Source organism: Pararhodospirillum oryzae, from assembly GCF_007992075.1.
Classification (GTDB): domain Bacteria; phylum Pseudomonadota; class Alphaproteobacteria; order Rhodospirillales; family Rhodospirillaceae; genus Pararhodospirillum; species Pararhodospirillum oryzae.
Window position 1 is genome coordinate 1 of record NZ_BJZO01000024.1, and the last position, 41,532, is coordinate 41,532.

At 67.4% G+C, this 41,532-nt stretch carries 33 protein-coding genes and 1 pseudogene; 20 read left to right on the top strand and 14 right to left on the bottom strand.

Annotated elements, in window-relative coordinates; genetic code table 11:
* The 6 genes from ROR02_RS05780 to ROR02_RS05805 all read right to left on the bottom strand — a co-directional run.
* A partial coding sequence (locus ROR02_RS05780; RefSeq protein ID WP_147163066.1) for a hypothetical protein occupies window positions 1-825 on the bottom strand: 825 nt, incomplete at its 3' end.
* A gap of 163 nt (window positions 826-988) precedes the next feature.
* On the bottom strand, window positions 989-2,017 hold the full coding sequence (locus ROR02_RS05785; RefSeq protein ID WP_246135424.1) for an ATP-binding cassette domain-containing protein: 1,029 nt from the start codon (window positions 2,015-2,017) through the stop codon (window positions 989-991).
* On the bottom strand, window positions 2,007-2,711 hold the full coding sequence (locus ROR02_RS05790; protein ID WP_147163067.1) for a GTP-binding protein: 705 nt from the start codon (window positions 2,709-2,711) through the stop codon (window positions 2,007-2,009). The genes ROR02_RS05785 and ROR02_RS05790 overlap by 11 nt, the downstream gene beginning before the upstream one ends.
* Entirely contained in the window at window positions 2,708-3,739 is a 1,032-nt protein-coding gene (locus ROR02_RS05795; protein WP_147163068.1) for an ABC transporter substrate-binding protein, read from the bottom strand. The genes ROR02_RS05790 and ROR02_RS05795 overlap by 4 nt, the downstream gene beginning before the upstream one ends.
* Window positions 3,736-4,761 (bottom strand): ABC transporter substrate-binding protein, encoded by a 1,026-nt coding sequence (locus ROR02_RS05800; RefSeq protein ID WP_147163069.1) that lies wholly within the window; start codon window positions 4,759-4,761, stop codon window positions 3,736-3,738. The genes ROR02_RS05795 and ROR02_RS05800 overlap by 4 nt, the downstream gene beginning before the upstream one ends.
* A gap of 71 nt (window positions 4,762-4,832) precedes the next feature.
* Window positions 4,833-7,076, bottom strand: a complete 2,244-nt coding sequence (locus ROR02_RS05805; RefSeq protein WP_170244987.1) for a TonB-dependent receptor — start codon at window positions 7,074-7,076, stop codon at window positions 4,833-4,835.
* 348 nt (window positions 7,077-7,424) lie between these two features.
* Between ROR02_RS05805 and nifE the strand changes: the two genes are divergently transcribed.
* The 5 genes from nifE to ROR02_RS05830 are packed head-to-tail and all read left to right on the top strand — an operon-like array spanning window position 7,425 to window position 12,195.
* Entirely contained in the window at window positions 7,425-8,840 is a 1,416-nt protein-coding gene (nifE, locus tag ROR02_RS05810) for a nitrogenase iron-molybdenum cofactor biosynthesis protein NifE (protein ID WP_147163071.1), read from the top strand.
* The gene (nifN, locus tag ROR02_RS05815; protein ID WP_147163072.1) at window positions 8,837-10,219 is read left to right on the top strand and encodes a nitrogenase iron-molybdenum cofactor biosynthesis protein NifN; all 1,383 of its coding nucleotides are present in this window, start codon (window positions 8,837-8,839) and stop codon (window positions 10,217-10,219) included. The genes nifE and nifN overlap by 4 nt, the downstream gene beginning before the upstream one ends.
* The gene (locus tag ROR02_RS05820) at window positions 10,213-10,695 is read left to right on the top strand and encodes a NifB/NifX family molybdenum-iron cluster-binding protein (protein WP_147163073.1); all 483 of its coding nucleotides are present in this window, start codon (window positions 10,213-10,215) and stop codon (window positions 10,693-10,695) included. The genes nifN and ROR02_RS05820 overlap by 7 nt, the downstream gene beginning before the upstream one ends.
* Window positions 10,692-11,000 carry a NifU family protein gene (locus ROR02_RS05825; protein WP_147163074.1) on the top strand — a complete coding sequence of 103 codons (309 nt, stop codon included), beginning with the start codon at window positions 10,692-10,694 and terminating at the stop codon, window positions 10,998-11,000. Before ROR02_RS05820 ends, ROR02_RS05825 begins: the two co-directional genes overlap by 4 nt.
* A complete protein-coding gene (locus ROR02_RS05830; RefSeq protein WP_147163075.1) occupies window positions 10,993-12,195 on the top strand; it encodes a Rossmann-like domain-containing protein in 1,203 nt (400 codons plus the stop codon). The genes ROR02_RS05825 and ROR02_RS05830 overlap by 8 nt, the downstream gene beginning before the upstream one ends.
* Window positions 12,196-12,226: 31 nt before the next feature.
* Here the strand turns inward: ROR02_RS05830 and ROR02_RS05835 are convergent, their stop codons facing one another.
* Complete coding sequence (locus ROR02_RS05835) at window positions 12,227-17,011, bottom strand: PAS domain-containing hybrid sensor histidine kinase/response regulator (RefSeq protein WP_170244988.1); 4,785 nt, start codon at window positions 17,009-17,011, stop codon at window positions 12,227-12,229.
* Between the two features lie 18 nt (window positions 17,012-17,029).
* Window positions 17,030-18,202 carry a response regulator gene (locus ROR02_RS05840; protein ID WP_147163077.1) on the bottom strand — a complete coding sequence of 391 codons (1,173 nt, stop codon included), beginning with the start codon at window positions 18,200-18,202 and terminating at the stop codon, window positions 17,030-17,032.
* Between the two features lie 385 nt (window positions 18,203-18,587).
* Here ROR02_RS05840 and ROR02_RS05845 point away from each other — a divergent pair, with 385 nt between their 5' ends.
* The 10 genes and pseudogenes from ROR02_RS05845 to ccmI all read left to right on the top strand — a co-directional run bounded on the left by ROR02_RS05845 (window position 18,588) and on the right by ccmI (window position 28,077).
* Window positions 18,588-20,015 (top strand): sensor domain-containing diguanylate cyclase, encoded by a 1,428-nt coding sequence (locus ROR02_RS05845; protein WP_170244989.1) that lies wholly within the window; start codon window positions 18,588-18,590, stop codon window positions 20,013-20,015.
* Between the two features lie 102 nt (window positions 20,016-20,117).
* Window positions 20,118-20,837: a heme ABC exporter ATP-binding protein CcmA gene (gene ccmA / locus ROR02_RS05850; RefSeq protein ID WP_147163079.1), complete on the top strand. Its 720-nt coding sequence runs from the start codon at window positions 20,118-20,120 to the stop codon at window positions 20,835-20,837.
* Window positions 20,834-21,502 carry a heme exporter protein CcmB gene (gene ccmB, locus ROR02_RS05855; RefSeq protein WP_147163080.1) on the top strand — a complete coding sequence of 223 codons (669 nt, stop codon included), beginning with the start codon at window positions 20,834-20,836 and terminating at the stop codon, window positions 21,500-21,502. The genes ccmA and ccmB overlap by 4 nt, the downstream gene beginning before the upstream one ends.
* A 119-nt stretch (window positions 21,503-21,621) precedes the next feature.
* Window positions 21,622-22,332, top strand: a complete 711-nt coding sequence (locus ROR02_RS05860) for a heme ABC transporter permease (protein WP_147163081.1) — start codon at window positions 21,622-21,624, stop codon at window positions 22,330-22,332.
* A 157-nt stretch (window positions 22,333-22,489) separates the two neighbouring features.
* Window positions 22,490-22,672, top strand: a complete 183-nt coding sequence (gene ccmD / locus ROR02_RS05865) for a heme exporter protein CcmD (protein WP_147163082.1) — start codon at window positions 22,490-22,492, stop codon at window positions 22,670-22,672.
* Between the two features lie 53 nt (window positions 22,673-22,725).
* Window positions 22,726-23,202 (top strand): annotated as a pseudogene (gene ccmE, locus ROR02_RS05870) (cytochrome c maturation protein CcmE); the annotation flags it as partial.
* A gap of 208 nt (window positions 23,203-23,410) precedes the next feature.
* Complete coding sequence (locus tag ROR02_RS05875; RefSeq protein WP_147163084.1) at window positions 23,411-25,420, top strand: heme lyase CcmF/NrfE family subunit; 2,010 nt, start codon at window positions 23,411-23,413, stop codon at window positions 25,418-25,420.
* A 19-nt stretch (window positions 25,421-25,439) separates the two neighbouring features.
* Window positions 25,440-26,018: a DsbE family thiol:disulfide interchange protein gene (locus tag ROR02_RS05880; RefSeq protein ID WP_147163085.1), complete on the top strand. Its 579-nt coding sequence runs from the start codon at window positions 25,440-25,442 to the stop codon at window positions 26,016-26,018.
* Window positions 26,015-26,548, top strand: a complete 534-nt coding sequence (locus ROR02_RS05885; RefSeq protein WP_147163086.1) for a cytochrome c-type biogenesis protein — start codon at window positions 26,015-26,017, stop codon at window positions 26,546-26,548. Before ROR02_RS05880 ends, ROR02_RS05885 begins: the two co-directional genes overlap by 4 nt.
* Window positions 26,545-28,077, top strand: a complete 1,533-nt coding sequence (gene ccmI, locus ROR02_RS05890; protein WP_147163087.1) for a c-type cytochrome biogenesis protein CcmI — start codon at window positions 26,545-26,547, stop codon at window positions 28,075-28,077. The genes ROR02_RS05885 and ccmI overlap by 4 nt, the downstream gene beginning before the upstream one ends.
* Window positions 28,078-28,339: 262 nt before the next feature.
* On the opposite strand, the gene ROR02_RS05895 is transcribed toward ccmI, so the two are convergent.
* The gene (locus tag ROR02_RS05895; RefSeq protein WP_147163088.1) at window positions 28,340-29,236 is read right to left on the bottom strand and encodes a LysR substrate-binding domain-containing protein; all 897 of its coding nucleotides are present in this window, start codon (window positions 29,234-29,236) and stop codon (window positions 28,340-28,342) included.
* A gap of 183 nt (window positions 29,237-29,419) precedes the next feature.
* Between ROR02_RS05895 and ROR02_RS05900 the strand changes: the two genes are divergently transcribed.
* The gene (locus tag ROR02_RS05900; protein ID WP_147163089.1) at window positions 29,420-30,577 is read left to right on the top strand and encodes a TDT family transporter; all 1,158 of its coding nucleotides are present in this window, start codon (window positions 29,420-29,422) and stop codon (window positions 30,575-30,577) included.
* 267 nt (window positions 30,578-30,844) lie between these two features.
* On the opposite strand, the gene ROR02_RS05905 is transcribed toward ROR02_RS05900, so the two are convergent.
* From ROR02_RS05905 to ROR02_RS05915, 3 genes are all read right to left on the bottom strand, one after another.
* The gene (locus ROR02_RS05905) at window positions 30,845-31,492 is read right to left on the bottom strand and encodes a TetR/AcrR family transcriptional regulator (protein ID WP_147163090.1); all 648 of its coding nucleotides are present in this window, start codon (window positions 31,490-31,492) and stop codon (window positions 30,845-30,847) included.
* A gap of 35 nt (window positions 31,493-31,527) precedes the next feature.
* A complete protein-coding gene (locus ROR02_RS05910) occupies window positions 31,528-32,481 on the bottom strand; it encodes a cation diffusion facilitator family transporter (RefSeq protein WP_147163091.1) in 954 nt (317 codons plus the stop codon).
* A gap of 252 nt (window positions 32,482-32,733) precedes the next feature.
* Window positions 32,734-33,276, bottom strand: coding sequence for a DUF4405 domain-containing protein (locus tag ROR02_RS05915; RefSeq protein ID WP_147163092.1), 543 nt, complete (start codon window positions 33,274-33,276; stop codon window positions 32,734-32,736).
* A gap of 267 nt (window positions 33,277-33,543) precedes the next feature.
* Between ROR02_RS05915 and thrS the strand changes: the two genes are divergently transcribed.
* The 4 genes from thrS to ROR02_RS05935 all read left to right on the top strand — a co-directional run bounded on the left by thrS (window position 33,544) and on the right by ROR02_RS05935 (window position 38,769).
* Window positions 33,544-35,463 carry a threonine--tRNA ligase gene (gene thrS / locus ROR02_RS05920; protein ID WP_147163093.1) on the top strand — a complete coding sequence of 640 codons (1,920 nt, stop codon included), beginning with the start codon at window positions 33,544-33,546 and terminating at the stop codon, window positions 35,461-35,463.
* Between the two features lie 168 nt (window positions 35,464-35,631).
* Window positions 35,632-36,153, top strand: coding sequence for a translation initiation factor IF-3 (infC, locus tag ROR02_RS05925; protein ID WP_147163094.1), 522 nt, complete (start codon window positions 35,632-35,634; stop codon window positions 36,151-36,153).
* Window positions 36,154-36,233: 80 nt separating this feature from the next.
* On the top strand, window positions 36,234-37,646 hold the full coding sequence (locus tag ROR02_RS05930) for an FAD-binding oxidoreductase (protein WP_147163095.1): 1,413 nt from the start codon (window positions 36,234-36,236) through the stop codon (window positions 37,644-37,646).
* A gap of 187 nt (window positions 37,647-37,833) precedes the next feature.
* The gene (locus tag ROR02_RS05935; RefSeq protein WP_147163096.1) at window positions 37,834-38,769 is read left to right on the top strand and encodes a sugar phosphate isomerase/epimerase family protein; all 936 of its coding nucleotides are present in this window, start codon (window positions 37,834-37,836) and stop codon (window positions 38,767-38,769) included.
* Window positions 38,770-38,858: 89 nt separating this feature from the next.
* Here ROR02_RS05935 and ROR02_RS05940 read toward each other — a convergent pair whose 3' ends face one another.
* The gene (locus ROR02_RS05940) at window positions 38,859-39,464 is read right to left on the bottom strand and encodes a DUF1178 family protein (protein ID WP_147163097.1); all 606 of its coding nucleotides are present in this window, start codon (window positions 39,462-39,464) and stop codon (window positions 38,859-38,861) included.
* A 103-nt stretch (window positions 39,465-39,567) separates the two neighbouring features.
* Window positions 39,568-41,361 (bottom strand): glycosyltransferase family 2 protein, encoded by a 1,794-nt coding sequence (locus ROR02_RS05945; protein ID WP_147163098.1) that lies wholly within the window; start codon window positions 41,359-41,361, stop codon window positions 39,568-39,570.
* Window positions 41,362-41,532: the final 171 nt, after the last annotated feature.

The following is a 41,532-nucleotide window of genomic DNA, read 5'->3' on the forward strand; positions in this document are numbered from 1 at the left end:
AAGCGGGACGTCCGCGCGGGTGTATTTGGTGAGGGCATCGCGAAAGGCGGCGACGGCGTTGGTCAACGCGACGGTGTCGCCCGCCTGTTCGCCGATGACCTGGTTTGCGAGTCCCACGGCAACCGCGATGTCGGCCTGTTGCCGTGGGGTGGCGCCGTGGGGAGGGTGCTGGCGCAGCCGGTCGAGTTTTTGCTGGAGAGGGCGCAGCCGATCAACCAGATAGCGGCCGGTTTCCTCGGTTGCCGGGGTGATCGCGGCCAGGGCGACGGTCACCAGTTGGGTGGCAATCTGTTCGTCGAACGATGAAGGAAGCTCCAGGGTTTGCGGATGCAACGGATAGGCCCTGCCGGCTTCGCCCGCCTGCGTGGTGAGAAAAGATAAACGCAGGCTTTTGTCGGAACCGGACACCGCGCCCCAGATCAGGACATCGGCATGGAACTGTTCCAGCCAAGCGCGGCCGGTCCTTTCCGCCTCTTCCGTGGCCATGCTGCCAGGGAGTTCGTTGTCATCGATCGCCAAGCTGCGGCAGGTCGCCACCCGCTCGAACCCTTTTTCGCCTTCCAGGGCGTGGGTGATGAATTTTGTTTGACGGCCGTCTGTATCGCCCGCGAGGGTGCTGACCAGAACCGTGAAGCGGCTGCCATCGGCCGGGGTGCGCCTGAGTTCATGGACCTCGCACGCCAGACTGGGGAACACATCTTCTTTGATGTACTCCGTGATATGGTCCACAATGGCATTGCCGACACCGACGCCCAACAGGCCCACGATCCAGAAGGCCGGCTTTTTCAGCCAGGCGAGGACCCATTCCCCCACGACGCGCAGCATGGAAACGTCGGGTTCTGGTGGCTGATCCGGTTCCCCCGTCATTCACGCCCCTCCACATGACAAGATTCTATGGTTGAATGATAGCGCATTTACGGTGACGTTCAACCGCAACGAGGGGCCTGGGGAGGCCGCGCCTCCCCAGCCTTCCCTTTCTTCCCCCTTCTCAGGCAACCTCCGCTTTCGCCAGATCCCGCCACACCCCGGCCAGGGGGCGGCCCTGGCGCAGGGCGTCGCGCAGGGCGCTGACGCGGCCTTCGTACAGGCCCAGCCAGCGGGCGCAGTCTTGTTCCTCGGGCGTGGTTTCCACTACCGCCGCGATGGCGCCCTGGCGGATGACCAGCCGGCGCCCGCCCGACAGCGCCAGGAGCGGGTCGTGGGTGGAAAGCAGCACGATCTTGCCCTTGTCGATGAACAGGCGCAGCGCCTGGGCCCGGTCCACGCCCGCGTTTTCGATTTCGTCGATCAGAACCACCGGCTTGGGGCTGAGCAGGGCCGCGTCGGCGATCATCAGGGCGCGCGACTGGCCGCCGCTGAGCTGGGTCAGCGGGGTGGCGCCGGTGAAGGGTTCGCCCGCCATGCCCACGGCGGCGTCCAGAACCCGGGTGGCGGCCGCCTCGGGGTCGGGCAGGCGGCGGCTTTCGGCGTGCAGGCTGAGGAAATCCAGCACCTTCAGATCCATGACGAAATTCATGTTCTGGGTGATCTGGGCCACCAGCCGTCCCTCGGCGGTAAAGCGCATGCGCCGGTCGGGGGCCTGGCCATTGACCAGGATCCGCCGGCCCGAGGGCGTATCCCCCTGGGCCAGGCATTCGATATCGGCCAGCAGGCGGCTTTTGCCCGATCCGGTGGGGCCCACCACCGCGACCACGTCGCCGGGGCGCAGCACCAGGGATTGGGTTTCCGGCTGGCCGGTTTTGTCGCGGCCGCCCTGGATCTCCAGGCTTTCCAGGCGCGTTTCCTCGATCGGGCGCTGGTGGGCGGCGCGAAAGGCGCGCAGGCCCGCCGCCAGGGTGTCGGGGGTCCAGGCGCAGGCTTCGCGAATGTCCCAGGGCAGGGCGTCCCAGTAAGCCCGCAGGCTCAGCGACGCGCCCCGGGGGGGCAGGGCGTTGGCGCGCAGGAATGCGTCGTCGGGGAGCTCGCCCAGGGCCATGTCGGGAAAGGGGGCGTTGGCGGGCAGGGTGTCAGCCGACATGGGAAACCTCCTCGATCGGCATCTTGCGCACCACGCCGTGCTGGAACTCCTTGCCGATGCGCGTTTGTCCAAAGCAGTACGAACACACCGACGACGGCACCGAAAAGCGCAGCCGGCCGCCGGTTAGCGGCGCGTCCTCGGGGGCTTCCTGCCACATCTGGCCGATTTCTCCCGCGCCCTGGCCGGTGATGCCGTTCACGAACAGGATATCGGCCTCGGCGTTGACCTGCCGGACCCGGTAGGCAAACACCTCGCGCTCGGCTTGGCTCACGATGTCGCTTTTGGTGATCACCACGAGGTCGGCGGTTTTCAGCATGGGCCCGATCTTGCGCGGCGTCTCGACCCCGGCCAGGGTATCGAGCACGCACACGGCCAGGAAGCCGCGAAGGTGCGGGGCGCAGCGGTTGCACAGGCCGGCGGATTCGCTGATCAGAATGTCCAGGCCCCGGGCAACGCCCCAGGCGGCGCATTCCTCGATGTTGGTCACGAAGAAGTGGTCGGGGCAGTAGTTCCCGGCCAACCCCGTGAGCACGGGCAGGCCCTCGGTTTCGTAGACGGCGGCGTCGGCGCTGGCGAGGCAATCGAACTTGACCACGCCCATCTTCAGCCCGGCGGCGCGCAAGGGGCGCAGGGCGTGCACGATCAACGAGGTTTTGCCCGACGACGGCGGGCCGGCCACGGTAATCAGCTTCATGATGCGTTCAATCCTTGTTGAAAGGCGGCTTCCAGGGTGGCGCGCTCGCCCCCCATGCGCCCGCTTTGCACCAGATCCCAGCCCACCCAACGCACCCGCCCGGGCAGGGGGGGCACGCCCAGGTCGTCGCGCACGCTGGCGCAACCCAGCGCGTCCAGCCCGCGCGCCCAGTCGGGACCGGTCAGGAAGGCGTGGGTCAAGGCGGCGCCCGGCGTGGTCTCGCGCTGACGGAGCACAAGCTGGGGGGTGGCGTAGGCCCCTTCGGCCGGCCACACCACGCGGGTGGTTTCGGGGTGAATGACGGTGAAGGCCCAGAAGCGGGGCAGGATGGAAAGCGCCGCGCCCAGGGGCCCGGGGCGCCCGGCGTAGCGGGCCATCTGGGCGCCGCCCCGGATATCGGCGGTGTTGCGCCCCAGCGCGGTCAGTCCGTCCAGGCCGAAGTCCTGGTAAAAGTTCCACATCAACACCGGCGAGATCATGCCCCGGGTGCCGTTGACCAGGATGTCGCGCTGGTAGCGGGGATGCAGAAGGTCTTCCCAGGTGCGCGGCACCGGGCGCCCGTTCAGCCGGGGCAGGTCGGCGAGGATGACCCACGATCCGGCCCCCGTGACCTCGAACAGCCCGTGCGGATCCTCCAGCCCCGCGCCTTGCAGGCAGGGCCGGGCAATGGTTTGGGCCTTGCGCTCGAACACGGGGGTATCGATCCAGCGGCGCACGAAATCGGCGCGCGCGAAATGGCCCAGCCCCCCATCCAGGGCGAGCGCGGGCAAGTCTAGCGGGTCGGGCGTGGTCAGCAGGAAGGCATAGAAGCTGTCCTGGACCGTGCGCGGCACGTACCAGGCGATATCCTGGCCCTGGTCGGCGCCGGTGACGCGGGCGCGGGTATAAAGGGCGTGCAGGCGCCGGCGCATTTCGCGCTGCATGGGGGGAAAGGTGATGCCCAGGAAATCAAGGCGTCGGGGGGGCGCGCCCTCCTCCTCGGGGAACTCGGGCTCGTCGTAAAAGTGCATGTCCTCGGCGGGAATCATGGCGCGGCCTCGGGATCCAGAAGGGCCGCGATTGCCTCGTCCGAAGGCGAGATCTGAAAGAAGGTTTCCAGGAAAAGCCGGGTGTGGGCGGGCAGATCAAGGGGGAAACGGTCGGGATACAAGGTGTGCGCCAGCCAGAACGCTCCCATCAGGCGCATGTAGGAGGGCGGGCGGTCGACCCAGTTGAAGGGCAGTTGCGGCGCCACGAAAACCTGGTTGTCGCGCACGGCGCGCAGGTCGGCCCAGCGGGGATCAGTGCGAAAACGCCGCGCCGCCTCGGGGAAGCGGGCCACGATCACGTCGGGATCCAGGGCCAGCAGGGTTTCCGGGGTGACCTGGGGCTGGCTGGCCATGGTTTGCACGCCTTCGCACACCAGCACGTTGCGCGCGCCCGCCAGGATCAGGACTTCCGCCCGGTCGGCGTTGGCGCACTGGCTTTGCAGGCCATCGGGGGATTCGGTGTAGTACACCCGGCGCCGCTCGGCCTCGGGCAGGGTGCCCACGGTTTTGTCCAGGCGCTCCAGGCCGTCCTCGATGAACCGGGCCAGGGTTTCGCCCCGCTCCTCGCGCCCGAACACGCGGCCCAGGAAGCGGAAGCTCTCGGGGTAGTCGCGCACCCGGGTGCCCCGGATCGCCACGGCGGCAATGCCCAGGCTGGCCAGCCGGTCGCGCACCATGTTCGACAAGCCGGTGTCGGTCATCACCACCGCCAGATCCACGCCCAGCGCCAGGACCCGTTCCGGATCCCAGGTTTGCGGACCGCTGACCGTGAGCAGGGGAAGCGACGTCATCACGGGCGGCAGGAAGCGGTCCTGGACCGGGGTATGGGTGTAATACACCCCGGCCAGACGATCGGGCGCGATGGCCGACAGGGCGGCAACGGTCGAGGAAAAGGCGCCGTACACCTTGTGCACGGTGTCGGGCACCAGAACCGGGCGGCCGGACAGATCGACCAGCTCGCGGGCGAACGCCGGTGGGGCCAGCAGGGCCCCCATGACCAGCACGGCCAGCAGGCGTTTCATGGGCAGGATTCCTTTCGGACGAAGGGCGTTCCCCGAAGCCGGGGAGGCGCCATGGCCTCCCCGGAAGGATGTCAGAACGCGATGGACATCGAGGCCCAGAACGTGCGCGGCGTGCCCAGGAAGGCGCTGGGCGAGCCGGCGTTGGTGCCGTTGATCGAGCTGGGGAACACCGACACCCAGTAGTCTTCGTCGAACAGGTTGTTGACCCCCGCCCGCCAGGTGACGTTCTTGCCCATGATGTCGCTGTTGTAGCGCGCCCCCAGGTCGACGGTGGTGTAGCCGGCGGCCCAGGTGGAATTGGTGTCGTTGGCGGCGCGTTCGCCGGTGTAGTGAACGTTCATGTCAAGGGCGAGGCCCGGCACCGGCGGCACCTGGTATTCGGCGTACAGGTTGGCCTGGACCGTGGGCACGCCCACCACCTGCTTGTCCTCGGTCGCGGCCTTGCCGGTATCGGTCAGCTTGGCATCAAGCAAGGTCAGGCCACCAATCAAGGTCAGGTCGTCCCACACCTTGCCGCGCGCGCCCAGTTCCCAGCCGTAATTGACCTGCTGGCCCTGTTCACGAAACACGTTGTCGGCGCCGGTGTAGGCAAAGGGGCGTTCGATGCGAAACAAGGCGGTGGACAGATCAACCTCGCCCACGGTCATCTTCAAGCCGGCCTCGACCTGGCGGCTGCGGTAGGGCGACAGGATCTCGCCCGCGTTGGCGACGCCCGAGGTCGGCGCCTGATCCCCCTTTTGCAGGCTGTCGGCGTAGGTGAAGTAAATCGTGGCGTTGGATTCGGGCTTGAACATCAGGCTGACGGTGGGGCTGAAGCCCGAGGCATCGTAGCTTGAGGTTTCCACGCCGCTGGAATTGTAGCTTTCGCCGTCCAGCCAGCTGTGGGAGACGGCCCCCATCAGCGACCAGTATTTGTTGAAGGTGATGGTATCGCCCACCGTGACCGACAGCACCCGGTTATCGCCCGACTTATAGGTGGGGCCCAGGTCGATCCAGGTGGGTTCGTTGAATTCGCGCGGCGAGGACAAGGAGGCGGTGCCCAAGGTCCACGACCCGGTTTTGAGGGGGTTGTAGCCGCGTTGCCAGTAACCGTTGGTGCCCACCATCAGGTCATGGGTCACGTCCCAGGTATGAACCCGTCCGTTCAAGGCCGCCTGGGTGCTGTAGAGCAGCACGGTCCCGGTCATGTTGGTGGAAACCGACGAGCGGTAGGTGTTGCCGTCGGCCTGAAGGGCGTTGCTCAGTCCCTTGAGGTTGCGCGTGGCCGACTGGCGCAACAGGCCCACGGTGGCCGACCAGTCGTCGCTGAAGTGATGCTTGAGGGTGCCGCTCGCGGTATCGGTCTGGGTCTGCTGGCCCGCGAACTCCTGGCCCAGGCCGACCTTGGTGGCGTCGACCGGATCGGGCAGCTCGGTGGTCTGGCTATACGAGAACGAGCCGGGAAAACCCTTGGAATCATGGCGGTATCGGCTGGCGTTGAGTTCCAGCTTCGTATCGTCGCCCAGCGGCACGTCGAAGGCGCCACTGACCAGCCAGCGGGTGAGATGGCTGGTCTCGGTGTAGCTCTCGCCCGATCCCCACAGGCCGTTCAGGCGGTAGCCGAGCCCGGCCACCTGGCCGCCCGCGTCGGCATGGCTGGTGAAAATGCCATTGGAATCATAGCCCAGGGTGGCTTTGTTCAAGCGCTCCTCGGTCGGGCGCTTGAGAATGTAGTTGAAGGTTCCCGCCGGGGCCGCCGGCCCGTACAGGGCGCCGGAAAGGCCGTACAGCACTTCCACCGTTTCCAGCTGTTCCATGGGATAAGGGGTCACGGCGAAAACGTTCATGCCGTTCATGCGGGTGTTTTGCACGATATCGGCCTGAAACCCGCGTGTTTGGGGTCGTCCGACGTCCACGCCGCCGCGCGCCTCGATCTGGGCCGAGGGAAAGTGCCGGATGACATCGGCCAGGGTGTGGGCGCGGGTGTTTTCGATCAGATCGCTGGAAACACTGTTCACGCTGTAGGGCAGATCCAGGAGCTTGCGCGGGCCCAGGGGCCCCACGGTCGCGGTCTCCTTGCGATAGCCATCCTCGGCGCGGCCGGTGAGGGCCGGCGTGGTGTCGGCGGGCGCGGTCACCACCACCTCGGGCACGGCGTCGGCGGCGGGGGCGCTGTCGGACTGGGCCAGCGCGGGAGGGGCCAGCAAGGCGCAGGCGATCAAGGTGCCGCCGCCCAGGCGGGAGGAGCCGCCAACAGCCAGGGAGCGGGCGGAAGGGACCGGCGCGACGCCGGTCTCGGGCGGGCAGGGGGGCGTGGAACGCGGGGCAAGGGCCATTCGGGCCTCCATCGCTCGGGGGCGTTTCTCCCCCGGGAATCGATCAAGACACCGGCTCAGGCCGACCTCCGGCGTGGTCCGTCGGGCGGGACAACCACGTCGGCGCGGAGGATAGGAAGGAAAGACCCCGCTGACAAGACGGCTTTTTGACGCGAAGGGTTGACCGCCCCGGCTTCGGCGGGCCGGAACGCTTTCCGTACAAAATCGTGCCATTGAGAGGGCGATCGGCCCTTCGTGTACGAAAAAAGGCACCGCGTCCCGGGGAAAGGGGGCCTTTGTGGCCCAACGCGTGTTCTGGCCTGCTCTTTGCTTCTCTTCCGCGCAGAAGCGGATCAGGGAGGGAGGAGCATGAGACCCGACGAGATTCTCGCGCTGCGTGACGCGCCGGCTTGCCCCCACAATGGCAAGAGCAAAAGCGGCTGCGCCCGGCCCCAGCCCGGCGCCACCCAGGGCGGATGCAGTTTCGACGGCGCGCGCAACGCCTTGCTGCCCATCGCCGACGCCGCCCACATCGTGCACGGCCGCATTGGCTGCACCGGATCGTCGTGGGACAACCGCGGCTCGCGGTCCAGCGGGGCCGACCTGTTCCGCCGGGGCATGACCACCGACCTCAGCGACATGGATATCGTGCTGGGCCGGGGCGAAAAGCGCCTGTTCCAGGCCATCCGCCAGGCGGTGGAAACCTACCGGCCGCCGGCGGTGTTCGTGTACGCCACCTGCGTCACCGCCATGACCGGCGACGATATCGAGGCCGTGGCCCAGGCGGCCAGCGCCCGCTTCGGGGTGCCGGTGATCCCGGTCGATTGCGCCGGTTTCTATGGCAACAAGAACCTGGGCAACCGCATCGCGGGCGAGGTGATCTCGCGCGCCGTCATCGGCACCCGCGAGCCCGACCCGGTGCCCGAGGCCGCGCGCCGCCCGGGCGAACGGGTGCACGACGTGGCCCTGATCGGCGAATGGAACGTGGGGGGCGAGTTCTGGGCGGTGGCGCCTTTGTTCGACGAACTGGGCCTGCGCTTGCTGTGCACCTTTTCGGGGGATGCGCGCTTTCGCGAGGTGCAGACCCTGCACCGGGCCCGGGCCGCCATGGTGGTGTGCTCCAAGGCCATGCTGCCGGTGGCCGATCGCCTGCGCCAGGAGTGGGGGGTGCCGTTCTTCGAGGGCAGTTTCTACGGCGTGCGCGATACCTCGCAGGCCTTGCGCGATTTCGCCCGCCTGCTGGACGACCCCGATCTGACCGATCGCGTCGAAGCCCTGATCGCGCGCGAGGAAGCCCGCGTGGCCCGGACGCTGGAGCCCCTGCGGGCCCGGCTGGCCGGGCGGCGGGTGATGATTTTCAGCGGCGGCTATAAATCCTGGTCCCTGGTCTCGGCCATGCAGGACCTGGGGATGATCGTGGTCGCGACCGGCACCGAAAAATCAACCGAGGGCGACAAGGAGCGGATCCGGACCTTGCTTGGCGACGGCGCCCGCCTGATCGACAACAACGACCAGCAGGTCCTGATCGCCGCGTACCACGAACTGAAGGCGGACATCATGATCGCGGGGGACCGCTACATTCATTCCACCTTGAAGTCGGGCCTGCCGTTCCTGGATGTCGATCACGTGCGGCGCATCGGCTACGCCGGCTACGACGGCATGATCGAACTCGCCCGCACCCTTGAACGCACCGTGTCCTCGCCGATCTGGGCGCAGGTGCGCCGGCCGCTTCCGGCCCCGGGGCGTCGGGCCGGGCCGGCTCGGGAAGGGGAGGGCGTGCAATGACCGAAATCGTGATGGGCACCAAGCCGCTGAGCGTCAGCCCCTTGAAGGTGGGCCAGCCCATTGGCGCCGTGCTTGCCTTGCTGGGGCTGGCCCGGACCATGCCGCTGGAACACGGGGCGCGCGGCTGTGCCTCGTTCGACAAGCTGTTTTTCATGCGCCACTTCCGCGAACCCATCGCCATGCAGACCACGGCCATGGATCAGCTCTCCACGGTGATGGGGGCAGACGACGCGGTGGTGCAGGCCCTGGCCACCATTGCCCGCCGTCACGCGCCCGACGTGGTGGGGCTGGTGTCCACCAGCCTGTCGGAAACCCAGGGCGCCGATATCCCGCGCACCCTGGCCCTGTTTCGCCGCACGCACCCCGAGTTCGACGCCATGGCCGTGGTCCCGGTTTCGGCCAGCGATCCCTCGGGGTGCCTGGAAAGCGGGTATGCGCTGGCCGTGGATTCCCTTCTGACCCTGCTGGGGCCGCGACAGCCGTCGGTCGTGCGTCGTCCGCGCCAGGTCACGGTGCTGGCATCCGCCATGCTGGCGCCGGGCGACGTGGAAATCCTCAAGGAATGGATCGAGGCCTTTGGCCTGAGCGCCCTGGTCGTGCCCGATCTCGCCGACTCCCTGGACGGCCATCTGATCGAGGAAGGCTATTCCCCGCTGACCTACGGCGGCACGACCCGGGCCAGCGTGGCCGCGCTGGGCGAGTCCATGGCCACGCTGGTGATCGGGCCCTCCTTGTACAAGGCGGCCGACGGGCTGCGCGAGCGAACCGGCGTGCCCGATTTCCGCTTTCCGGGTCTGGTGGGGATGGAGGCCTGCGACGCCTTCTCTCAAACCCTGTGCGACCTTTCCGGGCGCCCGATGCCGGCCCGCCTCGCGCGCCAGCGGGCGCAACTGGCCGATGCGCTGGTCGATTGCCAGTTCCAGGTGGGCGGCGCGCGCGCGGCGGTGGCCGCCGATCCCGACCTTCTGGTGGCCCTGAGCGCGTTTCTGGACTCGATTGGCGTGGACGTGGGCGTGGCCGTGACCTCGGCGCGGGGGCCCGCCCTGGCCGAGACCCGCCTGGAGCGGGTGGTCGTGGGCGATCTGGAGGACCTGGAACGACTGGCGCGCGAGGATGGGGCCGAGTTGATCGCGACCAACTCCCACGGGGCCGAACTCGCGAGACGTCTGGGTTGCCCGCTGCTCCGCGCGGGCTTTCCCCTGTACGACGTGTATGGCGCCGCCAGCCTGCCCTCGATCGGCTACCCGGGCACGCGCCGGGTGCTGTTCGAGATCGCCAATCTCCTTCACGCCCATTACCGCGAACGTCCCCCCTACCGGTCGCGCTTCTGGGCGGGAACGGCGCGCGAGAACGAAACCCGGAGGAACGGAGCATGTTAAGAGTGGCGTTCGCGTCCAGTGACCGGGTCACGGTCGATCAGCATTTCGGCGGCTCGGAAGGGTTGGTCGTCTACGACGTGGCCCCGGGACAGGCCGATCTGGTGGGGCTGGGCACCTTCATCAAGGCCGAATGGCTGGGCGAAAGCGCCCGTGTCGGCCTGACGGGGACCGAGCACGACAAGGTGCTGGTGAAGCTGGATTTCCTGGAAGGCTGTCACGCGGTGTACGCGGCCTCCATCGGCACCTCGTCCATCCGGCGCCTGATGATGGCGGGAATCCAGCCGATCATCGTCGACAGCGGCCATGCGATCATCGACCTGTTGAACGAGGTGAGCCTGGCCCTGGTGTATGGTGGCCTGTCGTGGGTGGACAAGGCCCGGGCCCGGGTCATGGCCTCGGCGCCCCCGCTGCCGCCCCCCGCGACCACGAGCCACCGCCTGATGGCAAGCCTGGACGACCTGGAGGATGCCCCATGAGCCCGGATGAAACCGACGCCCTCCTTTTGGAAAACCCGCGTGCCTTTTCCCAGGCCCTGGAGGACAGCCCGGCGGCGCTCGCCCTGATCGAAGCCTGCCTGGAGGAATGCCGGCCGGTTCTCCATCAAGATGGGGGTGACCTGACCTTGACGCGTGTGCAAGGCGAGCGGATTTACGTGCGCCTGTCGGGGGCGTGCGTGGCCTGCGCCCAGGCCGGGCACACCCTGGGCTTCGTGCGCCGCCGGCTGATGGGAGCGTTGGGCCGCCCGGTGTGGGTGCTTCCCGACGAGGCCCCCCGTGTTTGAGCCGGCCAAGGCGCCTTGGATCCGCCCCGGCGTGGTCTTGCACGAACCCGGGGCGCCGGTCGAGGACCTGCTGGGCCTGTTCTCGATCAAGCTGCGAACGCGCGGCTTTCGCGTGGCCGGCCTGCTGGCCCGGTCGGTTGACGGCGACACGTTTCAAACCCGCGACCTCGCCTCGGGCCGGGAAAGCCTGGACGTGAGCCGGGAGGGCGTGGAGGCCCAGGCGTGCCAGGCCCTGCGGGGCGCCATGCGCGATGACGTGGACCTCGCGCTGTTGTGCCCGTTCGGGGCCTTCGACGCCGCGACCCGGGCCTTGCACGCCGCCATCGAAGGCAACAGCGCCCAGGGGCTTCCCCTGCTCACCGCCTTGCCCGCCGCCGACCTGCCGCGCTGGCTGGATCAATCCCGCGAGCCGGGCGCCATCTTGACCCCCACCATGCGCGCGTTGTGGCAGTGGTGGGGGCCCGAGCGGCTGTACGCCGATCTCGCTCAGGGCGTGGCGCAAGACGAGGTGCGCCAGATTGTCGTGGGCTCGCGCTGGCTCATGGTGCAAGGCCCGGCCGGAACGGGGCTGGCCCACGTTTCGGGATCGAGCAAGGAGCTGATTGCCCGCCTGCCCAGCTTGCGCCATCGTTCCTTGCGCCAGCTGGCCGAGCTGCATCGCTCGTGGGATCCGCTGGAAATGGCCCTGGCCGTCGCCGCCATCAATGCCCACTACAACCGCACGGATTCGGACGCCCTGATGGGCAACGGGGCCGAGGCCTTTGGTCATGAGGCGGGGCGGGTCGTGGTGGTGGGGGCCTTCCCCGGTCTGGCCGATGCCGTCGCCCATCCCCAGGTGATTGAATCCAACCCAAGGCCGGGCGAGTATCCCACCACGGCGATGGACACCTTGCTGCCCGGATGCGCGGCGGCGGTGGTGGCGTCGTCCACCTTGCTGAACCGGACCTTGCCGCGCATCTTGCGTCTGGCGCGGGGTTCGCGCGTGGCCCTGATCGGCCCCGGCGCGCCCCTGACGCCGCGCTTGTATCCCTATGGCATCGAAGGCGTGGGCAGCTTGATCATCCGTGATCCGCAGGGCCTCGCCACCGCGATCCGGGCCGGGGCCCTGCCGCGTGAATTCACTCGCTTTGGTGAATACCGTCACCTGCTGGCCGAACGCCCCGCCCAACGCCCTTCCTGTCGTTTTCGCGCCTGAGGGCGCGCGGGTTTTCCGTGGGGGCGGGTGCCTACCCGGAGGGGGGAGGGGGGGGCGATCCGGTTCCGAGGGGTTCGAGGGACCCAAGGGCCTCGCAGGCCTCGCAGGCCTCGCAGGCCTCGCGGGCCTCGCGGGCCTCGCGGGCTCCGAGGGCCTCGCGGGCTCCGAGGGCCTCGCGGGCTCCGAGGGCCTCGCGGGCCTCGCGCACGAGCGCCAGGGCTTCTTCCAGGGCGAAGGCGTCGAGGTCGGCGGCAATCCGGTCGGCGGCCGCGCCGAGAAGGGTCCGGATCAGGGGTTCGTTGTCGCGAAACAAGGTGGTGGCGCCGACGTCGTCGGTGGCGAGCAGCGCTTCCAGGTCGTCCAGCAGAGCCGCCCCTTTCGCCGGATCAAGCATCTCGTCGGGAACCGTTGGCATAACGGGGGGAGCGCAGGCGGGACGGGTATCGGGCATGATCGGGCGCACAAGGGCCCCCAGCGCCAGGAAGGCCTCGTGCAGCCGGCTGGCCTGATCGATCAGGGCGGAAAGGGGCGGCGGCGATCGCCTCAGGTCCGCCTCGATCGCGGCCGCCGGCGCGCTGAGGCCTTCCAGCCCCAAGGTCGCGGCCAGTCCCTTGACGGTGTGGGCCAGCCCCCGCGCGCCCGGCAGGTCGCCGTTCGCCAGACGCGCGCGCAGCCGGTCGGTTTCGTCGCCATCCAGGAAGCGGCCGAGCAGGCGGACATACAGGTCCGCCTTGCCGTTGGCCGCGCGCAGGCCCAAGGAGACATCGACGCCCGGCACCATGCGCAACCCCCCGAGCACGGCCGGAGTGGACAGGGAAGGGGGCGTCGTCCCCGTTCCCGGATGCCAGATCCGGGGAGGCGTTTCGCCCTCGGGCACGGGGACCAGCCATTGAAGAAGGGCACGAAAGAGCATTTCGGGATCAACGGGCTTGGCGATGTGATCGTTCATGCCGGCGGCCAGGCAGGCCTCGCGGTCCTCGTTGAAGACATTCGCCGTCATGGCCAGAATCGGCGTGGTGGCGTGACGGGGCATGGCCCGGATGAGGCGGGTCGCGGCCAGGCCATCCATCACCGGCATTTGAACATCCATCAAGATCAGGTCGTAGTCCGCCTCCTGGGCCAGTTCGACCGCCTGCTGCCCATCGCTGGCCAGATCCACCGACAGACCCACGCCTTGCAGCAGGTCCATGGCCACTTCCTGGTTGATGGGATTGTCCTCGACCAGCAGAATTCGGCCACCGCCGCGTTGGCGCAGGCGGGTTTCGGCCTCGCCCGGCGCGGCGTGGGGCGCCAGGGCATGCCGGCCGGCCAGGGTGTTCTGGATCGCGTCGAACAAACCGGAGGGCGTGAGCGGCTTGTGCGCGATTTCAAAAAATCCGGCCTCGGCGAGACGCTCCGGGGAAAGATCGTCGCCCTGGGCGGTGACCAGAAGGCGGGCGGGCTGCCGTCCCAGGGGCGCCGTCTTCAGCCGGCGCCCAAGCTCGACCCCGTCGAGATCGGGCATGTGCCAGTCAATCAGCAGGAAGTCGAAGGGCACGCCCTCGGCCTCGGCCCGGGTGATCGTCGTCAGGGCCGTTGCGCCGTCGGCCACGGCCAGGGCCTGGAACCCCATGGCTTCCAGCATGCCCAGGTGGGCCTCGCGGGCCTCGGGCAGGTCATCCACCACCAGGGCGCGCAAACCGGTGGGGTCAACCCGGTTCTGGGGCGTGGGCGCCTTGTGCCCCCGCCCCAGGGGGATCTCGATCCAGAAAGTGCTGCCCTCGCCCGGCGTGCTTTCCACGCCGATGCGCCCGTCCATCATTTCAACCAGCCGGCGCGAGATGGCAAGCCCCAGGCCGGTGCCCCCAAACCGGCGGGTGGTCGAGGAGTCGGCTTGCTCGAAGGCTTCGAACAGGCGGGTTTGCTGGTCGGGGGTCATGCCAATCCCGGTATCGGCCACCTCGAAGCGCACGACCAGGTCGCTGGCCCGTTCGATGACCACCGAGGCCCGCAAGGTGACGTTCCCTTTTTCCGTGAATTTGACCGCGTTGCTCGCGAAATTAAGCAAAACCTGCCCCAGTCGCCGCCCGTCTCCGTACAGGATCGGGGGCAGGGCGTGGACCTGGGCCACCAACTCGATTTTCTTGTCGCGCGCCTTGTCCGCGACAAGGCCGCAGACGTTATCGATCAGGGCATCCACCTCGAAGTCGCTTGCGTCGAGGCGCAGCTTGTTGGCCTCGATTTTCGACAGGTCCAGAATGTCGTTGATGATCCCCAGCAGGTGATGGGCCGCGGTTGAAATCCTGGCCAGGTGCTGGCGCTGGCGGGAATCCTTGATTCCTTGCTCCAGCAGATGGGTAAGCCCGATGATCGCGTTCATCGGAGTGCGGATTTCGTGGCTCATGTTGGCAAGGAAGTTGGCCTTGATCTCAACCGCCGTTTCGGCCAGCTGGCGCGCCTGATTCAAGGCGTCCAGGCGGGCCCGTTCCTCGGTGATGTCCTCGACCACGGCGACCCTGCCTTTGCCGGGAGCCTCCGGGTCGAGGGCGCGCACGGCCAGGTGAACCCAAAACGGGGTGCCGTCCTTGCGCACCATCTCGATGTCGCGGCCGAAGGGCCGGCCCTGGGCCAGGGCGTCCTCGGTCGCGCTTTCGACGGCGTGCCAGTCCGCTTCGCGCAGGTACCACAGGCGGGGCGACTGGCCGATCTGCGAGGCGGGCGCGGTGCCAAACAACTCGTCGATGCGCCGGCTCGCGCGCACGATGACACGATCCCGGATCAGGACGATTCCGGCACTGGCCGCGTCGAAGAGGGCCTGCTGTTCCTGGTTGGCGGCGCGCAGGGCGGCGGTCCGTTCGGCGACCAGGGTTTCCAGGTGAGCGTGGTGCGCCTCCAACTCGTGCAGCAGGCGCTTGCGTTCGGTGATGTCTTCCTTCAAGGCCACGTAATGGGTGATGCGCCCGTCGGGCTGGCGCAATGGCACGATGATTGCCGATTCGATCCGCTCCTGGCCATCCCGGGTCAGGTTGATGAGTTCGCCCGTCCAGGTTTCGCCCTGGCTCAGCGTGTTCCACAGGGCGACATGGGTTTGCGAGGGCGTCTTGCCCGATTGCAAGAAGCCGGCCGGCTGGCCCAGGGCTTCCTCGCGGCTGAAGCCCGAATTGCGCACGAAGGCATCGTTGACGTATTCGATTTTTCCTTCAAGGTCGGTGACGACCACCGGGTGCGGGTTTTGCTCGACCACCAAGGACAGCTTGCGGATTTCGGCCTGCGCCTCTTTTTCGGCCGAGATGTCCCGCCACGTCCCCACCAGGTATTTGCGTCCGTTCAGGAGTGTCGCGCTGATGCGAACTTCCACGGGAAACAGGTGACCATCCTTGTGCCGGTGCACGGTCTGGAACTGGGTCGGGCCCCTGGTCAGGAACCGTTCGCACGCCTCGGACAGCTCCAGGGTGGAAAATTCTCCTTGAATATCCCTAAGCGAGAGTTTCGAGGCGTCTTCGTGTTCGTACCCCAGCAAGGTTCGGGCCGTGGGATTGATGCGCACATAGTGCTGGGTTTCGGGATCAACCATGTCGATGGCATACGGGGAGGCATCGAAAATGGCTTGCATCAGGCTTTGGCTGTCGCGCTGGGCCGCCTCGATGCGCCGGCGTTCGACCGCGCCGCCCAGGCGTTCGGCGATGGAATGCAGCAAGGTTTCTTCCTCGGGAAGGAAGGCTTCCTCGGACGGGACGGGCAGGGGAGGGAGATAGGCAACGCTCAGCGTGGCTTCCCGCGTTTCATCCCAGGTGAAGCGGGCGCACAGACGAATCCATGCGTTTTCGTCGATCGGATCGGAGGGGGGGGCCTCGTCCCCCTCGATCCAGGCGCGCGCCCGCTCCGGGTAGCGAAACGCGGCCGGCAACCGTTGCGCCACCTGGGCCATCAGGTCGGACAAACCAAGGTCCTCGCGTTCGGTCAGTCGCACCACGTCGTAAAGGCACGAGAGTTCCTTCATGCGCTGGCCCAGATCGGCCTGGGCCCGCATGCGGGCGATCACCGTTTCGCGCAAGGCCAGCACCGAATCCGCCATGTCCCCCAGCACGGTGAGGTGGGCTTGCTTGACGGCCTTGATTTCCTCCACGGGAACGGCCGCCACGTCGCCCGCCCCCAGGGCGCGCAAGGCGGTGGTCAGCCGGTCGAGCCGCCTGGCGAGGCGGGCGGCGGCAAGCCCCCAGCCCAGCAGCAGGCCGGCCGAGACCAGCACGGCAATGGCAAGATCCCGGGCGATGTGGCTTTGCTGCTCCCCGGCCTCGCGGGCGCTTCGGTGCATGGCGCGCGTGGCAAGGCTCAGGATGGTGAAGCGGGCGTGGTCATTGAGGGCCAGGGCGGCGGCGTTGGCCTGGGAGGCGAAGACCTGCGCTTGCATTGGCGCCTGGGGAAGGGCGTCCACCGCGTTCAACACGGCCTCGCGAAAAGCCCCGAGGTGGCTGGCGGTGTTTTCCTGCCCCGCCGTTGTCACGATCGAAGGCGGCAGGCGGGCCGCGAGAACCTCAAGGCGCAAGACCAGCGCCGCGCGCAGGCGCGCTGTTTCGGGGGGGGTGGCATGCGAGGAGCCGCCAAAGCTCAGCATTTCGGCGATCAGGCGCTGAATATCTCCCAATTCCTGACTGAAGCGGGCGACTTCGGCGATACTCGAAATGTCGGTGGCGCTTCGCGCGGTTTCCGATTCGTGCTCGGCTTGCAACTTGTGAAACGACCTCAGGCTGAGGCCGCCGGCGATCATCATGTAAAAAATCACCGGCAGCACGAAAAGCACGAGGTACGGAGACGGCAAGGGCCAGAACCGACGCATTTCAAGGAGCCTTTTCATTCATCCGGATGGAAGACCTCCATCGGGAAAGCGGCGGGCCACGTCGGCAAAATTGTCGCGCAACGCCACGAAGGCATCAACCACCACCGGGTCGAAATGATGCCCCCGGCCTTTGATGATCACGGCGGTGGTTTCCTCCAGGGACAAGGGGGGCTTGTAGACGCGCCGGCTGAGCAGGGCATCAAACACGTCGGCCAGGGCCATCAGGCGCCCGGCCACCGGAATCGCCTCGCCAGCAAGCCCGGAGGGGTAGCCTGTTCCGTCCCATTTTTCGTGATGAGACAAGGAGATGATACGGGCGATTTCCAGGAACTCGAAGGCTTCCGCGCCCTCGTCGCTGCTTCCTCCCCCAAGCCCGGATGCCAGCCGGGTCTGGTCCATGGCGCGGGCAATGGCATCGGCGCCGATCACCGGATGGGTTTGCATGATCCGGAACTCCTCGGGCGTCAGGCGTCCGGGCTTGAGCAAGATGGCATCGGGGATGCCCACCTTGCCGATGTCGTGCAAGGGCGCGGCCTTGATCACGCGCTCAAGCCGGGGGCCCGCCAGATCGGCGGCAAACGCCGGATGATCGGCCAGCCGGTGCGCGAGCAGGCCCACGTAGGCCTGGGTGCGCACGATATGATGGCCGGTTTCGTTATCGCGCGCTTCGGCTAGGCAGGCGAGGGCGCGCACGCTCAGGTCCTGGATGACCAGGTTGTCGCGCATGCGCCGTGCCACTTCGCGTTCCAGCCCGTCGTTCTGGTCCTTCAGGCGGTCGCGCGCGTGCTTGAGTTCCAGGTGGGTATGCACGCGCGCCAGGACCACGGCGGGAACGACCGGCTTGGTGATGTAATCGACCGCGCCCAGCTCCAGCCCGATTTCCTCGTTTTCGGTGCTGTTCATCGCCGTGACGAAGATGACCGGGATATCCGCGGTCGCGGAGTCGGCCTTCAGGTGCCGGATGACGTCGTATCCGTCCATTCCCGGCATCATGACATCGAGCAAGATCAGATCGGGCCGGGGGGGAGAACTGGCGGCCCGCAAGGCCCGCTGTCCTCCGTTGGCTGCCCGCACCCGGTAATGCGGCGTGAGCAGCTCCCCAAGAAGGCTCAGGTTTTGTGGGGTGTCGTCCACGATCAGCACGGTCGACCGGTCGTCGGGCCCGCTGCAACACCGCGCGCTTTTGTCCATCGCCGTCTCCCTTCTGGGGCGCGATTATACACCTTCGCATATTTGCCCCGCTTTGTCGCCGAGGACCCACGTCGCGCCGGTTCTTCGTTTTCCAGAAGGGAGCCACGACGCCGGACCATGGGAACAATTGGAAATGCCATGTTCCCCAGCGGAATAAGCCGTTCCAAAGGAAAGCCTGATCAAACCTGACCTGGACTTTTCGTCGCATTGTGTCTACTTGAAAGGGAGTTGTACCGCTCCTCGCTGCGGTTGCGCATAGTGGTCTCTTTTTCTTGCGATAAGCGGATTTCCCATGCGACGCGCGGACGATGCGGATTGCCACTCCTTCCCGCCCAAATCCTTCCTGGCGTCGCGGATCGGGCCGCCGACGCGGGAGAGTGTTTCCGTGCGCTGGCCCTTGCCCTGGCTGCTGGCCGCGCTCGTGCCGGCGGGGGCCATGGCCGTGTCCATCGCCATGCCGATGATCGGCGCCTCGCCACCCTCCGGTCCGTGGGCCTCTCCTTCCGCCCTGGCCCTGGCCCTGTTTCTGGCCCTGGGCCAGCAGGCGGTCCCGGTGGTTGTCCTGGGTGCGGGGCTTGCCACCTTCGGGTTTCTTTTCGTCGCGGCCTGCCCTTTTTCCCTGCTGCATGGCGTGGGGTTGACCCTGGGAACCGCCGTTGCCCAGATCATCGCCTACGGAGGGGTCGCCTGGCTGGTGCTGAAGGCCACGCCGGGCCGGGATTCGCTTGCGTTGCTGGGCAAGGGGTATCTGCTGGCCCCGTTCGCGTGTGCCCTTGCCACGACCCTTGCCCTGGTCAGCTGGCACCTGTTTTCCGACCTTGACATTGCCATGCTTGGGTCGCGTGGGCTGTCCTGGTTCATGGGCGAGTGGATCGCCGTGAACACCTTGGCCCTGCCGCTTTACTATATCCTGGCGCCCGGCCGTTTCCAGGGGCGCGTGCAACGGCGCCTGGTGTTCTGGGCTCTTGGCCTTGCCGCCCTGACCGGAGGGGCCGCCTTGCTCAAGCCGGCGCTGGGAGCTGATTTCAGCTGGATGATCGTCGCGGCCTTTCTAGCACTGACCATTCTGGCCGCCTCCCACTACCTTACCCCCATTTCGTCGGCCTGTCTGGTGGTGGTGGCGCAGGGGCTGCTTATCCTGGCGACCCAGGTCATGGGGGGGGGCGGAATGGGGGAGGGGCCGGAATGGCGCGAGGTGCGGCAGGCGATGCTGGGCCTCAGCTTCGTATCCTATGTCGCGATGGCGATCCCCCTGCTGCGCGCCGAGCGGGGCGCCTTGCGCCAGATCGCGCAGACCGACAGCCTGACCGGCCTGCTCAACCGTGGCGCCTTTCTTGATCAAACCGAGGCGGAAGTGTCCCGCAGCCGCCGGCGCGGAGGGGCCTTGAGCCTCGTGGTCATGGATCTGGATCACTTCAAGCAGGTGAACGACCGCCTGGGGCACGCGGCGGGCGACAAGGCCCTGCGGGATACGGCCCGGGCCATCCACCGTGCCCTGCGCACCGGCGACATCGCCGGGCGCTGGGGCGGCGAGGAATTCCTGGTTGCCCTGCCCGACACCGACTTGTCCGAGGGGACCACGGTGGCCGAACGGCTGCGCCGCGACATCGCCGCCTTGAGCGTTCAGGGCGCTCACGGCTCGCATGCCCTCAGTGCCTCCCTGGGCGTGGCCCAGCTTCTCCCCAACGAATCCCTGGAAAGCGCCATTGCCCGGGCCGACCGGGCGCTGTACGTGGCCAAGGGGCACGGTCGCAACACGGTCCGGGTGGCGCCCGTCGTCGCCTGGCGCTGCCGGACCGAGGAAACCTCCTGAGGAGGCGCGCGCGTGTTGCGGTGCGATATTACTTTTTCTTGCTCCCTGTCCGGGTATTTAAGGTTTCCACAGCCCCCCGAAATGTTCTAAACGGGGCGAACCATGCCCCACACCATCCCTTCATCGTCGCCGCCCCCGTGCCCATCCTCTTCCCCGGCGGTTTTCGCCGGCGAGGGGCTTTTGTGCGTGCGCGGCGAACGGGCCGTCTTCGCGAATCTGTCCTTCCGCGTGGAAGCCGGAGACGCCTTGCTGCTGGTCGGCCCCAACGGATCGGGCAAGTCCTCGTTGCTGCGCCTGATGGCGTTGCTGCTGCACCCGGCAAGCGGTCGCCTTACCTGGGACGACCGGTCGGTGGCCGACGATTCCGAGGCGCACGCGGCCCGAACCCGCTACGTGGGGCACCTGGACGCGATCAAGCCCGTGCTCGCCCTGCGCGAGAACGTGGCCTTCTGGGCCCGGCTCGCCGGAGCCGGCACCACCCACGTGGACGCGGCCCTGGAAGCCTTCAACCTGACCCGGCTGGCCCAGGTTCCCGGGCGCTTGCTGTCGGCCGGACAAAAGCGCCGCGCCAATCTCGCCCGCCTGGTGGCCGCGCCGGCGCCCTTGTGGCTGCTGGACGAACCCACCACCGCGCTGGATCGCGCCTCCATTGCCTTGCTGGAGGACCGCCTGGCCCGTCACCGCGCCGAGGGCGGCATGGTGGTGTTGTCCACCCACCAGGACATCGTGCTGCCCGGGGCCCGGGTTCTGGCCCTGGATCGCTTTGCTCCCGGCCTTGCGCGTCCCGCTTCCGCCCGGCCCCTTTTGGAACCCGCGTCATGATCGCCGTTTTCCTGACCGTTCTGGGGCGCGACATTCGCCTGGCCGTGCGCCAGGGCACCGACAGCCTGATGGTGGTCGCGTTTTTCGTCGTGACCGTGGTCTTGTTTCCCTTTGGCGTGGGGCCCGAATCGGCGGTGCTGGAACGCATCAGCGCCGGCGTGCTTTGGGTGACGGCGCTGCTTGCCTCGATGCTGTCCCTGGACCGCTTGTTCCAGCAAGATTACGAGGACGGCAGCCTCGACCACCTGACCCGGGCGCCGGCGCCGCTCGCGGGCATCGTGGCCGCCAAGGTCGCCGCCCACTGGCTGACCACGGCGCTGCCCCTGATCGCGGCCGCGCCCTTGCTGGCCATTCTTTTGCACATGCGTCCCGAGGGGTTCGCCGTCCTGGTCGTCGCCATGGTCCTGGGGACCCCGACGCTCAGCCTGATTGGCGCCGTCGGCGCCGCCCTGGTGCTGGGCGCGCGCCGTGGCGGCGTGCTGGTGGCCTTGCTGATCTTGCCCTTGTACGTCCCCGTGCTGATTTTCGGGGTTTCGGCCGTGGACGCGGCCGTGATGGGTTTCGCCTATACCGCCCAGATCAAGATCCTGGCCGCCTTGCTGATGGCGTCCCTGGTCTTGTGTCCCCTTGCCACCAGCCTTGCCCTGCGCCAGGCCCTGGAGTAACCCGAATCCCGCGCCTGTCCCTTTCCTGATCCCGACGCGCCCGACGGCGGCCCTGGCGGCACTGGAAACCGCCGCCTTGCTCCGCTAAGGTGTCGCGACCCGAAACCGAGATCGCCGCCATGCTCACTTTCTCTCCCCCCGCCCGCTTCCTGGCCTTCACCCGCCGCCTGCTACCCTGGCTTGGCGCCCTGACGGGCCTTGTCTTGCTGGTCGGCCTGGTGTGGAGCCTGGCCTACTCGCCGCCGGATTATCAGCAAAAGGATTCGGTGCGGATCATGTACGTGCACGTGCCCTCGGCGTACCTGGGCCTGTTCGCCTACATGGTGATGGCCGCCGCCTCGGCCGTGGCCCTGATCTGGAAAAAGCCCCTGGCCGACATCACCGCGCGCGCCACCGCGCCGCTGGGGGCCGCCTTCACCTTCCTGTGCCTGGCCACGGGATCGCTGTGGGGCAAGCCGATGTGGGGCACCTGGTGGGTCTGGGATGCCCGCCTGACCTCGATGCTGGTGCTTTTGTTCTTGTACCTGGGCTACATGGCGCTGGCCAACGCCTTCGACGACCGCACCCGGGGCGACCGCGCCGCCGCCGTTTTGTGCCTGGTTGGCGTGGTCAACATTCCCATCATCAAGTTTTCCGTCGACTGGTGGAACACGCTGCACCAGCCGGCCAGTGTCATCAAGCCGGGCGGGCCGGCGGTGGACCCGTCGATCCTGGGCCCGCTCTTGACCATGATCCTGGGCTTCCAGCTTCTGTTCATCACCTTGGTGTTGATCCGCATGCAAAGCGGCATCGCCGCCGCCCAGATCCGGGCGCTGAGCCAGCGGACCTGAGGGCTTTTCCTGCCCCGTCCGCCGCTTCCCCCTGGCAACAAGGGGGAGCGGGAACCTGGACACTCCACCCGGGAGCCCGGTTTTTGGATCGGATCGGTCCCGACGGGCTCCAGGAGGCATCCTCGGCCTTCCCCTTGCAACAGGGATACCTCGCGACATGGACTCGCTGCGTGATTTTCTGGCCATGGGTGGCTACGCCGCCTTTATCTGGCCGGCTTATGGTCTGACCTTCGTGGTCCTGGGCGGGTTGATCGCTCACAGTCTGATCGAGCGGCGCCGCACCCGGGCCTTGCTGGCCCAGATCACCGGTCTGCCCCAGGATTCCGCCACCGACGCCTGACGTCGTTTTTTCGTTGCCCGGTTTCGTCGCACCATCAAGGGAGAGCGTCCCCCGTGACCCGAAAGAAACGCCGTTTTCTGATGATCGGGCTTGGCCTTGGGCTTTTGATCGCCGCCTTTGGCCTGACCCTGACCGCCCTGACCGACAATCTGGTTTTTTTCTATAGCCCCACCGACATCAAGGAAAAGGGCATGGCCCCGGATCACCGGTTCCGGGTGGGGGGGCTGGTCCAGGAAGGCAGCGTCGTCAAGTCGGGCGAAACCGTGCGTTTCGTCGTGACCGACCTGGTCAACACCGTGGCCGTGACCTACACCGGCCTGTTGCCCGATCTGTTTCGCGAAGGCCAGGGCGTGGTCGCGGAAGGGACCTTGAACACCGAAGGCGTGTTCATCGCCTCCACCGTGCTGGCCAAGCACGATGAAAACTACATGCCGCCCGAGGTGGCCGAATCCCTCAAGGCGTCGGGCAAATGGGAGCATGGTCCGCCCACCGATGCCCAGGCCGCGCCGACCGACGCCGTTCCGGCTCCTGTCCAGGCGGCGCCCGTGTCCGAACCGGTCGAACCGGCCGCGCCGGCCGCGCCGGCCGCGCCAGTCGAACCGGCCGCACCGCTTACGCCGGCCGAGCCCGCGCCCACCGCCCAGTGACGGGTGCTCCCCCCCTCGACCCCTCGCGGGGCGGGGGGGAAAGCCCTTCGCGGCCCGGGTCCGACCTCCTGTATTTTCGGAGCTGACGCCCATGATCGCCGAATTCGGGCACTTCTGCCTGATCCTTGCCCTGTGCGTGGCCGTGGTCCAGTCCACCGTGCCGATGATCGGCGCCCAGCGTAACAACCTGGCCTGGATGGAAACCGCGAACACGGCTTCCGTTGCCTTGTTCGCGTTGATCGCGCTCGCCTTTGGCGCCCTGACCTATGCGTTCGTGGTCAGCGATTTTTCCGTGATCAACGTCATCGAGAACAGCCACACCGACAAGCCGATGCTCTACAAGGTGTCGGGCGTGTGGGGCAATCACGAGGGATCCTTGCTGTTGTGGATCCTGATCCTGGCCGGTTTTTCGCTGGCCGTCTCGTGGCTGGGCTCCAATCTGCCCCCTGCCTTGCGCGCCCGCGCCCTGGCGGTTCAGGCCATGATCATCGTGGGCTTCTTGCTGTTCATCTTGCTGACCTCGAACCCGTTCGCCCGTGTCGCTCCCGAACTGGCGCCGCCCAACGGGCAGGGGATGAACCCCTTGCTGCAAGATCCCGGCCTCGCCTTTCATCCGCCCATGCTGTACGCCGGCTACGTGGGCTTCTCGATGGCCTTTTCGTTTGCCATCGCCGCCTTGATCGAGGGCCGGGTTGATGCCGCCTGGGCACGCTGGGTGCGCCCCTGGACCCTGGCCGCCTGGGTGTTCCTGACCCTGGGCATCGCCTTGGGATCGTGGTGGGCCTATTACGAACTGGGCTGGGGCGGCTGGTGGTACTGGGACCCGGTCGAAAACGCGAGTTTCATTCCCTGGCTGGCCGGAACCGCCTTGCTGCACTCGGCCGTGGTGGTGGAAAAGCGCGACAGCCTCAAGGCCTGGACCGTGCTCCTGGCCATTGTCACCTTTTCGCTGTCGCTGATCGGGACCTTCCTGGTGCGCTCGGGGGTGATTACCTCGGTGCACGCCTTTGCCACCGATCCCACGCGCGGCCTGTTCATCTTGCTGCTGCTGGCCGTCACCATTGGCGGATCGTTCACCTTGTTCGCGATGCGCGCGCCGGCCCTGCAAGGGGGCGGCCTGTTCGCGCCGGTCTCGCGCGAGGGCAGCTTGCTGGTCAACAACCTGCTGATGACCACGGCCTCGGCGACCGTGCTCCTGGGCACCGTCTACCCCCTGATCGCCGATGCCCTGGGCCTGGGCAAGGTGACGGTGGGCGCGCCCTTCTTCAACACGGTGTTCATCCCCCTGATGGTGCCCGTGGTGGTGCTGATGGTGGTGGCGCCCCTGATGACCTGGAAGAGAAGCGATCTGGCCGGTGCCTTCACCCGCCTGCGCTTCGCCCTTGGGGTGGCCGTGGCCGTCCTGGTCTTGACCTTCACCATGAACGGGGGCGGCGTGCACGCCGTGGGTGTGGCCGGCGGCATGGCCCTCGGGGCCTGGCTGGTGATCGGCGCCCTGGCCGACCTGGCCGAGCGGGTGCGCCTGGGCCGCGAGCCCTGGCGCGAAACCTGGCGGCGTTTGCGCTTGCAGCCGCGCCGCTCGTGGGGCCTGGTGCTGGGGCACCTGGGCACCGGCCTGATCGTGATCGGCATCACCGGCAACTCGGCCTGGAAGCAGGAATCGGTTCAGGCCCTGAAGCCCGGGGAAAGCCGCACCGTGGCCGGCATGACCTTTACCCTGGTCGATGTCGCCTTGGAGGATGGCCCCAACTACAAGTCCATCCTGGGAACCGTGCGGCTGAGTCAGGGGGACCGCGAGGTCGCCGTGGTTCATCCCGAGCGCCGCGCCTACGCCACGCCTCCCATGCCCACCACCGAGTCCGCCATCCACACCAATGGCATTTCCGACTATCACGCGGTGATCGGCGAGCCGACCGGGGATGGAGGCTTCGTGACCCGTTTCTATTACCAGCCGGCCGTGCCCTTCTTGTGGTACGGGGCCTTGTGCATGGCCGTGGGCGGCTTGATCTCGCTGACCGACCGGCGCTCGCGCGTGGGGGCCCCCAGGCGCACGCGCCTTGCCGGTGCCTCTGCCTCGCCCGCCGCCGAGCCGGCCGCCTGACGCCAAGGAGCGAAGACCCATGACCGCCAAGTCGTCTTCTTCCCCCGGTCCGGCCCGTCGGCGCTGGCTGTATTTCCTGCCGCTGGTCGTGCTGGTGCTGCTCAGCGCCCTGTTCCTGGTCGGGCTCGACCGCGACCCGCGCTTCCTGCCCTCCGAGCTGATCAACCGGCCCTTGCCCGAGTTCGCCCTGGAACCGGTCCCCGGGCGCGGGCGTCCCCTGGAAAGCGCCGCCCTCAAGGGCGACGTGAGCCTGGTCAATATCTTCGGGTCGTGGTGCATCGCCTGCCGGGCCGAGCATCCCATGCTGCTGGCCATCCAGCGCGAGGGCGTGGTGCGCATCCACGGCGTGGACTGGCGCGAAAAGTTTCCCGAGGACGGGGCGGCGTGGCTGGCCCAGCACGGCGATCCCTACGACCGGGTGGGGCTGGATCCCGATAGCGCGCTGGTCATCGACCTGGGCGTGACCGGGGCGCCCGAGACCTTTGTCATCGATGCCCAGGGCGTGGTCCGCTACAAGGTGACCGGTCCCATCACCCCGGAGATTTGGGAAAAGGAGCTGAAGCCCCTGATCGCGCACCTGAGGGAGACCCCCCAATGATCCATTCGCCCGTCCGTTCCGGCTGGCTTGGTCCGCTCGCGCTGGTGATCGCGCTGGCGTCCGGGGGACTGGCCGGCCCCATCGCCTGGGCCGTGCAGCCCGACGAGATCCTGCCCGACCCGGCCCTGGAAGAGCGCGCGCGCGACATCAGCCAGGGCCTGCGCTGCGTGGTGTGCCAAAGCGAGAACATCGACGAATCCAACGCCGATCTGGCCCGCGACATGCGCAAGCGGGTCCGCCAGCTGCTAACCGAAGGCCACTCCAACGACGAGGTGGTGGACTTCATGGTCCAGCGCTACGGCGACTATGTGCTGATGAAGCCGCCCTTCAAGTTTTCGACCGTGGCGTTGTGGCTGGCGCCCGCCTTGCTGCTTGGCGTTGGGGCCGGGGCGGTGGTGCTTTATTTCCGCCGCCGCGCCACCGAACCCGCCGCGGCCGTGGCCGTCGATCTCAGTGACGAGGAGCGCCGGCGCCTGGCCCGCCTGCTGGAAGACCAAGCCCCCCCGACCGACAAGGAGACGCCCGCGTGATTGTGGTGTTCTGGATCGCGGCCGTCGCCACCGGTCTGGCCGTGGCGGCCCTGTTGACCCGCCCGTTGTGGCGCGCCCGCGCCCAGGCGCCCGATCGGGCCGAGTTCGATCTGGCCGTGTATCGCGATCAGCTGACCGACATCGACCGGGATCTGGCGGCCGGTCTGCTGGGTCCCGAGGAGGCCGAGGCCGCCCGCCTGGAGGTTCAGCGCCGCCTGCTGGCCGTGCCGGCCGCGCCTTCTTCCCCGGAAACGCCGGCCAGCGCCGCGCCCGCCGGGAGCCCGTCTTCCGGGGTCCCGCCTTCCGAGGTCCCGCCTTCCGAGGCTCCGGCGCCCAGGCGCGCGTCCTTGGGCGATCGCCGCTTGAGCCTGGGCCTGATCGCGGTTCTGCCCGCCGTGGCCCTGGCCCTCTACACCTGGCTGGGGGCGCCGGGCACCCCCGACCTGCCCTATGGCGAGCGCCTGGCCAAGGCGCGCGAGGCCGGACAGCCCGATCCCGCCACCGCCGCCGCCGACCAGGAGCGCATGGCAGAGTTGCAAGCCGCGATCGAGGCCACCCCCACCGATCCCGAGCCGCGCATGCTGCTGGCGCGCTTGCTGCTGCGCAACGGCAACCTGGAAGGGGCCGTGGCCCAGACCACCGAGGCCGCCCGGCTTGCCCCCGAGTCCGCGCCCGTGCTGGCCGAGCATGCCCAGGTTCTGGTCATCGCCGCCTCGGGCCAGGTGACGGTCCCGGCTCACGAAGCCTTCATGAAGGTGCTGAGCCTTGATCCCACCGAGCCCCGCGCCCGCTTTTTCCTGGGCCTGGAGCGCCTGCAAGCCGGCGACGCCCGGGGCGCGCTCGCCATCTGGCGCCATCTGAAGGAAGATACCCCCGAGGATGCCGCCTGGGCCGGGATGCTGAGCGAGCAAATGGAGCAGGTGGCCGCCAACACGGGGATCGATCCCACCACCCTGGCCCCGCGTCACCCCCTGACCTTCCCGGCTGAAAGCTGGACTCCGGCCCCGGTTGCCCCGGCGCCGGCCGCCAGTGCCGGCGCCGGGACGGGCATGGGGCCGGGCATGAACAAGAACCTGGGCGAAGGCGAACGCGCCGCCATCCAGGCCATGGTCGAAAGCCTCAAGGCCAAGGTGGCCGCCGCGCCGGACGATTTCGAAACCTGGATGATGCTGGCCCGCAGCCAGCGGGTTTTGGAGGAACTCGACGACGCGGTGACCTCCTACGGCAAGGCGCTGGAGCTGCACCCGGGCGACATGGAAGCCCGCCGGGGTCTTGCCTTCGCCCTGATCGCCCAAACGCAGGCACGCGGCGAAAGCGAGCCGCCGCCGGCCTTGTACATGCTGATGAAGGCGATCTTGAACGACAATCCGGAGGATCAGGAGGCCCTGTTCTTCGTGGGCCTGGAAGCGGCCAACAAGGGCGATGGCGCCCGCGCCCGCGAATTGTGGTCGAAGCTCCTCATGACCCTGCCTCCGGATTCCTCGCTGGCCACCCAGATCCGCCAGCGCATGGAAACCTTGCCTCAATAAGGCGTTGGAAAGGAGGGAGCCCCGCTCCCTCCTTTTTACATTGTTGAAGGCAGGGAATTGCCCGCCGCCATGTCGCTGTTTTTAGAGCGCCGTGCGTTAAGCCGGATCCCACGGTACACGACACAACGCCGCACCACGGCGGGCTATCGCCCGGACCCATTTCATTTGGAGGCGAAGCCTCCAAACCTCCCTTTATTTTTCTTTTTAAAGGGACTGGGGTCTGGGGCGGAGCCCCAGAACGCCACCTGTCATGCCCCGTGCCCTATTTTGTTGCGACGCGTCGGGTTCGGATCAGATCCAGCAAGGTGGTGGCGGCCCGGCTGGGCGGACGGCGCGCGTGGTGGATGACCCGGAAGGCCCGGTCGGGCAGGCTTAACGGCACCACCCGCAGCAACCCCGCCTCCAGGCTGGGCGCGGCGACCGAGGCCGACAGGGCCGTGGCCCCCAACCCGGCCTCGACCGCCGCCCGCACCGCTTCGTTCGAGGGCAGGACCAGGGCGACCGGCAGGTCCTCAAGCCGTCCGCCCGCCGCGATCAGGGCGTGCTCGAACACCGAGCGCGTGCCCGATCCCGCCTCGCGCAGCACCCAGGGATGATCCCCCAGGGCCTGCAGGCCGGGGGGAGGGGATCCGATCCAGGGGTCCTCGGGATGGGTCACGATCACCAGCTGGTCGCGCGCCACCGGCAGGGCGACCAGTGACCCGGAGTCGATGTCTCCTTCGATGAACCCCAGGTCCGCCTCGCCCTGATCGATCGCGCGCGCCACCTCGGCGGTGTTGCCGATGCCCACCAGGATTTCCAGCTCGGGGCAGGCCCGGCGCAGCGCCACCAGATGGCGCGGCAGCCAGTAGCTGGCAATGGTCTGGCTGGCCTTCACGATCAGGCTGCCCCGCGCCGCGCCGCCCAAATCGCGCAACAACCGGTCGGCCGCTTCCACCTGGGCCAGAACCGCCCGCGCCTCGCCCAGGAACACCCGTCCCGCCTCGCTCAGTTCCACCCCGCGCCCCACCCGGTGAAAAAGCGCCGTGCCGTGCCGGGCCTCCAGGGCGGCAAGCGCCTGACTTGCGGCTGACTGCGCGATGCCCAGGGCCTGCGCCGCTCGCGTGACATGCTGACGTTCGGCGACGGCGACGAAAACGCGCAGCTGATCCAGGGTCATGGGAAGGCTTCCGTCGGAAAAGGGATGATTCATCATTTATAATGATTGATTCACAGAAAACAATCAATTGATGGGATGGGTGATCCGGCCGCACAGTGGGCCACAGAGCCCGATTGGTTCGGACCTTCGTTTGATTTCGCCCGGCGGACGCGCGTCGCCGTGGCGCTTGGATGGATAACGCCCATGTCCCAGGTTTCTTCCGTCGCGTCTCCCGTGCCTGTGGCGGGGAACGCTGGCCCCTGGCACGGCCCCCTGGCCGGCCGGTTGCGCCACATGATCCGCGAGTTCACCCCCAACTGGTTCGCCGTCACCATGGGGACCGGGGTGCTGGGGTTGATCCTGCCTCAGTTTCCGTTGCCGGTTCCCGGCCTGCACGCGCTGGGCTTCGGGGTGTGGCTGGTGGACGTGGCCTTGTTTGTTTTGTTTAGCGTGCTGTACGCGGCGCGCTGGATCTTGTATCCGGCCGAGGCGCTGCGCACGTTTTCGCATCCGGTCGCGTCGATGTTCTTTGGCACCATTCCCATGGGCCTTGCGACCGTGACCAACGGCCTCATGATGTTTGGCATTCCGCTGTGGGGCGCGCCGGCGGTGGCCCTGGCCCATGCCCTGTGGTGGGTGGATGCCGGCCTCGCGGTGGCGTGCGGGCTGGTCATTCCGTACCTGATGGTTACCCGCCAGGAACACCGCATGGAGCGCATGACCGCTGTTTGGCTGCTGCCGATCGTGGCCGCCGAGGTGGCCGCCGTGAGCGCCGGGCAACTGGCGCCCCATCTGGGCCTGGCCGACGGCTTTTTGGTCACCATCCTTGGCTATGTGCTGTGGGCGTTTTCCGTGCCGCTGGCCATGAGCGTTCTGGTCATCTTGTTCTTGCGCCTGGTGCTGCACAGCCTGCCCGAGCGTGAAATGGCGGCCTCGGGGTGGCTGTCCCTGGGCCCGATCGGCACGGCGGCCCTGGGGCTGGTGGTCCTGGGCAACGACGCGCCCACGGTGTTTGCCCCGTTCCTGCCCGGCGTGGGCGACATCGCGCACGGCGTGGGCGTGATCGGCGCCTTGATGTTCTGGGGCTATGGCGTGTGGTGGCTGCTGCTCGCGGTGTTGAAGACCCTGCGCTACTCCCGCCAGGGCATTCCCTTCAACATGGGCTGGTGGGCCTTCACCTTCCCGCTGGGCGTCTACACCCTGGCGACCCTGGCCCTCGCGCGGGTGACCGGTCTGGCCTTCTTCTCGGTGAGCGCGGCGGTGTTGACCGTGATGCTGACCGGGTTCTGGGGGATGGTCGCGGCGGGTACCGCGCGCGGGGTCTGGCGCGGCACGGTCTTCAACGCGCCTTGCCTGCGCTGAGAAGACCCCCCTCCGGGAGGAGGGGAGAACTGGTCGGGATCGTTTGGACGGAATTTGGCAAATCTTGAAGTATGCCAGGGAAAATGAACGCCGGTTTTCCCGAAAAGACAAACTCAAAACACAGGAATCCGGAGTCTGTTCGCTTCAACGTGAAACGGACAGACTCCGGAGTGAGCCTCGAAAGGCAGGAACCGCTTTACCGATAAGTTGGACCTGAAGGCAAAAGGTTGGAGCGCCGTCCCCGGACCCGGTTTGCCGCACGGTATTCTAACGTAAACGGGCAATTCCTTGAATCAGGATGTCGTTGGCGATTTCGAAGACCGCTTCGGGGTCGAGAGACCGATAGGAGGGCGTGAGGGCCCGCAGGCGCGGGTATTGCCCCTCCGGCGTTTCCAGGATCTCCCGCGCCTCGCCTGCGGTCGCTGGCCGGATCAACCCGCCGATTTCGCCCATGCACAGGCCGATCACACTCGCATACCATGCGAGACAGAGTGCGGGAGCTGTCTCGTCCGGTATGCCGGCCTCCGCCAGCGCGCGATGCACCATCTCGATTGGAGCGAAATCCGAGATACCGGTGTTGAGGAACCGCTGGATCAGGCCGAAGGTGTTGGGATGGCCAAGTGCCAGCGCGCGATAGTGACGGGCGTGATCGCGCAGTCGCTCCTGCCATGCTTTTGATTCGTCAACGCCTTCCAGTCGCGCCGTCAACGCATCGGCCATCGCCCGGAACAGGCCGTCCTTGTTCTTGAAGTGATAGAGGATCGCCATCGGATCGCACCCGACGCGCTCGCCAAGTTTGCGGACACTGAAGCCCCTTTCGCCAGCCTCTTCCATGAAGTCCATGGCGGTCTGGAGAATGGCGTCTTTCGACAGGCTACGCGGGCCAGCTCCGACACGGCTGGTCTTTTTCGGCATTGCAATGCCTTCCTCTCTTCGCCATGCCGGGCGGCTTATTCCGCCCACTCGGAGTCTCCGGTAAAGACGATCGTGAGCCAGCGATCCGGCCCCTCGCCACCGACTGCCTCGCCGATCTCGGCACGCAGCGCATCCCATTCGCCGATGGTCCGCGCCGGCGCATCGGCTGGAACGATGAAGTAAAGCTCGATTTCCTTCGAGCGGCCGACCCGTGCGACATAGGCGCGGTACGAATCAAGGCCGTGCTTCTCGACAAAGGTCCGCGCCACCTTGTCGACATGCGCCTTGAGGTCGGCGGGCGTCACCAGGAACATGTCAGCCAGCGCCCGCCGGACGGTCGAGACCGGCAGCGGGATGATCAGCAGGCAGACAAGCGCCAGAACCGCCGGGTCGATATAAGGCGAAATCCACTGCCACTCCGTATCCTGGACCGCATAGCCAAGGCAAAAGGCGATCAGGAGCGCCGCCGTGATCCCGGCGGACATGACCCAGGCCTTGATATCGAGGCGGACGAACCCGGAGTCGATCTCGCGGTTGGCGCGCGTCTCGATCATGGCAATGGAGATGCAGACGACAAGCGTGATGACGCCATAGACAACGGCCCAACCGAATTCAAGGTCGCGCCCGCCTTCAAGCAGACTGCCCAACGCATTGACCAGCGCATAGATCGCCACGCCGATCAGCAGCGTTCCGTTCAGCCCCAGCACCATCGGCTCCAGATGCCAGAACCCCATCGAGAATCGCTCCCGCATCTTAAGCGGGAGGTTCCTGGAGACTGCATGGGCCGTGATCAGATTCACCACGATCAGCGACAGCAGGCTCATGCTGGCATCGATCAGCGAATAAATCCCATCGAAGACAATTGAGAACGAACCGGAGACGAGGCCGAAGCCAATGCCGAGCGACGAAATCATCAGCGTCACGGAAATGGACGTTCTCAGCACGCCACGTTCGTCACTCAGGTCGAAAAAGCGGGGCTTGGCGGTCATGTCTCTGCCAATCGCTTGCCCATCCAGGCACAACCTCAGGCAGCAGTCCACGATGAAGGAAGGGTCCGGATGGAATGTTTTCTACAACGTAGAAAATCTACGACGTAGAAATAACCGGGTCAAGCTCCCCTCCGGTTTGGAGAGCTGCCCCCCCGGGGACCGGACCCGGTTGTCCCCGGGGGGGGTGTGCCAGGGAACCTCCCTTCGGTGGGGTGGGGGCAAGGGAAGGTTCCCCAGGCACGACCCGGACGATCAGGGTTGGGCGGAGGGGCGGTCGGCCTGGAACACGCTGGCCAGCAGGGCGTGGGGGTCGGCGCCCGAGCGCTGGGCGATGTCGGCAAGCGAGGTGGCATCGCTCGCGTCAATGCCCCGGCTGGCCAGGGCCAGACGCAACCCGGCTTCGTCGGTGCCCGCGATCTGGGCAACCGCGCCCAGCGGGGCTTGCTCCAGCGACCGGAACACCTGGCGCGGCGAGACGCCTTCGCCACTCGGGCGCGCGGTCAGGGCCAGGACCACGGCGCACACGGCCAGAACGCCCGCGAAGACCCGCCGGGGATGGGCGCGGTGCAGGTAATTGACGAAAGTCCTGGCATGGCGCACCACGTGCCAGATCGCCAGGGCGGCGAAGGCCAGGCCCAGCCATTCATGGGCCGATTTCACCAGCGGCTCGCCAACGTGAAAAAACATCATGATTCCGCTGACGCCAACGACAAGAAAGACAATGGTCGTGGCGGGCGTGATCAGATCACGCTTGAATGAAAACTTCGAGGGTGTCTCCGGGGCGACTGTGTTCATTTTTTTGGCTCTTGTTTAAGTTCCATGGCATTTTCAACATATGCCTGCGGAACGCGGGGCGCTTCAGGATGTCTTGCGCAACCTTGGCAGGATCCCTTGCCTTCGCCAACTTAACTTGTCGTCATGTTCCGGCAAGGATGGGGCCTTCCCCCCATGTTTATTGCGTCGCGGTATCGGAGCCAGCGAAGCCCCCTTGAATGAAGGGCGGACGGGGCCTAAAGTCATTGACCCCGAATTTTCTCCCTTGATGAAAGGATTTTGGGAGTCATGGTCGCCATTACCCTGCCGGATGGCAGCGTTCGTTCGTTCGAAGGTCCGGTCACGGGCCTTCAGATTGCCCAGGGCATTGGTCCCGGTCTGGCCAAGGCCGCCTTGGCCGTGACCGTGGACGACGTGATGGTGGACCTTTCGACTACCATCGGCACCGACGCGCGGGTGTCGATCGTGACCGCGCGCGACGACGCGGCGCTGGCGCTGCTGCGCCACGACGCCGCCCACGTCATGGCGCAGGCGGTCCAGGAACTGTTCCCGGGCACGCAGGTGACGATTGGTCCCTCGATCGAAAACGGCTTCTATTACGATTTCGCCCGCAACGAACCGTTCTCGCTCGACGACCTCGCCTTGATCGAGGAGCGCATGCGCGAGATCGTGGCCCGTAATCTACCGATCGAGCGCGAGGTGTGGGACCGCGACGAGGCCATCGCCTGGTTTCGCGACAAGGGTGAGCAGTACAAGGCCGAGATCATCGAGGACCTGCCGGCCGGCGAGCCGATCACGGTGTATCGTCAAGGCGACTGGCTCGACCTGTGCCGGGGCCCGCACCTGCCCTCGACGGGCAAGCTGGGCACCGCCTTCAAGCTGATGAAGCTGGCGGGGGCCTACTGGCGCGGCGATTCGCGCAACCCCATGCTTCAGCGCATCTACGGCACGGCGTGGCCCGACGCCAAGCAATTGAGCGCCTACCTGACCCGCCTGGAGGAAGCCGAACGGCGCGACCACCGCCGCCTGGGCCAGGAAATGGGCCTGTTCCACCTCCAGGAAGAAGCACAAGGCGCGGTGTTCTGGCACCCCAAGGGGTGGACGGTCTACCGGAGCCTGCAGGCCTACATCCGTCGCCGCCTGGAAAAGGCCGACTACGTCGAGGTCAACACCCCGATGCTGGTCGATCGCTCGCTGTGGGAAAAGTCCGGCCACTGGGAAAAGTTCCGCGAGAACATGTTCACCAGCGAGGCCGAGGAGCGGGTGCTGGCGCTCAAGCCGATGAACTGCCCGGGCCATATCCAAATCTTCCGCCAGGGCATCAAGAGCTACCGCGATCTTCCCTTGCGCATGTCCGAGTTTGGCTCGTGCCACCGCAACGAGGCCTCGGGCGCCTTGCACGGCCTCATGCGCGTGCGCGCCTTCGTGCAGGACGATGCGCACATTTTCTGCACCGAGGACCAGATCGTCAGCGAAACCCAGAGCTTTTGCGCGCTGCTCAAAAGCGTGTACCACGACCTGGGCTTCGAGGACGTCAGCGTGAAGTTCTCGGACCGGCCGGCGAAGCGGGCGGGCTCGGATGCCACCTGGGACAAGGCCGAGGCGGCCTTGCGCGACGCCACAGAGGCGGCCGGGCTTTCGTGGACCCTGAACCCGGGCGAGGGCGCGTTCTACGGACCCAAGCTGGAGTTCGTGTTGCGCGACGCCATCGGTCGCGACTGGCAATGCGGCACCTTGCAGGTTGATTTCGTGCTGCCCGAACGCCTGGACGCCCACTACGTGGCCGAGGATGGCGCCAAGGTCCGCCCCGTGATGCTGCACCGGGCCATCCTGGGCACGTTCGAGCGCTTCATGGGGATTTTGATTGAAAACTGCGCCGGGCGCTTCCCGTTGTGGCTGGCGCCGGTGCAAGCGGTGGTCGCCACCATCACCTCGGAAGCCGACGCCTACGCCACCGAGGTCCAGGCCCTGTTGAAAAAGAAGGGCCTGCGGGTGGTTGCCGACCTGCGCAATGAGAAGATCAACTACAAGGTCCGGGAACACTCGGTGGGCAAGGTTCCTGTGATGCTGGTGGTTGGCCGCAAGGAAGCGGAAAACCGTACCGTGGCGGTTCGCCGTCTGGGCGGAGAAGCGCAGGAAGTCCTTGCGCTGGATGACGTCCTTGCTACACTTACTTCGGAGGCCACCCCCCCCGATCTGCGCGACTGATCGACCCCGTCCGGCGGCGCAGTCCGCCGGGTTTCGGGTCGGTCGCAAGCCTGACGACGCGGGGATATCCCTCGAACCACCGCCCGGATGATCTTAACCGTCGTCCGGGCCGGTTGTTCCGGGAGGCCAGGACACTATTGGGAGATTGGAAACATCGCCAGACCACCAATGCAGGCGTCGCCGTCCAAGGATGGACCGCGCGCCAACCGGGAGATCAGAATCCCCGAGGTTCGTCTGATCGACGAAAACGGCGAAAACGTGGGTGTCGTGCCGACGCGCGAAGCGCTTTTCCGCGCTGAGTCCGCCGGTCTTGATCTTGTCGAAATCTCGCCCAATGCCGATCCGCCTGTGTGCAAGATTCTTGATCTGGGCAAGTTCAAGTACGAAGCCCAGAAAAAGAAGAACGAGGCGAAGAAGAAGCAGAAGGTGATCGAGATCAAAGAGATCAAGATTCGCCCGAATATCGACGACCACGACTACGACGTCAAGATGCGCGCGGCCAGGAAGTTCCTGGAAGACGGCGACAAGGTCAAGGTGACCTTGCGTTTCCGGGGGCGTGAAATGGCTCACCAGGACATCGGCATGGGTGTCTTGAAGCGGGTCAGCGACGACGTGGCGGAACTGGCCAAGGTTGAACAGCATCCCAAGCTGGAAGGCCGCCAGATGATCATGGTCATGGCTCCGAAGTAGGGGATCGTCTTGTCGGGGCGCACAGGACTGGGCGCCGGACAGGACCGTTTCCCCCATGGCCTTCCAGGAAAGACCCACCTGTGCCTCTTGATGCCTCCCTTGTCGAAGCCCTCGCGGCGGTTCTTGGTCCGCGCGGGCTTCTGACCGATCCCGGCGACCTCGCGCCTTACAACGTCGAGGAACGTGGGCTTTACCAGGGGGCGGCCACCGTGGTTGCCCGCCCCGACTCCACCGCCGCCTGCGCCGAGGTCGTGCGCTTGTGCGCGCAGGCCGGCGTGACCCTTGTTCCCCAAGGCGGCAACACCGGCCTGTGCGGCGGCGCCGTCGCCAGCGCCGGCCAGGTGATCCTTTCCACCGGGCGCATGAACAAGGTGCGCTGGATCGACCCCGACGGCTACCGCATGGCGGTGGATGCCGGCTGCGTGCTGGCCGACCTCCAGCGCGTGGCCGCCGATGTGGGGTGTTTGTTCCCCCTGTCACTGGGCGCCGAGGGCTCGTGCCAGATTGGCGGCAACCTTGCCACCAACGCGGGCGGCGTGGCCGTGCTGCGCTATGGCAATACCCGCGATCTGTGCCTGGGCCTGGAAGTGGTGCTGCCCGACGGCCGGATCTGGGATGGCATGCGCGCGCTGGACAAGGACAACACCGGCTATGCGCTGCGCCAGCTGTTCATTGGCTCGGAAGGCACGCTGGGCCTGATCACCGGCGCGGTGCTGAAGCTGTTCCCGGCTCCGGCCGCCACCGCCACCGCCTTGTGCGCGATCGACGATCTGCCGCGGGTCAGCCGTCTTCTGGGCCTGTGCCGCTCCCTGACCGGCGATGATGTGACCGCTTTCGAGCTGATTCCGCGCTTTGGCATGGAAATCGCCGTTGCCCATCTGGACGGCGTGCGTGATCCCCTGGAGTCGCCCCATCCCTGGTATGCCCTGGTCGAGCTGAGCACCTCGCGGCCCGGCGCCGATCTGGCCGCCGTGATGGAAGGCCTGCTCGAACGCGCCTTCGAGGAAGAGGTGATCAGCGACGCCGCCATTGCCGGCAGCCTCGATCAGCGCGCCGGCCTGTGGCGCCTGCGCGAGGGGTTGCCCGAGGCGCAAAAGCACGTGGGCGGATCGATCAAGCACGATGTTTCCGTGCCGGTGTCGAAGGTGCCCTTGTTCATCGAGCGCGCCAGTGCCGCCGTTTCGGCCGCGCTGCCCGGTATTCGCCCGTGCCCGTTTGGCCACGTGGGCGACGGCAACATCCACTTCAACCTGACCCAGCCCGAGGGCATGGACAAGGCCGCGTATCTGGATCGCTGGGAAGAGATGAACCGGCTGGTGCACGATATCGTGGCCGACCTGGGGGGCTCGATCAGCGCCGAGCATGGCGTGGGGCGCCTGAAGGTGGGCGAACTGCACCATTACAAATCGCCGCTGGAACTGGAGCTGATGGCCCGGGTCAAGAAGGCGTTCGATCCGCAAGGAGTGATGAACCCCGGGGTCGTGGTCGACTGACCCGCCGGGGTTCGATGGATTTTGCACGGCGGCCCCTCTTCCCTTGATCCGGGAAGGGGGGCCGTTGTCGTCTTGGCACCCGACAGCGCGCGCCCCCAAATAATCACAGTTGCCGGCTGGACAGGACCGCGGGCGTCGGGGCACCCTGGCCTCCCCTTTCCTCCCTGGCACAGCAAGGAGTTGATCCATGTCCCGCGTGGCCCCGTCGCCGTTTATTGGCTTCACCGTGGCTCAAGGGACGCTGCAGGGACTGGACCGGCAGGCGGGCCGGGCCGCCGACCTGGGCGCCGATGGGGTTGAACTGGCCCTGACGGCCCTGGGCGTGGTGATCGGCGGACGGGTGCGCACGCAAGGCGTGACCGGGGTCGCGCGCGTGCTGGCGACCCATGGCCTGGGCGCCACCGTGCACGCCCCCTTGTCCTTGTCGTTCATGGACACCGACAACGCCTCCCGTCAGCAGGCGGTGGCCGAGGCGTCGGTGGACGTGGCGGGCGCCCTGGGCGCGCGGGTCCTGGTGGTGCATCCCGGCTGGGTTGACGCCGCGCGTTTCCAGGCCCACCGCGACGAGTTGATGGCGCGCGAGCGCGAGGGCCTGGCCCGGCTGGCCGAGCGGGCCCGGGCCCAGGGCGTGACCATTGCCCTGGAAAACATGCCGGTGATCCTGGAGTACCTGCAAGGCGCGCGGACCAACCACGGCCTGGATCCCGCCTCGGTGGCCGCGCAGGTGCAAGCGGTGGACCATCCGGCCCTGCGCGCGACCATCGACGTGAGCCATGCCCACATCGCCGCGCGTTATTTTGGCTGGGACCTGGCCGGGCGCCTCGCCGCCCTGGCGCCCGTGACCACGCACCTGCATCTGCACGACAGCCTGGGGGCGCCCTTGAGCATGGTGGGTCTGTTCCCGGGCGAGGACCGGGTGTTCGGGGTTGGCGACCTGCACATGCCGCTCGGCTGGGGCGACGTGCCGTTCGACACCGTGTTGCCCGGTCTGCCTCTGCCGGCCGGGTTCAGTTTTGCCCTGGAAATCGGCCTGGAGCGCGTTGACGACGACGTGGCCGCCGGGAGCCTGGCCCGCGCCCGCGCCCTGGGCGCCGCCATGATCGCCGCCCGGCAGGCTTCGTAACGGGCGGCAGCCTCAAGAAAGGAATAACGCGGATCGGAAGGCCCGGTCCCGGGACACGGCGCGACGGGGCGCGGGCCGGGCGGAGGGGATCAGTTTTCGACCCGGTGCGGCCAGGGCAGCAAGGCAACCGGGATCCCCTCGTCGTGCAGGGCCTTGGCGTCCTCAAGACTGGCGTGGCCCCGGATGGGACGGGATTCGGCTTCGCCGTAGTGCATCTGCCGGGCTTCCTCGGGGAAGCGGGCGCCCACGTCCTCGCAGGTGGCTTCCACGTGCCGGCGCAGTTCGGTGATCGCTTCGGCCAGTTGGGTCAGGACGGCGGTCCGGTCCCCGGTCGCGGGCGGCTGGGCGGCGGGCACGGCGGGCGGCGTGGCATTGGCGGAGGCGGGCGCGACCTCCGGGGGCTCGGGCGCCGGGGGGGCGGCCGCCGGCGCGGCCGGGACGGGCGCGGCCGGAGTGCCCTGGCGCTGGGCGGCGACCAGGGCCTGGCCGAAACGCGACAGGGCTTCCGCCCGGCGGGCGTCCTTGGCCCGGCCCGAGACGACGCTGGGCGCCATCAGGGCCTTGGCCACCCGGGGGGAGTCGCAGAAGGGACAACGCACCTCGCCCTCGGCCAGCTGGGCATCGCAGGTAGCGCTGTCGCGAAACCAGATATCGAAATCGTGTTCGTTTTCGCAAACCAGCGTGTAGCGAATCATGCCTTTGTCCTTAGTGGCGGGCGGCCAGTCTGTTGCGAAACGAAGACCAATGCCATGATAATCGTAAACGACCCGAGGGCCTTTCGCCACCTCAAAGCGGGCATCATCGCTCGCCAAGCGCCGTCCGCCGCGCCTGCATGACCGCGATCTGGCGCAAGAAATCATTGCCAGGATACCGTTCGCGAGCCGTCCACAAGTGGGGGTAACGGGTGCGGAGCCGGGCGATCTGGGCGTTGTCGTCGACGTGGGCCCGGCTGCCATGGGGGCGGTGGCGGGCGCGCCAGGGTCCCAGGGCCACCTGGACGAATCCCGCCGCCTCCAGACGCAGACAGTAGTCGACATCGTTGAGGCCAACGGGAAAATGGACGGCATCCAGGGGGGGGATGTGCTCCCAGGTGGCGCGGGCCAGGGCGGCGCATGAAAAGGCCACCGCCATGACCTCGCGGATCAGGGGAGCATGCAGGCAATCGAAGGTCTCGGTGATGGGGGGGTAGAGGTCCTGGCCCAGGAACAGGCCCTCGATCGCGCCACCGGTCAGGCGTCCGGTTTCGTCCACCAGGCGCGGCCCCACCGCCCCGATGCCCGGCACCAGGGCCCAGGCCGCCAGTTCGTCGAGCGTGTCGCCATCAAGCAAGACGCAATCGTTGCTCAAGATCAGCACCGCCTCGCCAGGCGGATCGTCGTCGCGAAGGGCGAGAGCGTGGTTGATCTGGTCGGAATGGTTGAACGGCGCGTCGTAGTCCAGCCAGCGCGTCGCAAGGCCGGCGTCGCCCAGGGCGGGGAGGGCGGCGTGCAGCCGGGCCCGGGTTTCGGCCGAGGACTGGTTGGCGACCAGGATCACGCGCACCCGTGCCTGGGTGCGCTGGCGCGCCAGGCTGTCCAGACAGGCCAGGGTGTCGTCGGCGCCATCGCGAAAACAGATCACCACGTCGATGCTGGCCGCGCGCCGGCGTGGTGTCTGGCACACTCCCGCCTCGGGATCGTCCCCGACCAGGGGGCGGGTGGTCAGCAAGGGGGTTTCCAGGGCCGCCCGGACAATGGCCCGCCCCAGGGGCGAAACCGGGCGCAAGGCGCGCTCAAATGAGGCGACCCGGCACGCGCCGAGGAATTCACCCAGTCGTTCACCCCACCGGGCATGCCGGGCCGCCCATAGGGCAAGGGCGGCGATGTCCCCGGCCGCGAGCAAAGGGGCGGGATCGTCGGGAAAGGTGGCCAGCAGGGCCGGGGTGATGGCCAGCTGCGATCCCGTCGTCTGGCCATGCCCCAGGGCCAGGGGATGCGAGCGGGGATGGGCGGCCCGAATGTAGGCGATTTCCGTGTGCTCCCGGGCGTTCTGCTCGTCTGTCCGGATCAGCAGATGGTTCCACACCATCAGATCGGGCGCCTGATCCCCCTCGGCCGGCGCCAGGCTCTGACGGGCCAGGGCGCACAGCAGGCCCGGGTGAACCGCGTCGCCGGCCCGGAGCACCACCACCAGATCCAGCCGCTCCCCGGCGAGCCAGGGGGCCAGCCGGTCCTCGATCACCGCTGCCTTGCCCCAAGGCGCCACCGGACGCCGGGTCTCCTGCCATATCCGCAAGGAGAGAACAGCGGCCGGGTCGGCCGCCACCAGGGCAACGGCGGCGGGCGGCAGGCTTTGCACCCTCAGGCTGTCCCAGGTCGCGCCGAACCCCTCGGCAAGGGTGTCCGCTCCCGCGATCACGACTCCCAGGCGCCAGGGGGCGCCGTGACGCGGAGCGAGCACGCCTTCTTGCCCCTGGGCCCGTTCCAGGGACAGGCGGGCGCACAAGGAGTCCAACTGGGTATTGGCAAAGGCCGCGTTGTGGTCGAAGGGCTGGGCGGCCAGCACGGCACGGTCTTGCGCGGTGGGGTAGGGGGCGGAGCAGGGGACGGGCATGGCGGTTTTCCCGAACGGGGAGAGGCAAGGAGCGGCCGGGGGCATAGTGACGGGCGTCGCGGACCCTGCCAATCGTATTTCCGTCTTGTCGCTGGGGGGGAGGGTGGCCTATACATCCAAAAGGACGAAGCGTTCAAGCGAGGGGTGGGACAGGGTAATCGGGTGAAGCCC

Excerpts from the sequence above, each read along its gene's own strand:
- ROR02_RS05785 (WP_246135424.1), bottom strand. The coding sequence starts at position 2,017 with ATGTCGGCTGACACCCTGCCCGCCAACGCCCCCTTTCCCGACATGGCC.
- ROR02_RS05790 (WP_147163067.1), bottom strand. The coding sequence starts at position 2,711 with ATGAAGCTGATTACCGTGGCCGGCCCGCCGTCGTCGGGCAAAACCTCG.
- ROR02_RS05795 (WP_147163068.1), bottom strand. The coding sequence starts at position 3,739 with ATGATTCCCGCCGAGGACATGCACTTTTACGACGAGCCCGAGTTCCCC.
- ROR02_RS05800 (WP_147163069.1), bottom strand. The coding sequence starts at position 4,761 with ATGAAACGCCTGCTGGCCGTGCTGGTCATGGGGGCCCTGCTGGCCCCA.
- ROR02_RS05805 (WP_170244987.1), bottom strand. The coding sequence starts at position 7,076 with ATGGCCCTTGCCCCGCGTTCCACGCCCCCCTGCCCGCCCGAGACCGGC.
- nifE (WP_147163071.1), top strand. The coding sequence starts at position 7,425 with ATGAGACCCGACGAGATTCTCGCGCTGCGTGACGCGCCGGCTTGCCCC.
- nifN (WP_147163072.1), top strand. The coding sequence starts at position 8,837 with ATGACCGAAATCGTGATGGGCACCAAGCCGCTGAGCGTCAGCCCCTTG.
- ROR02_RS05820 (WP_147163073.1), top strand. The coding sequence starts at position 10,213 with ATGTTAAGAGTGGCGTTCGCGTCCAGTGACCGGGTCACGGTCGATCAG.
- ROR02_RS05825 (WP_147163074.1), top strand. The coding sequence starts at position 10,692 with ATGAGCCCGGATGAAACCGACGCCCTCCTTTTGGAAAACCCGCGTGCC.
- ROR02_RS05835 (WP_170244988.1), bottom strand. The coding sequence starts at position 17,011 with ATGCGTCGGTTCTGGCCCTTGCCGTCTCCGTACCTCGTGCTTTTCGTG.
- ROR02_RS05840 (WP_147163077.1), bottom strand. The coding sequence starts at position 18,202 with ATGGACAAAAGCGCGCGGTGTTGCAGCGGGCCCGACGACCGGTCGACC.
- ccmA (WP_147163079.1), top strand. The coding sequence starts at position 20,118 with ATGCCCCACACCATCCCTTCATCGTCGCCGCCCCCGTGCCCATCCTCT.
- ccmB (WP_147163080.1), top strand. The coding sequence starts at position 20,834 with ATGATCGCCGTTTTCCTGACCGTTCTGGGGCGCGACATTCGCCTGGCC.
- ROR02_RS05860 (WP_147163081.1), top strand. The coding sequence starts at position 21,622 with ATGCTCACTTTCTCTCCCCCCGCCCGCTTCCTGGCCTTCACCCGCCGC.
- ccmD (WP_147163082.1), top strand. The coding sequence starts at position 22,490 with ATGGACTCGCTGCGTGATTTTCTGGCCATGGGTGGCTACGCCGCCTTT.
- ROR02_RS05875 (WP_147163084.1), top strand. The coding sequence starts at position 23,411 with ATGATCGCCGAATTCGGGCACTTCTGCCTGATCCTTGCCCTGTGCGTG.
- ROR02_RS05880 (WP_147163085.1), top strand. The coding sequence starts at position 25,440 with ATGACCGCCAAGTCGTCTTCTTCCCCCGGTCCGGCCCGTCGGCGCTGG.
- ROR02_RS05885 (WP_147163086.1), top strand. The coding sequence starts at position 26,015 with ATGATCCATTCGCCCGTCCGTTCCGGCTGGCTTGGTCCGCTCGCGCTG.
- ROR02_RS05895 (WP_147163088.1), bottom strand. The coding sequence starts at position 29,236 with ATGACCCTGGATCAGCTGCGCGTTTTCGTCGCCGTCGCCGAACGTCAG.
- ROR02_RS05900 (WP_147163089.1), top strand. The coding sequence starts at position 29,420 with ATGTCCCAGGTTTCTTCCGTCGCGTCTCCCGTGCCTGTGGCGGGGAAC.
- ROR02_RS05905 (WP_147163090.1), bottom strand. The coding sequence starts at position 31,492 with ATGCCGAAAAAGACCAGCCGTGTCGGAGCTGGCCCGCGTAGCCTGTCG.
- ROR02_RS05910 (WP_147163091.1), bottom strand. The coding sequence starts at position 32,481 with ATGACCGCCAAGCCCCGCTTTTTCGACCTGAGTGACGAACGTGGCGTG.
- ROR02_RS05915 (WP_147163092.1), bottom strand. The coding sequence starts at position 33,276 with ATGAACACAGTCGCCCCGGAGACACCCTCGAAGTTTTCATTCAAGCGT.
- thrS (WP_147163093.1), top strand. The coding sequence starts at position 33,544 with ATGGTCGCCATTACCCTGCCGGATGGCAGCGTTCGTTCGTTCGAAGGT.
- infC (WP_147163094.1), top strand. The coding sequence starts at position 35,632 with ATGCAGGCGTCGCCGTCCAAGGATGGACCGCGCGCCAACCGGGAGATC.
- ROR02_RS05935 (WP_147163096.1), top strand. The coding sequence starts at position 37,834 with ATGTCCCGCGTGGCCCCGTCGCCGTTTATTGGCTTCACCGTGGCTCAA.
- ROR02_RS05940 (WP_147163097.1), bottom strand. The coding sequence starts at position 39,464 with ATGATTCGCTACACGCTGGTTTGCGAAAACGAACACGATTTCGATATC.
- ROR02_RS05945 (WP_147163098.1), bottom strand. The coding sequence starts at position 41,361 with ATGCCCGTCCCCTGCTCCGCCCCCTACCCCACCGCGCAAGACCGTGCC.